The following is a 52,956-nucleotide window of genomic DNA, read 5'->3' as shown; positions in this document are numbered from 1 at the left end:
ATCGCTATGGACAAAGGTCTTCGCTTCGCTATTCGTGAAGGCGGCCGTACTGTAGGCGCTGGTGTTGTTGCTAACGTTAACGTTTAATACTGATCCTAGTATTTAACTTGTTAGTCAAAAGTCGTTCTCTTTATTGAGAACGGCTTTTTTTATGGGTGATTATAAGCAAAGAAAGCTACTGGGGTAGTCATATATGAACATAGCTATCATAGGATTGAAATTCTAGATAGAATCGATTGCATACAGAATTAATTTATTTCTATTCTAGACTATTGTAATCTGCAGTATAGCTTGATATATTAACGCAGCTTCTTATCAGGTACTCACATTATCAGCCTAATTAAACGGCTAGTTAATAGAGTAGGTATGCTAGATAAGAGAAAACTAGGTAAAAGTAACAATTTTACCGCTAAAGGCTTGCATTTTATGCTCAATATTGTATAATGCTGTCCTTTACACCCATAGGCGATTGGCTCAATTGGTAGAGCATCGGTCTCCAAAACCGAGGGTTGTAGGTTCGAGTCCTACATCGCCTGCCATCTTCTTATCACATCTTTGTTGTACCCCACCATCTCCGAAGCGAGTTCTTTATGAGCAATAATCAAGATAACCTCGAGACTAAGTTATCTGATGCCAAGGCGGTTGCTGGTGGAATGCTGTCTAAAGATAAGCATATCTCAGCGGTCAATACTTCTGCTGTTGAAGTTGCTAAGACTGGCTCAATCAAAGATTTGATCTTGTGGCTACTTGCTGCAGCAGTTTTAATTAGCGCGACTCTGGTCAACCAGTATTTACCTGGCTATTGGCAACCTGCTAATGATGTTTGGGTACGTATTAGTATCATTGTCGCTCTTATTGTATTTGCATTAGTATGCTTGGCATTAACGCATCAAGGCCGCGCTTTTAAAATATTATTAAAAGATGCCGCTGTTGAGCTACGCCGAGTAACATGGCCAGGTAAAGACGAAACCTTTCAATACACATGGCAAGTTATTGTCGTGATTGGTATTGCTGGGCTTTTTGTTTGGCTGTTAGATAATTTTTTCAATTGGTTCGTTGGCATATTTATCGGTTAAATGTTTGAAGTTGAGCACACTATCGTGTATTACGATTCGCTCTAACTTAAATATTGTAACTCAACATTTTACTTATAACGATTAGGAGCGTGACATGCGTTGGTATATTGTCCAAGCGTTTTCAGGATATGAAAAGCAAGTACAGCGTTCATTAACTGATCGTATCAATCGTAGTGACTTCGCTGAATCATTCGGTGACGTATTGGTTCCTACTGAAGAAGTCGTCGAAATGAAAGACGGCAAAAAGCGTAAGAGTGAGCGTAAATTCTTTCCAGGATATGTTTTGATCCAGATGGAAATGAATGACAATACTTGGCACATCGTTAAAGAGTGTCCACGTATTATGGGTTTCATCGGCGGTACGCCTGAAACACCAGCACCGATTACGCAAGTAGAAGCAGATCGTATCTTAAACCGTTTGAACCAAACCGAAACTGATCCACGTCCTAAGACTCTATTTGAGCCAGGCGAGGAGTTATTGGTTATCGACGGTCCATTCACTGACTTTAAGGGAATGGTTGAAAAGGTCGATTACGAGAAGTCTAAACTACATTTGACAGTAAACGTATTTAATCGACCGACTCAGGTTGAGCTTGAGTTTAGTAAAGTTGAGAAGCTAGACTAAACCCACAAAAAATTCATCAACCGGGGAGCTATTAGTCAATCGGATATGTATATATCAGTTTGATTTGGCGTTATTACCCATTTAGGAGAGTATCATGGCTAAGAAGATTGATGGTTACATCAAACTGCAAGTGCCTGCAGGCAAAGCAAATCCTTCACCACCGATTGGTCCAGCATTGGGTCAAAAAGGCGTGAACATCATGGCGTTCTGTAAAGAATTTAACGCTGCGACCTCAAACCAAGAGCCGGGTCTACCGATTCCTACTGAGATCACTGTATATAGCGATAAGTCTTTTACCTTCATCATGAAGTCACCACCAGCTTCATACTTACTACGTAAGGCTGCTGGCGTTGCTAAAGGTTCAGGTACACCTAACACTGCTAAAGTCGGTAAAGTTGACCGCGCACAGTTAGAAGAAATCGTTAAGACTAAAGATAAAGATTTAACTGCTGCTGATCTTGACGCTGCTGTTCGTACCATCGCTGGTACTGCACGTTCAATGGGTATTACCGTGGAGGGTGTGTAAATGAGCAAGCTAACCAAACGTCAAAAAGAAATCCAAAGCCGTATTGATAACGAAAAACACTACACTATGGAAGAAGCCGTTCAAATCTTAAACGATTTGCCTGCGCTAAAATTCAAAGAGTCTATTGATATCGCGATCAACTTGGGCGTTGACCCACGTAAATCTGATCAAGTGGTTCGTGGCGCTACTAACTTACCTGCTGGTACTGGTAAAACCAAACGCGTTGCTGTATTCGCTCAAGGCGCTGCTGCTGAAGCCGCCAAAGAAGCTGGTGCAGATATCGTTGGTTTTGAAGACCTAGCAGAGCAAATCAAAGCCGGTAACATGGACTTTGATATCGTTATTGCTGCTCCTGATGCAATGCGTGTTGTTGGTCAATTAGGTACTATCCTAGGTCCACGTGGCCTAATGCCTAACCCGAAAGTTGGTACAGTAACGCCAAACGTTGCTGAAGCTGTGAAAAATGCTAAAGCTGGTCAAGCACAGTATCGTGTAGACAAAGCAGGTATTATTCATACTACTATTGGTCAAGTTGGTTTCACTGCTGAGCAAGTTATTCAAAATGCTGAAGCACTAATCACAGATCTAAAACGTGCTAAGCCTGCTACTTCTAAAGGTACTTTCATTAAGAAAATCACCTTGTCTAGCACTATGGGTCCAGGTATCACTATTGATGCTGTTCCTTATCGCACTGCTAAATAATTAAGTATTCACTCTTCAAATATTATTGAATAATGAGTACAAACAAATTCTAAAAAATTAGGTCAGCGTAGCATATGCTACGCTGTCTAAGACCGTAGGTAGAGAGTGGTTTAGCGTCATAGATAGCAATTTTCGAATGGTTAAATATGATAACAAGCTGCTTTTTTTAATCGACTACAGATGAAAATCTCAGTTGTCCTACGCAGACGGTGATCCACCCAGTTGTTGATAAGAGCCGATAGTTCAATCTATCACTTGATGTCATTCTGATAACGGTGCCGTAATCAGTCGTTACTAATAAAATCTATTGCTATAGAGTTTAGAAGTAACGTGTCGTATCAAGTCAGTCTAATTTAGTCGTTTAATAATTGAAAATTTCGGTTTTTAAGAATTAAAATACTGAGCAGATTGATAAGATTAAAGGAGTCAACTTATGGCATTAACGCTAGAGCAAAAACAACAAGTTGTGGCTGAAGTGTCTGAAGTTGCTGCTAATGCTTACTCAGCAGTAGCTGCCGAATATCATGGTATTGGTGTTGCAAAGCTTACTAAGCTACGCGAACAAGCCCGTGAAAAAGGCGTTGTTTTAAAAGTGGTAAAAAATACACTAGCAAGACGCGCTTTTGAAGGCACTAAGTTTGAGAGCATGTCAGACCGTATGACTGGTCCACTACTTTTGGCTTTCTCTATGGAAGACTTGGGTTCTGCTGCTAGAGTCGTTTTCGACTTCAGCAAAGAAAACAAAGCTTTAGAGACCAAATTGGTATCAGTTGGTGGTGTTGTTTATGGTCCAGAAGAGCTAGAGCGCGTATCGAAGCTACCAACTCGCGACGAAGCACTCTCTATCTTGATGGCTACTATGAATGCACCAGTGACCAAGCTTGTCCAGACTATGAACGCAGTTCCTGGCAAGTTCGTTCGCACTGTCGCAGCAATCAAAGACGCAAAAGAAGCTGCTTAATTGCTTGTTTTAACGTAACTTTGACATCGTTGATTGCACTTTATTGCCAACACTATTTGAAAATTTGGCAAGCAATCCAAGCGATATTAAAATCAATTAATTTTTATCAGATAACGGAGAGTTCTCATGGCACTATCTAAAGATGATGTGTTAAACGCAATCGCTGAAATGTCAGTAATGGATATCGTTGAATTAATCAGCGCTATGGAAGAAAAATTCGGCGTAACAGCTGCTGTTGCTGCTGCACCTGCTGCTGCTGGCCCTGCTGCTGCTGCTGAAGAAAAAGACGAGTTTGACGTAGTTCTTGCCAGCTTTGGCGAGAAGAAAGTTGGCGTAATTAAAGCCGTACGTGAAGCTACTGGTCTTGGCCTGAAAGAAGCGAAAGATTTGGTTGAAAGCGCTCCAGCTCCAATCAAAGAAGGCGTTAACAAAGCTGAAGCTGAAGAGTTGAAAAAGAAACTTGAAGAAGCTGGCGCAACTGTTGAACTAAAATAAGTTTAACAGCTGTACGAAAAAAAGCTGGTAATGCCTTGCATTGCCAGCTTTTTTTTACTATAATTCGTAGCTTGACCTTTTGTGTCTGCCAACATACGTATGCAACAACACGGTGGATACCCATCAAAAGGACAGACGATATACATGCAAGCACACATGCCAGTTATTAAAATCAGTTAATATGAGCTAAACGTCCGTAGATGTTTGGCATTTTTTTGTGTCTGCATGCTTTCCTATTAACACTATAGTTTATACTGATTCTGAAAGTTATAGTTACCCCGATTATTGTTATTTCTGAAAAGCTATTGATCTTAGGTTATCCATATAGAATGATTTTACTGTCAGTATGTAGGCTCGTAGACGGTATATATCAGCGACGATAACAGTTTTGATGATGAATTTTAAACCGCAGTACAAGATATTCTAAGTGTATTTGTAAATTGAGCCATAAGGGCAATGTATTGTAGATTATATGATATTGAAATTGTCAGTTTGAGTAGGCATATAGACTGACCTAGACACCAATTCCAAGATTGAATGAAGTGTGCTAAATAAGCATTGATTAGTAAAGTAGTAGTTGACCAAAAGACATGAACTGAACACGAACACCCGTTTTATATTATCGTTTACGTCGCCAAGATACATAATATCTATGCATCATGGCCTCGATTTTAATTTGTTTCCACGTTTACTGTAAGGACTCTCGATGGCATATTCTTATACTGAAAAAAAGCGTATTCGCAAAAGTTTTGCTGAATTGCCCACTGTGATGGACATTCCCTACTTATTGTCTATTCAAGTAGATTCTTACGAGCAATTTTTGCAAGAGCACAAAAAGCCAAAAGCTCGTGAGAATACTGGTTTGCAAGCTGCGTATTCCTCTATTTTCCCAATTGAGAGTCACTCTGGTAATGCTGAGTTACAATTTGTTGAGTACTATTTAGGCACGCCTGAATTTGATGAGCGTGAGTGTATCTTACGTGGTTCAACATTTGCTGCGCCGATGCGTGTCAAAATCCGTTTGATCATCAAAGACAAAGATAGCAAAGATAAAGACAGCAAAGCTGCGATCAAAGATATCCGTGAGCAAAGCGTCTATATGGGCGAAATGCCATTAATGACGGCTAACGGTACCTTTATTATCAATGGTACAGAGCGTGTTATCGTATCACAGCTACATCGTTCACCTGGTGTATTCTTTGACCATGATAAAGGTAAGTCGCATTCAAGTGGCAAAGTGCTTTATAACGCACGTATCATTCCTTACCGTGGTTCATGGTTAGATTTTGAATTTGATGCAAAAGATCTAGTATTTGCTCGTATTGACCGTCGTCGTAAGCTACTTGCTTCAATCATTCTACGTGCACTAGGTCTGACCACTTCTGAAATCTTAGATCTTTTCTTTGATAAAGTAGCTGTGTATAAAGGCGAAGAGACGTTTGAGATTGATCTGGTTGCTGATCGCTTGCGCGGTGAGATGGCTCAGTTTGATATCGTGTCGCCTGAAGGTGACGTTATCGTAGAGCAGGGCAAACGTATCAATGCACGTCGTATCCGTCAGCTTGAAGAAGCTGGTATGACGAAAATTGCTGTGCCTGATGAATATTTATATGAGCGTATCTTAGCCGAAGATATTGTGGTTAATGATGAAGTTATCGCTCGTGCTAACACCTTAATTGACCATGAATTATTGGTTAAATTAAGTGCGTTTGAAGCCAGTGAATCTATCAAAGAATTCAGTATTCTATTCACCAATGATATCGATCAGGGTAGTTATATTGCTGACACGCTACGCGCTGATAGCACATCAAGCCGTGAAGAAGCATTGATCGAAATCTATAAAGTGATGCGTCCAGGTGAGCCACCAACGGTTGAGACTGCTGAAAAACTGTTCGAAAGCATGTTCTTCAATGCAGATCGTTATGACTTGTCAAACGTTGGCCGCATGAAGTTTAACCGTCGTCTAGGGTTAGATTTTGATAATACAGATGATCCAGATATTCAGCGTGCACGTAGTGTCCTGACCAATGCTGACATCGTGAACGTATTAAAAGAATTGATTGAGATTCGTAACGGTCGCGGTGAAGTCGATGATATCGATCACTTAGGTAACCGTCGTATTCGTTCAGTCGGCGAAATGGCAGAAAACCAGTTCCGTGTTGGTCTAGTACGTGTAGAGCGTGCGGTCAAAGAGCGTTTGAGCTCAGCGGAATCTGATAACTTGTCACCACAAGATTTGATTAACTCAAAGCCAGTAGCGGCTGCGGTTAAAGAATTCTTTGGTTCAAGCCAGTTGTCACAGTTTATGGATCAGAACAATCCATTGTCTGAAGTTACCCATAAACGCCGTGTATCAGCACTAGGACCCGGTGGTCTAACTCGTGAACGTGCAGGCTTTGAAGTACGTGACGTACATGATACCCATTATGGCCGTGTATGCCCGATTGAGACTCCTGAAGGTCCAAACATTGGTCTTATTAACTCATTGGCAACATTTGCTAAAACCAACAGCTTTGGCTTCTTAGAAACGCCATATCGCCGTGTGGTTGATGGTAAAGTAACGGATATCATTGAATATCTATCTGCCATTGAAGAAGTCGGTACGGTCATTGCACAGGCTGATTCACCATTGACTGAAGATGGTGCACTAAGTGACGAGATGGTCAGTGTGCGTAGCTATGGTGAATTCGTCCGTATGCCGCCAGAAAAAGTGACGCATATGGATGTGTCGCCAAGTCAGGTAGTATCGGTAGCAGCAGGTTTGATTCCGTTCCTAGAGCATGATGATGCTAACCGTGCCTTGATGGGCTCGAACATGCAGCGTCAGGCTGTTCCTACGCTACGTGCTGATAAGCCGTTAGTAGGTACTGGTATGGAGCGTTACGTTGCTCGTGATTCTGGTGTTTGTGTGATCGCTAAGCGTGGCGGTGTGATTGAAGATGTTGATGCATCACGTATCGTTGTTCGTGTAAACGAAGACGAGATGACTGCTGGTGAAGCGGGTATCGATATTTATAACTTAGTTAAATACACGCGCTCTAACCAAAACACTTGTATCAACCAACGTATCATCGTTAACCAAGGTGACGAGATTGCTTTGGGTGATATCTTAGCTGATGGTCCGTCAACGGATCTTGGTGAGCTAGCACTAGGTCAGAACATCCGCATCGCATTTATGCCGTGGAATGGTTACAACTTCGAAGATTCGATCTTGCTATCTGAAAAAGTGGTTAAAGAAGATCGTTTCACTACTATTCATATTCAAGAATTGACGTGTGTGGCACGTGATACCAAATTGGGTACAGAAGAGATTACTGCTGATATTCCAAACGTTGGCGAAGCAGCACTATCAAGTCTTGACGAAGCAGGTATCGTCTATATCGGTGCTGAAGTTGACGCTGGTGATATCCTAGTTGGTAAAGTGACGCCAAAAGGTGAAACGCAACTAACGCCAGAAGAGAAATTGCTCCGGGCTATCTTTGGTGAAAAAGCAGCTGATGTAAAAGACACGTCTCTACGTGTTCCTACATCAAGCAAAGGTACGGTTATCGACGTACAAGTCTTTACTCGTGATGGTGTCGAAAAAGATGCACGTGCAAAAGCGATTGAAAAATCACAGCTTGATAGCTATCGTAAAGATTTAAAAGAAGAGCTACGTATTTTTGAAGAAGCAGCACGTGGTCGTATTGGTAATCTATTAGATGGCCAAAAAGTCAGTGGTGGTTCTGGTCTAAAAGCTGGTACGGTTATGGCCTTGGCTGATATGAAAGATATGAGCCTTGAGACCTTGCTTGATATTCAGCCAGTTGAAGAAGAAATCTCTGAGCGTCTAACGCAAATCGCTGAGTACTTAGTTGATAAGCAAAAAGACATCGATGTGAAATTTGCTGAGAAAAAACGCAAATTGACCGCTGGTGATGATTTACAACATGGTGTCCAAAAAATCGTTAAAGTTTATCTAGCGGTTAAGCGTCGTATTCAGCCTGGTGATAAAATGGCTGGTCGTCATGGTAACAAAGGTGTGGTATCACGCATCATGCCAGTCGAAGATATGCCTTATGATGAAAATGGTAATACCGTTGACATCGTATTGAACCCACTTGGTGTACCATCTCGTATGAACATCGGTCAGGTTCTAGAGACGCATTTGGGTATGGCAGCCAAAGGTTTGGGCGAGAAAATCGATGGTATGCTCAAATCTCAAGCAGCGATCAAAGAACTACGTGGTTTCTTAGACAAAATCTATAACCAAGTAGGTGGCGAGCAAGTCGATCTTGATAGCTTGAGTGATGATGACATCATGGCATTATCAGACAACTTACGCGGCGGTGTACCAATGGGTACTGCAGTGTTTGATGGTGCAAGAGAGAGCCAAGTCAAAGACTTGCTAGAGCTTGCTGGTATGGACCGTGATGGTCAGCAGACATTGTATGATGGTCGTACTGGTCAGAAGTTTGACCGTAAAGTGACCGTTGGTTATATGTACATGCTCAAACTTAACCATTTGGTTGATGACAAAATGCATGCACGTTCTACAGGTTCTTACTCACTAGTCACGCAGCAGCCATTGGGCGGTAAAGCTCAGTTTGGTGGTCAGCGTTTCGGTGAGATGGAAGTCTGGGCACTAGAAGCTTATGGTGCGACTTACACGTTGCAGGAAATGCTGACTGTGAAGTCGGATGACGTTGAAGGCCGTACACGTATGTATAAAAACATCGTTGATGGTGAGCAGTATATGGATCCAGGTATGCCTGAATCGTTCAACGTACTGACCAAAGAAATCAAATCATTGGGTATTAATATTGAGTTAAAGCAAACCCATTAAGCACGGCTGGCTGAGGCTACCTTTAACATAGCTTCAGTTAATTATTATCCTTAGTGGTCAATCTAAAAGCAGTACGCGCATAGCTGCTGCTTTTAGTGATTTGTCTCAACCCTATTCATTGCCTTCATTCATCTTATTTGCGTCAACTATACGCTATCAGATGATTATAAAGATAACGGAGAAGCAACTTGAAAGATTTACTCGATATCATGCAAAGCCCTACCGGCAACGGTAACCAAGAGTTTGATAGCATTCAAATTACTTTAGCCTCACCTGACGTCATCAAGTCATGGTCACATGGCGAAGTGAAAAAGCCTGAAACTATTAACTATCGCACGTTCAAGCCTGAACGTGATGGTCTTTTTTGTGCCAAAATCTTTGGCCCAGTAAAAGATTTTGAGTGCTTATGTGGTAAGTACAAGCGCCGTAAGTTCCAAGGCGTTATCTGTGAAAAATGTGGCGTAGAAGTTACGACTGCTAAAGTTCGTCGTGACCGTATGGGCCACATCGACTTGGCTAGCCCAGTTGCGCATATTTGGTTCCTAAAATCATTACCAAGCCGCATCGGTCTATTGTTAGACATGACGCTACGTGATATCGAACGCGTTCTATATTTTGAAAGCTACATCGTGACTGAGCCTGGTTTAACTAGCTTAGAAAGATATCAGTTGCTTGATGATGAAGATTACTTCAAAGCCCTTGAAGAGTTTGGTGATGAATTTACAGCCAAAATGGGTGCTGAAGCCGTTCAAGACTTATTAAAAGATATCGATTTAGATATCGAGATTGATGAGCTGCGCGAAGCAATTCCGCAAACAGGTTCTGAGACTAAGCTTAAAAAAATGTCTAAGCGTCTTAAGCTATTAGAAGCATTCCGTGATTCTAATAACAAGCCTGAGTGGATGGTAATGAACATCTTGCCAGTACTACCACCAGATTTGCGCCCACTAGTACCACTAGAAGGTGGCCGTTTTGCGACTTCGGATCTAAACGATCTGTATCGCCGTGTCATCAACCGTAACAACCGTCTAAAGCGTCTGCTTGAGCTTAGTGCACCTGATATCATCGTACGTAACGAAAAACGTATGTTGCAAGAATCAGTTGATGCATTGTTAGATAACGGTCGTCGCGGTCGTGCAATCACTGGTAGTAATAAGCGTCCATTGAAATCTTTGGCTGATATGATCAAAGGTAAGCAAGGTCGTTTCCGTCAAAACTTACTTGGTAAGCGTGTCGATTACTCTGGTCGTTCGGTTATCGTTGTAGGTCCAACACTACGTCTACATCAGTGTGGTCTACCGAAGAAAATGGCTCTTGAACTATTCAAGCCATTTACTTATAACAAGCTATTGTCTCATGGTTTGGCAACAACGATTAAAGCCGCCAAAAAGATGGTAGAGCGTGAAGAGCCACAAGTGTGGGATATGCTGGCCATGGTTATCCGTGAGCATCCAGTACTTCTTAACCGTGCACCAACTCTTCACCGTTTGGGTCTACAGGCATTTGAGCCAGTACTAATCGAAGGTAAAGCAATCCAATTGCACCCACTCGTTTGTACCGCGTTTAACGCCGATTTTGATGGTGACCAAATGGCCGTTCACGTGCCATTGACGCTAGAAGCACAGTTAGAATCACGTGCGCTAATGATGTCTACCAACAACATCTTGTCACCTGCGAACGGTGATCCAATCATCGTACCATCACAGGATGTTGTATTGGGCTTGTATTACATCAGTCGCTCGTCTATCAATGCTAAAGGCGAGAGCATGGTTTTTGCTACCGTCAATGAAGCATTGCGTGCGATTGGTTCAAACGATCTACATGTAAACGCTAAAATCAAAGTGCGTGTTACTGAGACGCATATTGATGAAGAGGGTAACCAAACCAAAGAAATCAGTATCAAAGATACGGTTGCTGGTCGTTTACTTATCTGGAACATCATGCCTAAAGGTATGACGTTTGATGAATGTAACCAAGAAATGACGAAGAAAAACATCTCTCGTCTGATTAACTCTTGCTACCGTAAAGTAGGCGTTAAAGAAAGTGTCATGTTTGCTGACCAATTGATGTATCTTGGTTTTGCTCAAGCGACATTGTCTGGTGTGTCTATTGGTATTGATGACATGGTCATCCCACCATTGAAGAAGCAAATCATCGAAGTAGCAGAAGGCGAAGTTCGCGAAATCGAAGATCAATTCGAGCAAGGCTTTGTAACTGCTGGTGAGCGTTATAACAAAGTAGTTGATATCTGGTCACGTACCAATGATAAAGTCGCTAAGGCGATGATGGATAACTTGGCAACAGATAAGATCTTGAATGCCAAAGGTGAAGAAGAAGAGCAAAAATCGTTCAACTCTATCTTTATCATGTCAGACTCTGGTGCTCGTGGTAGTGCGGCACAGATTCGTCAGTTGGCTGGTATGCGTGGTTTGATGGCTAAGCCAGATGGTTCTATCATCGAAACCCCAATTAAAGCTAACTTCCGTGAAGGTTTGACCGTACTACAGTATTTCATCTCAACTCACGGTGCACGTAAAGGTCTAGCGGATACGGCATTGAAAACGGCTAACTCAGGTTACCTGACTCGTCGTTTGGTTGATGTTGCACAGGATTTGGTTATCACCACTGATGACTGTGGTACTGAGCAAGGCTTGCTCATGAAACCACATATTCAAGGTGGCGAAATCATTGAGAAGTTGGGTGAGCTAGTACTTGGTCGTGTCACTGCACGTGATGTGAATTATAACGATGATGCTGATAAAGTATTGATTCCAGCAGGTACGTTGATCGATGAGCATTGGGTTAATGTGCTTGACGAAAACGCTATCGATGATATCTGGGTACGCTCAGTTATTACCTGTAATGTTGAGCACGGTGTTTGTTCACAGTGCTATGGCCGTGATTTGGCTCGTGGTCATAAAGTGAATATCGGCGAGTCAGTTGGTGTTATGGCTGCACAGTCTATCGGTGAGCCTGGTACTCAGTTAACCATGCGTACTTTCCACGTGGGTGGGGCTGCAAGCTCTGCATCTGTGGACAATAGCATCTCTGTACGTAATGCTGGTCAAGCGCATTTCGAAAACATGAAAACGGTTCAACATACTGATGGCCATTTGGTTATCGTATCGCGTTCAGCTGAAATTGCATTGACCGATGATCTTGGCCGTGAGCGTGAACGTTATAAAGTACCTTATGGTTCTAGCGTTCTTGTGAAACACGAAGATCAGGTTGAAGGCGGTCAGACCATCGCTAAATGGGATCCGCACACGCATCCAATTATCACAGAATTTGCTGGTACAGCACGCTTCAGTGACATCACTGATGGTATGACTGCAACAGTGAAAGTTGATGATGCGACTGGTATGAGCTCATTTGAGATTCTAGCGACTCGTGACCGTTCAAGCTCAGCAAAAGACTTACGTCCTGCTATTATCTTGAATACTGATGAAGGTAAAGAAGTCGTTTACTTCTTACCTGCTGAAACTATCATTCGCGTTAGCGATGGTGAAAAAGTAGCAGCTGGTTCGATCCTAGGTCGTGTACCACAGGCATCATCAGGAACTAAAGATATTACCGGTGGTCTACCACGTGTTGCCGATCTATTCGAAGCACGTCGTCCAAAAGATCATGCGATCATGGCAGAAATGACAGGTGTCGTAAGCTTTGGTAAAGAGACTAAAGGTAAGAATCGCTTTATCATCACCAATGAAGATGGTGAGATTCATGAAGAGCTAATCCCGAAATGGCGTCAAATCAACGTCTTTGAAAACGAGACAGTAGCACGTGGTGAAGTTATCGCTGATGGTCCACAAAACCCACACGATATCTTGCGTCTGAAAGGACAAACTGCACTTGCTGATTATATCGTTAACGAAGTACAGGACGTTTATCGTCTGCAGGGTGTAAAAATCAACGATAAGCACATCGAAGTTATCATTCGCCAGATGTTGCGTAAAGTTGAAATCACTGACGGCGGCGATTCAAACCACTTCAAAGGCGATCAAGCAGAGTATGCTGATATCAAAGCATTGAATGAAAAACTGGAAGCGGAAGATAAATTCCCAGTACAGTTTGAGCGTCAATTACTGGGTATCACTAAAGCAAGTCTGGCAACAGAAAGCTTTATCTCAGCTGCGTCATTCCAGGAAACGACACGTGTACTAACTGCGGCTGCCGTTACTGGTAAAGTGGATGAGTTACGTGGCCTGAAAGAAAACGTCGTTGTTGGTCGCTTGATTCCTGCAGGTACTGGTCTTGCTTATCATAAAGCACGTAAAGAGAAAGCGGATCAAAAGCTACAAGATAAAGATCTTAATGCAGCGTTTGACATGACTGCTAGCACTGATAGTAAAGACTTTGCTAGCTTTGATGAAGCCTTTGCACAAGAGCTGAACCAAGATAACTAATAGTATTAGACATTTTTGATTCATTCTTAGCTTAATAAAAAAGCCAGCCTAAGTTGCTGGCTTTTTTACGTTTATAGATAAGCAAAGCAATGAGAATAATTGGCCTAATGCTATATCTAGTAAGCTAATAAGTCTTAATATAGCGCCGCTATTTTTTAGCTGATATACTTTCTAGCAAGATTGCTCCAGTTATTGTCGGTGAACTACTAAATCGCTACGGCGTTACCCTCCATAGATGTACTACTTGTACAATCTGCAGTCGGCTGCTTTGTACCCATTTTAGAGTTCTTTGACTATAGTAGTACACTCAAGAAGTCATATCATAAGTGGTGTCTCTTTTCACTGGTCATATTTATGATTAATATAAGGATAAGTAGAAAATGGCAGGTAAAACCCGCGTTGCCAAGTATCAAGCTGATCGAACCAATCAAAAACTTTATTTTTGCCGTCTCTCTTGCCAATCAGCAGGAAGTACCAACGATAAGCAGTTGTATCAAGCACATTGTGAGACTGCTATTTTTCATCTATACGGGGCTTTTCTTGCATTTACTCAAGAGCTTGGTTATTTCTATAATTTGAATATGCCAGCACCAACATTGTCAGATATTGAACGAGCCTTGAGTGAAAGTACGCAAGTATCTCCTGAGATTCAGCGTCTGCAACAGCTACAGCAGCAAGGATTTTTGGCCAATATAGAGCGTGCTTATCAGCGCTGTCTTTATGCGGTACCACCAGATACAGTCGTTGATGAACAATTAAGCAACGACACTAAGCAGTCGTCGGATCTTATTGTTAATGTGGTTACTTTATCGAACCAATGGTTACCAGATGAATCGACAATACGTGAATGGCGTCAGCAGTTTTTAGAGCTGATTGAACAGCTTCGTGCTGGAATGGTTGAGTTTTAGAAAATCTACCAGTAGAGTGGTGTAAGTTTGGTGTTGATAGAAAAGCTGACTGATAAGCTTCGTGAAGTAGGAGATCATTGCTATAATTTCCAGATATAAAAAAGCCTGTTTAGAATTGTCTAAACAGGCTTTTTTATATTCAACATCAGTTAGTATTTTAGATAGTTTACTCTGGCATCGGTGGAAGCGTTTCAACTGGTGTCACCGAGAGAGGATTTTGCGGTACGACATCATTATTACGGCGATTCTCTGATCTTGAGTTATTTGATTCTGCAGCAGGTTCAGATGACAATTGCGTCCGCTGTTGTGTTTGCGTAGAAACTGGTTTCTCAGATGTATTGTCGTCAGCCTTACTGGTTCTTGCCGTTTTTTTCTTTTGTCTGGTAGATGTAAAACCTTTATCATTAGGCACCCACTGACGAGGCGTATCTTTAAGCTGGGCTCTCATAAAGTCCATCCAAACAGGTAATGCTGCTACACCACCGTATTCGTGACGACCCATAGTTGTTGGTTGATCAAAGCCCATCCATACAACCGTTGCATTGGTAGGGTGGAAGCCTGCAAACCAAGCATCTTTAGCATCGTTAGTAGTACCTGTTTTTCCACCAATATCATCGCGTCCTAGTGCTTTTGCACGTACTGCTGTACCACGCTGAACAACGTCACGCAAAATATCTGCCATATCAAAAGCAACTCTTGGTTTCAATATTCGAGGAGCTTGTTTGGCCAATCCATACTGAACCGCAGGTGCTTTTAAACGATCCGCTTGTGGGCTAGCATCATAGACACTTAAGTCGATGGCTTTATCATTTTGTTCAGTATCTTCTACATCTTGTTCTGCAACAATTACTTCGCTGTTGGCCGCTTTGCTCTCGTCTTCAATCGACTGATTATAATTTTCGATTGACTCTTTATTACGCTTTTCGAGATCTTTATTGAAGCATTTGGCACATGCTTGTTGTGGGTTCGCCTGAAATAATAGGTTATTACTATAATTATAAATTTGTTCGATAAAATAGGGTTGTACACGATGGCCACCATTGGCAAAAGTTGCATAGGCAGTTGCCATCTGTAGAGGTGTTGCTTGCCCTGCACCCAGTGCTAACGATAAAGTGGTTGGGAGCTTCTCTTTATCAAGGCCGAATTGATCTAATAAGTTACGGGTATCAGCGATACCAATGGCTTGTAATAGACGAATAGATACTAGGTTACGAGACAAATAAAGGCCACGGCGTAGAGTGATATCACCCAAGAAGCGTTGATCGGAGTTTTTAGGTTTCCATTCACCGACTTGAATAGGACTATCTGAAACAATAGTATCAGGACGATAGCCTTTTTCTAGAGCCGCTGTATAGACAAGTGGTTTAATGATGGATCCTGGTTGACGCCAGCCTTGTAAAGCTCTATTGAACTTACTATGATTAAAATCAAAGCCACCAACTAAAGCATTAACGGCACCAGTCGCTGGGTTCAATGAGACTAGACTGCTTTGGATTTTGGGCACTTGCGCTAGCTGCCAATTACCATTGCTAGTTGGAATTAGGCGAATAATATCGTTCTTATTGACTATTTGGCTGGCATTGCTGGGAGCATAGCCAATACGATTAGCAGAGATGTATTTACTTGCCCAGCGCATGCCTGACCAATTAATGGTTACATTCTCACCTGAAGGCATGACGGCATCAAAACTACGAGAGTTCACCTTAGTCACTTTGGCGGGCGACATATTGCTATAGCGACGGAAGTTTTCTAGCGGTTCATCATTCGCTTCAGCACCTCGCCACCCATGGCGATGATCGTAAGCAACGAGACCTTTGAGGACTGCCGCTTCCGCATCTGTTTGTGCTTTACTATCAACCGTAAGACGCACACGCCAACCACTTTGCATGACTTGTTTGCCGTAGCGTTGAACTAAAGTAGAGCGCGTCATTTCTGCCAAATAGGGCATATTGACGTCCAGCTTCTCTTTATAAAGGTTAATACCAATAGGAGAGGCGATCGCTTCATCACGCTGTGCTTTAGTAATATAGCCTAACTCATGCATACGCCCGATAATCCAGTTACGGCGAGTTAATGCACGTTCAGGATTGGCCACAGGGTTGTATTTAGACGGTGCTTTTGGCAGACCAGCTAACATTGCCGTCTCAGCAATAGTGAGGTTATCTAGTGATTTACTATAATATTTTTTGGCAGCGGCACGGACACCGTAGGCACCCTCACCTAAATAGATTTTGTTGACATAAAGCGTCAGAATGTCATTTTTGCTTAGCTCGTCTTCAATCTTACGCGCTAAGAACAATTCAGTTAACTTACGATTTAAAGTACGTTCTGAACTTAAAAAGTAGTTTTTGGCGACTTGCATTGTAATGGTAGAGCCACCTGTTTGGCTGTTATCATCGGTAACCGCTTCAGTCACGGCGCGCCCCAAACCTTTGATGCTAATACCACTATGTTGAAAAAAAGAGGCATCTTCTGCTGCTAGAAAGGCATGAGTAAGGTCTTCAGGAATATCTTCAAAAGTAATCGGTAGTGATAAGCGATTGCCATACTGACCAATTAGTTTGTTATCACTACTATATATTTGTAGTGGCATTTCTAACTTCGCCGTCTTAATCTCTTGAGTGCTAGGCAACGTTGGCGATAAATACATCGCCATACCGTAAAAACCGATAGGCACAGCAAGGGCTAAGATAACGGCTAATGCTAAACAGGCGACAAAAAGCCCTACCAAAAAATGAATTAGTCGGGCGGTAGCATTTTTTTTGATCATAAGAAGACTTATCAATTAAAATTTGCAACAGATAATGTATTATACCTTGAACAAAATAGGCAGGTCATAATAAATGTGTAAGTTAGACTGAATAACTTATTTAAATGCTTGAATCTATCTATTAAGTAAAGTATTGTATTCAATTATTACAAATAACTATCAGATTGTACACTTAATATAAGGTATAGAGTTTGTGAGGCTATTTACTTCCAAAAGTCAACATTTGATTGGTCTGGATATCTGTGCCACTTCAGTGAAGTTGGTTGACATACAGCGCCAACAAGGCATGTTTCATCTAAAATCTTATGGCATTGAGAGACTGCCGGAAGGTGTAGTCGTCGATAAACTTCTCTTAGATACGGAAGCGGTTGGTAATACGATTACCAGCTTAGCTAAACGTTGTCATGTTACTGGTGCTGACGCTGCTACAGCAGTCTCAGGGTCAGCTGTGATTACCAAAATCATTGACATGGATACCACGTTAAACGATGTAGAGCGTGAAGCTCAAATACGTTTAGATGCTGATCAATACGTGCCTTATCCGTTAGAAGACGTTAACTTGGACTTTGAAGTTTTAGGTCCTTCTTTGGCAAGTGATGAGATGGTGCAAGTGCTACTTGCCGCATCTCGCTCGGAAAATGTTGACCAACGAGTTGACGCATTAACCTTTGGTGGCTTGAAAACTAAGGTTATGGATATCGAGTCTCACGCCATTGAACGTGCTTTTGGGCTTATGGTAGATAACTTACCAAGTAACCCAGAACTGGTTGCATTGGTTGACATTGGGCATAATCAAACGACTCTATATGTCGCTAAAAATGGCGAATTCATATACAGTCGTGAGCAGTTGTTTGGTGGTGTTCAGTTGACAGAAGCGATACAAAATCGTTATGGACTATCTGCTGAAGAGGCCGCGATTAGTAAGCGTGAGCGTACATTACCTGACGATTACTACCTCGATGTGCTGACTCCTTTTATGGAAAATACCATTCAGCAAATCACTCGCTCATTACAGTTTTATTTCTCCTCAAGTCAATATAGTAGTATTGATCATGTAGTGTTAGCTGGTGGCAGCAGCTCTATCGCTGGTCTTGCAGGTATGGCACAACAAAAACTGGGTGTGACGGTTAGTATTGCTAATCCTTTTGCCAATATGACTATTGCGCCAAATATTGATAATGAGCAATTAACAATTGATGCACCAAGCTTAATGGCCGCGTGCGGTCTTGCGTTAAGGAGCTTCGACTAATGGCTCGTATTAACCTCTTACCCTGGCGACAAGAAGAACGCGAACGTCGCAACAAAGAATTTATAACGTTGGTAGTTGCGGTGATTTTGCTTAGCCTGTTGGCTGCATTTGCTTCATGGAGCTACTTTAACAATGCACTTGCTGAGCAGCGTGATGCGAATGCCTTGATAGAACAAGAAAACGTTCTTTTGGATACGGCATTGGTTGAAATTGATAGCTTAGAACAGCGCCGTGAAGATATTATCTCACGTATGCAGGTTATTCAGGACTTACAAGGACGACGTCCTGTACCTGTACGTCTATGGGACGATCTTGCTAAAGCTATGCCGCCTGCGCTTTATTTAAACAATCTAAAACGTGAAGGTGACACACTTACTTTAACAGGTCGTGCTGATAACCCTTATGTTGTATCAAGATTGATTCTAAATCTTGATAATAGTAAGTGGATGGGTGATTCTGCAGTGAGCAACATTCAACAGAATATTAGCGCTTATGAATCCGCACCAGTGCTTAACAATACCGTCACTAGTGGTGAGAGCTCTCGTCCTGTTTATCCTGAAGACAGCTATGTTCAGTTTGTGGTAACGACTAAAGTTCAGTCGGAGACCGCCGCACCTGATGATGCCAGTACTGGGCCTGGAGGTGAGTTATGAAACTTAGCCGTAAAAAAAGCCTAATCAAAACCAAAAAAACTGCCTCGAAATCAAAGAAACAGTTTGATTTACAGGAGTTTCGTCGCAGTTTCGAATCGTTAGATTCAGACAACTACGGCAGTTGGCCGCTACCCGTAAAAGTCACCGTAATTGGTCTTATCATCACGCTTATAGCAGCACTATCGTGGTCGCTACCGATTAGTAGCAAAATTGATGAGATAACCGCTGCTGAAAGCCAGCAAAATACGCTGCTTGAGAGCTACCGTGAAAAAGAATCACGTGCGCGTCATTTAGAAGCATATAAAGCACAAGTTGTTCAAATGGAAACAGAGTTCAATACTTTATTGGATCAGTTACCAAAAGATACTCGTGTGTCAGAGTTGGTAGAGGGTATCAATATGACAGGTGTTGGCAGCAATATACGCTTTCAAGATATTTCTGTAGAACCTGAAATTGAGAATGAGTTCTTTATTGAGCAGCCTATTCGTATCGCAGCTTTAGGTGAGTTTCATCAGTTTGGCAGCTTTATCAGTGGTCTTGCAGCGCTACCACGAATCATTACGATGCACGATTTCGAAGTCAGCAATCCGAAGCCAACCTTAGATGTCTTACCAGAACTTAATTTGGTACTGAACACAAAGACGTATCGCTCGAAAGAAGCTGATCCTGAGGCTGTTGATACGGTCGCTACTACTGATAATGCAGGAGGCAACTAATGACTATTCAAAAACTGCCTATGCTACTGGCTTTAAGTGTTGCTGTTTTATCAATGACAGGATGTGCTGATCGTATTGGTATGGCAGAGCAGGCAATGACGGACATCCGTAATAAGCCTGCAAAGCCCATCGATCCACCGCCCAAAGCTGAGCTTGTAGAAGACTTTGTCTATAGCGCCAGTGCACAGCGTAGCCCATTTTTGCCACCTAGTCTGGTCAATACACAAGGTCCTAGCACTTCTATCGATGGTGTTCGTCCTGACATTACCAGAGTAAAAGAGCCACTTGAGCAATATGAATTGTCACAACTGGTCTTTCGCGGCGTCGTTGTTTCACCTGAAGGTCAGCGATATGCGTTAATACAACGTCCTGATGGTTCAGTCGCGAGCGTTAAAGTAGGTGATTATCTTGGAGTAAATGACGGCCGTATTGTTGAAATCACGCCGACTCAGATTAACTTGATTGAAATTGTGCCAGACAGCCGCGCAGGGTTTGTTGAAAAACCCCAGTCGCTGGTTTCCCCTATAAGCTAAGTCGGCAGATTTTTGAGGAATAAATAATGACAGTACGCAATAACAAGGTAATGATGATGAGCAACCGCGTAACTTCTGCTTTTGCCATTTCAGCATTGGCAATCAGCATGGTAGCAGTGAGTAACAGTGCCCATGCTGCACAGCGCATTAATAATGTCTCTGTGGTACAAACTGCTCCAGCAGTAACGCAAATACGTTTAGGATTTGCAGGCGTGCCAGTATTACCTGCAGCCTATCAGCTTGATGATCCTAGCCGCTTGGTACTAGATTTTGAACAAGTGCAAAATGGACTTGCAAGCCGCTTTAGCGAATATAATATCGGTATGGTAAATGATGTTACTACCTTAAGTAGTGACAGTACCACGCGCCTTATTGTTGGTTTAAAACAGACAGGTACTTATACGACGACGATTGACGGTAATGATTTAGTATTGACCATTACTGATCCTAGCCGTTCAGGGAAGACTAATGACCCTGTCCAAGACGTACTTAATAATACAATCACAACGACACCGATTGTAGAGACGAGTAGCGCATATACCGCTGTTGATACAGCCAATAAGACTGTGACTAAAAATCAAGTACCAGCCGATACGATGGTTGTCAGAGTTAACCCACTGCTAAGTCCACAACTTGCTGCTTCGCAAGTAAGAACGCAATATAGCTATGATGGCCTAAGTGCAGTTAATTTTGCAGCAGGAAAAGATGGTGGTGGTAACGTCAGTATCGCCCTGACTAATGAGGCCATTCCAGTTGACGTACAACGCCAAGGCAATAAATTGGTAGTAAACCTAACTGGTAGTACAGTGCCTAGAAACTTATTACGCCGTCTGAATATTAATAGCGGTCTTGTTAATAGTATTGATACCAAAAACCAAGGTCAAAATGGTGTCATTACTATCAATATGACTGAAGATTATGAGTATCAAGCCTATCAGTCGGGCAATCAACTAAATATTAGCATCAATAAGCCAGCATTATTACGTGAGCCGACGCTTGAAGAGCGAGTATATAGTGGTGAGCCTTTGTCTATGGAATTCCAAGACGTTGAGATTCGCAGTGTCTTAGATATCCTAGCTCAGTTTACTGAAATGAACATTGTGGCTAATGATTCAGTCTCTGGCAATATTACTTTGCGTCTTATCAACGTACCGTGGGATCAAGCGCTTGATATCATCTTAAAAAGTAAGAATCTAGGTAAGCGTGAAAACGGCAATGTAATTTTGGTAGCGCCTGCTACTGAACTGGCTGAGCAAGAAGCGAAAGAGCTTGAAGCACAGCAAGCGGTTGACTCATATTCGCCACTGCGCACTGAGTACATTCGTTTAAGCTATGCCAAAGCGCAAGATGTTTTGACGCTGATTTCTCAAGGTAGTGGCTCATCGGGTGGTAGCAATACTGGCAACTCTAGTGATAGTAATAGTCTATTGTCTAACCGTGGTACAGTAACGGTAGATAACCGTACCAATACTTTAATTATCAAAGATGTGGCTGATAGTATTGAAAATATTCATAAACTGATTGCAAAGATTGATGTTCCAGTTCGTCAAGTCATGATTGAAGCGCGTATTGTCAGTGCTTCGGATAGTTTCAGTAAAGAAATTGGGGTAAGTTGGGGTATCTTGTCTGATGGTGCTGCTAGTAACAGCAGTTTATTGGTTGGTGGTAGCGATCAAACCTTATGGGATCTCAGAGATTTTGACATAGACAGTGATGCTGGTACGGTTTCATACGATATTACTCGTCCTGATAACTTAAACGTTGATCTTGGGGTTTCTGATCCTGCTGGTAGTATTGCGTTTGGTTTGCTTGGTTTGTCAGGTTATACACTAGACCTTGAGTTATCAGCCATGCAAGCGGATAATCGTGGTGAAGTAATCTCTACGCCTAAGATTTTGACCGCAGATAAGCAAACGGCCAAAATCTCTTCTGGTACGCAAATTGCCTATCAAGAAGCATCGGCAAGTGGTGCGACCACAACTAGCTTTATAGAAGCTGCACTTAGTTTAGAGGCGACACCGAACATCACACCTGATGGCAAAATCAGTCTAAACTTAAACATCAAAAATGGCGCGCCAACGGTTTATAATGGCGCCGTGGCCATTTCTGAAGATTCTATCACGACCAATATCATCGTAGAAGATGGTCAAACAGTTGTACTTGGTGGTGTCTTCAAAAACCGTATCGCTGACGGCGTAGAAAAAGTACCATTCTTAGGTGATCTGCCTTATGTTGGTCGCTTATTCCGCAAAGATACCCGTAGTAATGAAAAAGAAGAGTTATTGATTTTCATCACCACTAAACTGATTAATGATGGTGTTAGTCGTTTAGATTAATGATGATATTAGGTATGTAAAGCAAAATTCATACTTTGTGATTTCACAAAAGAAAAAAGCAAGCCTAAGAGCTTGCTTTTTTCTTGCCTTATTTTTACTATTAGCCAAGTTTTACTGGTAATAATAAAGCCTCATTACTAGCCAGAATATCGATGACGTTGTATGATAGCTAATTTAACTGAGTAAGTATTATGGTTGAGGAATTGCCATCGGTGTTTTTAGTAGGACCGATGGGAGCAGGTAAGACGACTATCGGTAAATTGCTTGCTAAGCAGTTAGGTCGCACCTTTGTAGATAGTGATTGGTATGTTGAATCGCAAACAGGCGCTGATATTGCTTGGATATTTGCTAAAGAAGGTGAGGCAGGCTTTCGTGAGCGTGAGACACGGGCTATCGATGAGCTGACCCAAAAAAACCAAATCGTATTAGCGACTGGTGGCGGTGCCGTTATGTGTGCTGAAAATAGAGCGTTTTTACAGCAACGCGGTATTGTGGTTTATTTAAATGCGCCCGTTGATGTGCAGATGGCCCGTACTGCTAAAGATAAATCACGCCCATTACTACAGCAGCCTAATCCTAGAAAAATACTGCAAGACTTATATAGCAAACGCGATCCACTATATCGTCAAGTCGCCCATATTATTATGCCAACCGGACATACTTATCCCCGTCATATGGTCAGTCAGCTCTTACAGCAATTAGCGTCGTTTAATAACTCTGCGACGATAACGCCAGAACATAACGAAAATGAATCATAAGTCATAAGAAACCAATAGCACCTCAATTATGATTACTCACATTTAGCGACTTTCATCTCATTCACAATGCTTAAGGAGTGTTGGCAATGCCACTGTTTCATGATGGTTTGACCGTTCATACGCAAAGTCATGACTATCCAATTGTCATTACTGAAAACACTGCGATAGATAATAGCAGTATGGCAAAACAGGTAGCGCCATATATTAGTGGTCGCCAAGTACTGATTGTCACCAATGAGACGGTAGCGCCTTTGTATCTAATTGCGTTAGAAGAAGCGTTGACAGAGCAGTTTACGGTTAGAGTCTGTGTACTGCCAGATGGTGAACAATATAAAAATCAAGCCAGTATCAACCAAATTTATGATGCATTGATGGCGGAGCATTTCAATCGAGACGTCACGCTTATTGCGTTGGGTGGTGGCGTCATTGGTGACATGACAGGTTTTGCTGCAGCAAGCTTTATGCGTGGGGTAAATTTTATCCAGATTCCAACGACGCTTTTGTCGCAAGTGGATTCAAGTGTGGGTGGCAAGACGGGTATCAATCATCCTCAGGGTAAGAATATGATTGGCGCTTTTTGGCAGCCACAAATGGTGCTTGCTGATATGAGTACGCTCAAAACTTTGCCTGCTCGTGAACTATCAGCAGGGTTGGCTGAGGTCATCAAATATGCGCTCATTATGGATGAGGCATTTTTGACCTGGCTTGAGGAAAATTTACCTGCAATGATGGCATTAGATTTGGCTGTACTTGGCGAGGCGGTCAAGCGTTGTTGTCAGTATAAAGCGGATGTGGTTGCACAAGATGAGAGAGAGTCCGGTGTGCGTGCGTTGTTGAACTTTGGTCATACCTTTGGTCATGTGATTGAAACGCATCAAGGCTATGGTAATTGGTTGCATGGTGAGGCTGTTGCTGCAGGTATGTTACAAGCTGCCGAGCTGTCACAAAAAATTGGCTGGTTAACGGTCGAGGAAGTCGCTCGTATTAAACGTATTTTAACATTGGCAAATTTACCCACTACCGCACCACCTATTGATACACAGACTGCTTTAAATCTGATGGGGCATGATAAAAAAGTGAAACAAGGACAAATTCGCCTTATTTTGTTAAAATCACTGGGTAAAGCTGTATTGACCGATGATTTTGATGCCCAGCTTTTGACAGAAGTATTGTCACAACAGAGCGTATAATGTATCAAAAAATCAGCCTTCATAAGTGCATGCTAAAATTAAGCGCTTATAAGAGCTGATTCACAGTAATGCTAATGGCCTGTGCATCTATTTAATGCAGTCAATTTTATTTTTACCAAGGATATTCCCATGGCAGCATCAAGACCGACGCCGCGTAGCGCTAGCCAATCTTATCGACGTCAAGCATTGATCTGGCTGGTAGTGACTTTGCTGTTAGGCGTACTAACGGCTCTGATTTGGATGTTTAGTCAAACGCCAGCGATGGGTGCTAAAATTGAAAATGCGCCAATATCCGCACCGGAAACGCTGAGTACTGAGCTTGAGCAACCTTTAAAAATTGAATCGTTGCATGAGCTAGATACGGATGTACAGCCACTCAGTTTTGATGCAGCGATTCAAGACTTGCGTAATTATCCCGATGAATTCAAAGACAAGGGGTATTTGCTGGCCAATAAAGGTAAATGGACTGTGCAGGTAATGAATGTCGCTGAAAACGATGTGATTATCAGTTATCTAGAAGGTCGCAAAGACCGTAACAAATTTGCTTATTTCCGTTATCTCGATGATGAAAAGCAGATGCGTTATATGCTGACTTATGGACTGATGAGTAGTCCACAGGAAGCGGTTGGAGCAGCCAAGCTTATCGACTTTAGATTACCTGCTGATGTGCGTGTGTTACCAGAAGAAATTAATCGATATGTTGGTATTATCGATAACTACACGCGTGCTGATCCAATGAAAGATTTGAGCACCAAACGTACTCGCTCTATTGACTTAAAACCGACTAAGCGTGAAGTACCAGTACGTCAGAAAAAACCAGTTGCTGAGACCGCAGAAAGCAACACAAATGGCAATGAAAGCATTCGTCAGTCAGCGGATACCTCTGACACCTTGTCTGTTAATGAGCAGCGTACTGTGGTGAACGAAGAGCAATCATCGTCTGTTACGACGACGAAAGATGATAGTGCTACTAGCAAAGCTGAGCAGGATAACAAAAAGCCTGCATCAGGTGCTGACACCACTCCCCCAAAACCTCCAGTAGTGCCAACACCGAAACCACCAACTGCTAGGCCAAAGTCACCAGTAGTACCAGCAGCTAAGACACCGAGTACGGCTAATAGCACAAATTCTAGTAACACAACTGCTAATGCCAACACTCCTAAAAACGGTAATGACAGTATAAAAGCACTGATAGAAGCCAAAAGTAATTAATATTTAATCATCATCATAAAAAACTCACTAATGAATAATTAGTGGGTTTTTTTATGGGGCGTCATATAGCATTTTATTAACATCAAAAATAAGGGCTTTGATGGGATAAGCTCAAATTAATTATTTCAGCCAAACATGGTAATAGCTACTTCACATTAAGTTTTGCACACAGTTTTTAGTTGTCTTATAACCAATAGTAATAAGTTCTCTTACAAAATATGGTTGATGAATCCGTAGAAAAGACTAGATTTTTTGGTCATCATTAACTAATATAACTGTGGGCGACGTTCTGTATAGTTATCGTAAAAACTACTTATTTAACAGTCAATTAGTAAAATCCCACTATTTATAAAATAGGTTACTAATTATTTTGGCTCAAGCGCTGCTACTTGTTATGCATATTCAAGCGATCACAAGTAGAGCAACCTCTCTTATTGTCACCCTTTATTAGGGTTGATAACGCGCTTGAATACAGAGCGTCAGATATTCAAGATTAATCAAATGCATTGTTATTAACTATTCAGCTAATTGGTTTTAAGTGCTGGACGGGGTTTAATAACAAGCGATACTCAAGATAACGATATGACGTTATTGGTAACTAGGTAATTGGTATACAGGGCAGTACTTTCTCTCGCTGCCAACGGCAATTACTTATTATCTATTAAGACGCTAATTATTTATTGAGACAGATGCTATCCGTTAAAAGAGTTGAAGGTTTGACCTTACTCTTAATGCATAATGTCTATGAGCGTTGCATCATTTATTGAATCCTATATACGAATATTAACTATCAGCCCGTTCTGCTTACGGGGACTAGCTTATGTGCCGCATTGGATGTATAGGCAACCCGTTTACTCAAAAGGACCAGCTATGTCAATGATCTCCTCGCAAACTCACCTGGCTACGCCAGATGACTTTTCTGATAACTGTGGTTTTGGTTTGATTGCTCATATTGAAGGGCAAGCCAGTCATGATTTGGTAAAAACAGCTATTCATAGTCTAAGCTGTATGACTCACCGTGGCGGTGTTGCTGCTGATGGTAAAACTGGTGACGGTTGTGGTTTATTACTGGCCACGCCTACTGAGTTTTTTAGAAAGATTGCTGCTGAGCAACAATTAGCCATCACCGAAAACTTTGCGGTTGGTATGGTGTTCGTCAATTTAGATGAGGCTAAAGCCAAGCATAGCCAGCAAGTGCTAAGTGATGAGATTGCAGCACAAGGATTAGAGGTCGCTGGCTGGCGTGACGTACCGCTTGACCTTAGTATCGTTGGTGAGATTGGCCGTGAGACATTACCGGATTTCAAACAGATATTCGTCAATGCCCCTGATGATTTGGCTGCGGATGACTTTAACCGTAAGCTGTTTGTGGCACGTAAAAAAGCAGAGCAGCAACTGATTGATGATGAACTATTCTATGTTTGTTCATTGAGCTGTCAGACTATTATCTATAAAGGTTTGGTGATGCCATCAGACTTGCCAGCGTTCTTTTTAGATTTGCAAGATGCGCGTTTGGCGTCACATATTGTGGTGTTCCATCAACGTTTTTCGACCAATACTTTACCGCGTTGGCCATTAGCACAACCATTCCGTTATCTCGCTCACAATGGTGAATTGAATACCATCACCGGTAACCGTAACTGGTCTGAAGCCCGTACGCCAAAGCTAAAGTCAGACAAACTGCCTAACTTGAATGAATTGACACCGTTGGTCAATAGCAGTGGCTCTGATTCATCAAGCTTGGATAACATGCTTGAAGTACTTATGTCAGGTGGCATGAACTTATTCCATGCGATGTCGATACTCGTACCGCCAGCGTGGCAGAACGTTGATAGTATGGATATGGACTTGCGCGCCTTTTATGAGTTTTACTCGCAGCATATGGAAGCGTGGGATGGCCCTGCTGGTCTGGTCATTCAAGATGGACGCTATGCCGTCTGTATGCTCGATAGAAACGGCCTACGTCCGTCACGTTGGGTAACGACTAAGAATGGCTATATCACTGTCGCCTCTGAAGTTGGCGTTTGGGATTATGACCCTAAAGATGTGTTAGCAAAAGGGCGTGTCGGTCCAGGTCAGATGCTGGTCATTGATACGCTGACAGGTCAGATTTTAGATACTAGAGCCATTGCTACCTTGCTCAAAAAAGCGCATCCATATCGTAAATGGTTACGCGAAGAAGCGACCCGTATCCGTGATGACGAGCGCCTAGAAGAAGAGTTAGCAGCGCAATCATGTCGCGGCGATCAGCTAAAAACATTGCAAAAGATGTATCACATCACCAATGAAGAGCGTACTGAAATCATTCGTCCCAACGCCGAAAATGGTCAAGAGCCTGTTGGTTCGATGGGTGATGATACGCCAATGGCAGTGCTATCACAGCAAATTCGTCATGTCGGTGATTTCTTCCGTCAGCAGTTCGCGCAGGTGACCAATCCACCGATTGACCCATTACGTGAATCCATTGTCATGTCGCTACAGACTTGCTTGGGTGCTGAGACCAATGTGTTTGCGCCGTCAGCGCGAGACGCTCATCGTATTATCTTATCATCGCCAGTATTGTCAGCCAGCAAGATGCAGCAGCTCGAAACCTTGGATGACCCAGCGTTCAAGATGGCTCGTATTGATTTAAACTACGATCGTACTCTAGGGTTATCAGAAGCTATCACCGCTATTTGTGAGCAAGTGGCAACTACTATTCGTGCTGGTAATACTTTAATCGTATTGTCTGACAGAGACATCGATGCGGATAAAGTACCGGCCAATGCCATTATGGTGACTGGTGCCGTGCATCACTATCTTATTGGTCAAGGTATTCGTACCGATGCTAACTTAATCATTGAGACGGGCTTAGCTCGTGACTCGCATCAAGTAGCGGTATTGATTGGCTTTGGTGCGACCTGCGTGTATCCGTACTTAGCTTATGATGTCATTGATGATTTGGTGGCAACTGGTGAGCTGCTCGGCGATCCGATTCAGGCGCGGGTTAATTTCCGTAAAGGCTTGGATAAAGGACTGCTAAAAATCTTATCAAAAATGGGTATTTCTACCATTGTTTCTTACCGTGCTGCTCAATTGTTTGAAGCAGTTGGCCTCTCAGAAGAAGTGGTCAGCTTATGTTTCAAAGGCGTGCAAAGCCGGATTAAAGGCGCTACCTTTGCTGACTTGGCCGCAGATCAAGCACAATTGGCAGCCAATGCCTTTAAGCGTCGTGCACCGCTTGATCAAGGTGGTCTGCTCAAGTTTGTCTTTAATAAAGAGTACCATGCCTTTAATCCAGACGTGATCAACAGCCTACATACGGCTGTACGCACTGGTGACTATGAAAACTACCGCCGCTATGCAGATCTGGTCAATAGTCGTCCAGTCGCCACTTTACGTGACTTGTTAAAGTTAAAAACTGACAACTCCATCGATATAAATGATGTCGAAGATATCTCTAAAATCCTGACGCGTTTTGACTCCGCTGGCATGTCACTAGGTGCCTTGTCACCTGAAGCGCATGAATCAATTGCTATGGCAATGAACACCATTGGTGGTCGCTCAAACTCTGGTGAGGGCGGTGAAGATCCAGTACGTTACGGCACGTTGCGTAACTCGAAGATTAAGCAAATTGCTTCTGGTCGTTTTGGGGTGACACCTGCGTATCTACGCTCAGCAGAAGTCATGCAGATCAAAGTCGCTCAGGGTGCCAAGCCGGGCGAGGGTGGTCAGCTACCTGGTGGTAAGGTCAACGCTCTGATTGCACGCTTGCGTTATTCAGTGCCGGGCGTCACATTGATTTCACCGCCGCCGCATCATGATATTTATTCTATCGAAGATTTGGCGCAGCTGATTTTTGATTTGAAGCAAGTCAATCCTGATGCTTTGGTCTCTGTGAAGCTGGTATCACGTCCGGGCGTTGGAACTATCGCCACAGGCGTGGCAAAAGCCTATGCCGATCTAATCACTATCTCAGGCTATGATGGCGGCACAGCAGCCTCTCCGCTGTCCTCTATCCATCATGCAGGCTCACCATGGGAGCTAGGTCTGGCAGAGACTCATCAGTCGCTACGGGTCAATGGACTACGAGATAAAGTACGTGTGCAAACTGATGGCGGTCTAAAGACAGGCCTTGACGTGGTCAAAGCGGCCATTCTTGGCGCAGAAAGCTTTGGGTTTGGTACCACGCCGATGATTGCGGTTGGTTGTAAATATCTACGTATCTGTCATTTGAATAACTGCCCAACAGGCGTTGCTACCCAAAAAGCCAAGTTACGCGATGAGCATTTCATTGGTGAAGCAGAGATGTTGATTAACTTCTTTAAGTTTGTGGCAACTGAAACTCGTGAGTGGCTAGCGGCACTTGGTGTCAGTAGTATGGAAGAGCTGGTCGGGCGTACTGACTTACTTGAAGTGCTAGAAGGCAATACTGACAAGCAGCGCCATCTTGATTTAACACCGTTATTGTTTAGTCATCCAGCGAGTGCTGGTAAAGCACAAACCTGTCAAGTAGAGCGCAACGAGCCATTTGATAAAGGTTTGCTAGCTGAACAAATGGTTAGTGATATGCTGCTTAATATTCGTCAAGGAATAGGCGGTGATTATAGTTACTATGTCGGTAACTGTGATCGCTCTATCGGTGCCCGTATTTCTGGTGAAATTGCACAGGTATGGGGTAATCTTGGCATGAGTGACATGCCAGTGAGATTGCATCTGACTGGTACTGCAGGGCAGAGTTTGGGTGTTTGGAACGCAGGTGGTCTAAATATTGAACTCGAAGGCGATGCCAATGACTATGTCGGTAAAGGAATGGCAGGCGGTGAGATTGTCATTTATCCACCGAAAGATTCAGTCTTTACTGCGCAAGATACCGCCATCATTGGTAATACCTGCCTATATGGTGCAACAGGTGGTAAGTTGTATGCAGCGGGTACGGCAGGCGAGCGCTTTGGTGTTCGTAACTCTGGCGCACATGCTGTCATCGAAGGCACTGGCGATCATTGCTGTGAATATATGACAGGTGGCATCGTCACTATCCTTGGACGCACAGGCCTTAACTTTGGGGCTGGTATGACAGGCGGTTTCGCTTATGTTCTAGATATGGATGGTGATTTCTTTGACCGCTGCAACCATGAGCTGATCGATCTTAACCGTATCTCAAGTGAGCAAACTGAGGAACATCGCATTCACTTGCAACAAGTGATTGAAACGCATGTAGCTAAAACAGGCAGTGCATGGGGTCAGACGATATTAGATGACTTTGAACACTACGTTCGTAAGTTTTACTTGGTAAAACCAAAAGCGGCGAACATTGCAAGCCTTCTTAAAACGACAATGGCTGATCCGCAATAGTGTGATTGCCGATATATTTTAAGATACGTTTTAACTCACAAGTTTTAAGCAGGTAAGTGACAGCAATGATATTCATATCTTATATGTCAAATGAATCAGTCATCAAAGGCTGTCACCGCCCACTATAGAGAGATAGCATCATGGCAAAACGCTTAGAAAATAGTTTTCAGTTTTTAGATGTACCACGTCTTGAGCCAACCAAAAAAGACATCGCAACCCGTTCGACAGAATTTGTCGAAATTTATAAACCATTTGAAAATGAAGCGGTGGCACAGCAGTCGCATCGTTGTCTTGAGTGCGGAAACCCGTACTGTGAATGGAAATGCCCAGTACATAATTATATTCCTAACTGGCTGAAACTGGCGACGGAAGGGCAGATATTTCAAGCTGCTGAGTTATGTCACCGTACCAACACGTTGCCTGAGGTATGTGGACGCGTCTGTCCACAGGATCGCTTGTGTGAAGGTGCCTGTACCTTGAACGATGGCTTTGGGGCTGTGACGATTGGCAATGTAGAAAAATACATCAATGACACAGCGTTTGCCCTTGGCTGGCGTCCAGATATGTCTGATGTGGTTTGGACAGACAAAAAAGTCGCGATCATTGGTGCAGGGCCAGCAGGTCTCGGTTGTGCAGATATCTTGGTAAGAAACGGTGTGAAGCCAGTTGTGTTCGATAAGCGTCCTGAAATTGGCGGCTTGCTTACCTTTGGTATTCCAGAATTTAAAATGGAAAAAGATGTCATGCGCAATCGCCGCGTCATCTTTGAAGGCATGGGGATGGAATTCCGTCTTGAGACAGAAATCGGTACTGATATCAGCATTGATGAGCTATTAAGCGAGTACGATGCCGTGTTTATGGGTATGGGCACTTATACTTATATGCGTGGCGGTTTTGCTGGTGAAGAGCTAGAAGGCGTATATGATGCGCTAGACTACCTGATTGCTAATGTGAATCGTTGTAATGATTGGGAAAAGAATCCTGAAGAGTATATCGATTTTAAAGGCAAAAAAGTGGTTGTACTAGGCGGCGGAGATACAGCGATGGACTGTAACCGTACCAGTATTCGTCAAGGTGCTGAAAAAGTGGTTTGTGCGTATCGCCGTGATGAAGAAAACATGCCAGGTTCACGCCGTGAAGTGGTCAACGCTCGTGAAGAAGGCGTTGAGTTCTTATTTAACCGTCAGCCAACTGAAATTATTGGCTTGAACGGTAAGGTTAACGGGGTGAAGGTCGTCACTACACATCTGGGTGCACCAGACAACCGTGGTCGTCAACGTCCTGAGCCAATTCCTAATTCAGAAGAAATCATCCCTTGTGATGCAGTTATTATGGCATTCGGCTTCCGTCCTAGCCCTGCTGATTGGTTTGATGCGCAGCAAGTCTCAATGGATAGTTCAGGTCGAGTATTGGCAGCAGAAAAGCAAACCTTTAAATTCCAGACCAACAATCCTAAAATATTTGCCGGTGGTGATATGGTGCGTGGTTCTGACCTAGTCGTGACCGCTATTTGGGAAGGTCGTGAGGCTGCTGAAGGTATATTGGATTTCTTGGAAGTCTAGGACACATCTTAACTGGCTTTATCTAAATTCAGTTAGATATCAGTAAACTCTGAACGTGAACGTCTTTTGTCTTTCGATAGGCAAGAGGCGTTTTTTTTGATTATTACTTTGTAAATAGAGTCGCGGCTGCTAGCATGTCCGTTAGTAACTTATGGTTTTTATCATTCGTCCTGCCTATCCACTAAAAAGAGTAACCTTGCGTGAAATCAATCCTTTGGCAGCGTGTGTCTGCTCCGTTTGTTGAGCCTTACGTCCGTTATCAATATGCAGATGTTTTGCATGCTATACGCTTAGGTGTGGCTGTAATATTGGCCTTGCTAGTCAATGTCCTTACTGGTTTTCCACATGGTGAATGGACGACCATCACAGTATTCATCATTTTAGGTCTATTGCAGTATCAAGGTGCTATTTATACGAAAGCTAAAGAGCGGATACTTGGTACGCTATTGGGTATTGTCGCCGCTTTTAGTATTCTGTGGTTTAGCGACAGTGTGAATGCATGGACATGGGTCTATTATGCGCTGATTGGTTTGGTGAGTGGCTTCATCGGTTATTTAGCAGTCCGAAAGCTTGGTTATACAGGTCTGCTGACTGGTATCACGATGTTGATGATTGTCTCAAATTTGGGGCAAAGCAATATGAGTCAAGACGGAATTTATCGTGCGCTGAATATCTTATTAGGTACGGGCGTTTCGGTAGCCGTGACACTTATCTTGCCACTGAAATCGACGTTGATGTGGCGATTTCTATTGAGCAGTAATCTCGATGCCTGTAGCAACTTGTATGCTGGTGTGGGCAAGCATATTGATGACGCGACTGATGATATCCCAGACAACGTGAATATAAAGCCCAACTCCGTTGTCTTTCCCGATGACGGTGTACCTGTAAATCAGACGTTGGTCAACGCATTACAACAGATTAATAAGCGTCTGTTAGCTGTTCGCCCGCATATCGCGGCGACTGCCAGTGAGTCAGGCATTAACAAGACAACGCTGGAGACCATTCAACGTACTCACCGTAATATCATCGGTACCATTGATTTGTTGTTGAGTGCCGCTCCACGTTTGGCAAACATTGAAATCGATGATGACAATCATATCTTATTGATACATTATCAGAGTGAGTTGACGCAAGCCATGCAGCATATAGCAGCGGTATTGCGTAGTCCAAGTGATGAAGTGTTCCGACCCATTACTCGTATTGCTGTTTCAGAATATCCAAGTGTCAAGCATCTAGCGTTTGAATGGCAAGGGTACTTTTGGTTGACTCAAACGTTACAGACTCAACTACAGCAGATGAGTGAGTTGTTACAAACAACTAAGCCACAATGGTATGCGGCATCTGGGCTTGGCTATCAACGCCGTGAGCAGCGTAGAATGAAAGAGCAGGGCGGCGAGGGAGATCTGCATTTATAACGCAAAAAAACGCTGACTATCTAAAGTCAGCGTTTTTTTGGTCTTATGTATCTTTTCGAACTTCAGAAAAAACAGTAACTAACGTCCCGTTTTTAGCTTATCCCAATACTGCTGATAAAGCTGCAAGGCATCATCACCGACATCTTCTTGAAAATCAGCTTTGGCCAATACTTCTTGAGGAGGGTAGATGGTAGGGTTGTTCTTCACATCATCTGGCATCATTTCACGTGCTGCAATATTTGGTGAGGCATAACCAATTTCTTCACTAACGATTTTCGAGTTTTCAGGGCGTAATAGGTAGTCGATAAATTTATGTGCGGCATCAACGTGTTTGGCATTTTTTGGAATGACAAAGTTGTCCATCCATAAGATTGCGCCTTCGCTAGGATATTTATAAACTAAGCTAGTTAGACCTTCATTATTGGCGATCACCGCTTCGCCATTCCATGTCATACCCACTGAGGTTTCACCCTCCATATATGGCATACGTGAGGCATCTGAGTTAAAGGTTTTCACATTTGGCATTATGGTCGTGAGCTTATTATAAGCTGCTTCAATCTCTTTAGGATCGGTGCTGTTGCCCGAGTAGCCAAGCGTGAGTAGTGCCATACCAAACACTTCGCGCATGTCATTCATTAGCATGACTTGACCTTTAAATTCAGGACGCCATAAGTCATTCCAACTATTTACAGTCGCAGGATCGACGCTATCACCGTTAATCGCTAGACCAGTGCTGCCCCACATATAAGGGATAGAGTACTTGTTCTCCGGGTCTACTTTGGTATTGGTAAATGACGTATCTAGATTTTTAAAGTTGCTTAATTTAGATTTATCGAGCTCTTGTAATAGCCCTTCTTTTGCCATTTTTTCGACATAATACGTCGATGGAATCGCCAAATCATATTGGCTAGAGTCATCGAGAAGTTTCAGCTTGGCATACATCGATTCGTTAGAATCAAAAGTGGTGTAATTTACCGAAATGCCAGTCTCTTCCTCAAAGCCATCAAGAATTTCTTGCGGCATATACTCTGACCAGTTGTATAAGTTAAGCGTCTCATTGCTCGCAGTGGCACTGCCATCAGCAGCTGCATTGTCAGAGTTGCTACAGCTAGCAAGTACAAAGCCAACAGCCATGGTTAATAGTGCTTTTGGTACGATACGGCCAATACGAGCCGACATGCTCGATGACGAACGGGGTGATGAACGGGTCAAAATATCTCTCCTAAACAAAGAATGATGCCAATCAGTGAAAAGTACCGATTGATAAATGCTACTTAATATAGATAGTTACACTATTATGGCTATTTGTTTCAGTGATTTAAAGGGCAATTAAGGCAATCGATGCGAGTCGCTGTGATGAAGCGCTAATTTTCCGTCAATAATAGAGGCTTGATACGAGATATAAGGTTAGGTTTGCTCAGCCTAATGACGGTATATAATCATGCTATGATAAGTGCGGATTTGTAATGACTGTGCCATAAAACCTCTTCTCATGGCGCGCTACATAATAATAAAGGATGTAACCTCATGACTCAGAACCACTCAGTAGATGCAGCGATTCCAATGCTTCTCAAAGACAAAGTTGCTATTGTCACAGGTGCTAGCCGTGGTCTTGGCGCACAAATCGCTAAACAGATGGCCGCAGCAGGGGCCAATGTGTGTGTCAATTACCTGAATAGTAAAGACGCTGCCGAAGCAGTAGTGGCTGATATTAAGGCCAAAGGCGGGCAAGCTTTTGCTTATCAAGGGGATGTGACTGACGCAATCCAAATGCAAGCTATGGCAGCGGCAGTGATTGAGCATTTTGGTACGATTGATATATTGGTCAATAATGCCTTGCCTAGTTACCAGTTCAATCCTAGTGCGGATTACACCAGTATAGAAACGGTTAACTGGACGCACTTCTCCCAACAGATGGATGGCATCGTTAAGGGTGCAGTCAACACGGTGCAAGCGGTATTGCCGCAAATGAAAGCGCAGAAGATGGGCAAGATTATCAATATTTCAACCAACCTTGTCTATAATCCGGTGGTTACTTATTACGACTATACCACTGCTAAGTCCGCACTCATTGGGCTGACACGTAACTTGGCGTCTGAACTGGGGCAATATGGTATCCGAGTCAATCTGCTGGCAGGCGGACTTTTAAAGATGACTGATGCGAGTAGCCTGACGACAGAAGAGGTATTTGATTATATTGCAACGACTACACCATTACGTCAAGCGACCTCAGTAGCTGACTTTGCTAATTCAGTGTTGCTCATGGCCTCTGACTTGAGTGCAGCTATCACAGGACAATCCATCGCTGTTGACGGTGGCTTGACAATGCCTTAACCGATGCCTTAACTGACGCCTTAACCGGTGCCTTAACGTTTGGCTGGATTTGTAGAAGGGATAAAATGAATACTCGTCAAGGTGTTGGAGTCGTCACTGCTACGCTGGCTATCGTTGCATTTATGACGTTTCTCAACTCTGGCTCACCGACACCTATAGTGAACTGGCCTATTGAGACTTATATGGGTCTGACCTTTACGATTGGCTGGTTGAGTGGTGTACCCAACTGGCTAGCTTACGTGCTAGCGGCAGTGCTGCTTATCCTTATCATTGTAGGGTTTTATAAAATTGGTAGCTGGGTTTATGGTTTGGTAGCAGGTAAGCAGTAAATGTTCTAAAAGCCTTTTGCAAAAGAACGTCATTAAAAAACCCTTGTCAGTATCTGGCAAGGGTTTTTTAATAATTCTAGAAAGGATTCTTACGACGCTGTTTCCAACTGATCAAGTACCGTCTGTATGCCGTATTCTTCAATCGTCCCAGTGACAAAATCAGCACGTTCTATCAGTGCGGGTTGCGCATCGCCCATCGCCACGGCAAACCCGACCAGATCAAACATCTCTAGGTCGTTCATACCATCACCAAATGCCATGCACTCGCTTGCATCTACATCATAGTATTTGCACACATCTTTAATACCTCGTGCTTTGGATGCTTCTATTGGCAATATATCGGCGCCAATATGATGCCAATGTACCAGTTTTAAATCGTATTGAGCAAAGTCAATGTCTTGCATTTTGTCTTCTTGACTATTAAAAAAAACAGAACATTGATACACCGTGTTTGATTTATAGTAATCAGGGGCAACGATAGAGTTGGGCGTGATGGCATTGAACTCACGCAAACGCTCGTTTTCACCTGACCAAGCAATATGAGTCGCTGAGTCAAATTTATGGATAAAGTCGCCTTTTAGGCATAGTTTCGCAATCTTATCCGTTTGTTCTGCGGACAGCGGGTAATGGCTAATTCGGCCACTATTGTCGAAGCTATATTGTCCATTCATACAAATAATAGCATCTAGCACATTTGACTCTAGCAACGCTAAGATGTCATCTGGCAATATTGCTTTAGAGCGTCCTGTTGATATCACTAGTTTGATATCAGTCTCAGCAAGCTGCTTCAACGTCGCTTGGTTATGCTCAGCGATAATACCGTTACGGCTGAGCGTATCATCGATATCAAAAAATATGATTTTGGGCATAGGTATGGGTGTGCTCTGAGCCATAATTTCTGTGGCCGTTTTATCTTCAACAAACATGATGATCCTATTGTTTTTTATTCAGGGGTCAGTGACCTAAATACTACTATAACCACGTGAAGGAAGACCATAGCTATAAGGTAACGTACCCATAGATGATCTTGCTTGGTGAGCTGAGATAAGTCTATTATCCTGAATCTTATTTCTTTTTAATTCAAAGGATTAACAAAAATCTTTAAAAGATACAATCAACTTAACAATAATTATCTATTATAAAGTTATCATTAATTATGTTTTACAGGTTTTATGATTGATCAAAGAATGACATTTCTTGTCTGCGCTAATACACCAACTGTCTAAAGGAATGCTTATGAAAGTTTTTACCTTAAAAAAAGTGGTCGCCTTAAGTGCACTCGCTTTGTCTACCAGTACCTTTGCGATGGATGTCACGTTCAATGATAAGACGTGGAATGCTGATCACATACCTGAAGGCCAACAGTGTCTAGATTATGGTGGCAAGAGCCCAGCCACGCCGAGTATGACGGTCTCAAACATTCCTGATGGAGCTGATAGCTTAGTCTTTGTCTACAACGACGTGAGTAACAAACGTATGCAAAAGGGCGGACATGGAATTGTCAGCTACGCATTGTCAGAGGGCAAAACCAGTGTCGAGGTACCACGCGTGTTTGGTCATACTTATGAAGTGCCAGTCGGTATAGAGATGGTGGCTGAATACCGTAGCCGTCAGGGCGATATCCGCGGCGCATACAAGCCACCCTGTTCAGGCGGTAAAGATCATTTGTATACGATAGATGTGCAGTCATGGCAGGGCGATATGATGACTGCTGAGACGACAATTGAGATGGGTCGGTATTAGTCGATTGGGCACTTTAGTCAGCGTAAAAAGCCGTCTAAGTAGTGTGTAGGCGGCTTTTTCATGGTAGTAAGCTAAGTGCCATCTATCTATAAGATGTGCTAGCTTAGTGAATAGGCGACGATTGGCCTGATACTTGCAGCATCTAATGCAATCCATAAGCGTGGGTCAGTCGTATGTTAGGGTAAAGGCAGGACTATAGGAAAATACAGATTAGACATTATAGTTATTAGAATAATGATATTGCACTGGTTGTGTCTGGTTTTATAGTACAATTGTACTCTGATAGATGTCGGTATATTATCTTACTAAAATCTAATGTCATCACAGAACCATTTCATCACAGAACAAAGTCATGGTAGATTATAAAGAGTCATTGGAAGCTAAAAATATTATTGATTGTATTTTATTTTAAAGTATCTATCAATTTGGATTAATTTTTTATAAATGGATTTTCTTATGCATATAACGACAAGCCAACCTCCAGAAAATAGAAAAAGACATGGCGAGCATATTCTTATCCATATGACATATATCGCCAAAAATGTCGACCTAGATTCGGGAATTGAGCTGACTCGCGCACTTGAGTATTGGCGCAGATATTTTGAAGAAAATAATATAGTTTCAGCCTTGGTTATTAGTGAAGGTTATTTCGTTCAAAGTTTTCAAGGAACAAGGCCTGCTATTAATACTGCTTTAGAAAAAATACTTGACGAGCATTCAAGCATCTTTCCTAACATTGTTAATATAGAGGAAATAGAGTCGCGTCAATGGAATGGGTTTTTAGTCAAGCATCTAACATCAAGCATTGAAGATGAAGAGTATGCTCTAAAAAGCTTCTCGGCAGGTTCTGACTACAATCCCTATCTCATGAAAAGTACTCAGATTGAAAGCTTTTTGAAGGCGGTATTTGAAGATACTGAATCTAATAAATTTTAAATGCGCTGCATTTATTTCCTAGATATTTATTTCTTAAGTGTTGGTCTCTTAGGACAGTCACTTATTATAGCTATACTAAAAAAGCCGTCTATATATGTGTGTAGGCGGCTTTTTGGTGATTCCTATTTTTGTCGTATCATTTTAAGGTGTAGACGATAAGAAACGGGTCAATTACCAAGAGTTTTATTGATTACACCTTATAATAGAGTGTATATTAATTTATATAACTATTATATAAATGGATTTTCTTATGCACATAACGACAAGTCAAACTTCAGAAAATAGAAAAAGACATGGCGAGCATGTTCTGATTAGCCTAACGTATATCGGTAAAAACATCGAAATGAAAACAGGTATAGAATTGACTCGTGCTCTTGAGCAGTGGCGAAGATACTTTGAGGAAAGTGGGTTAGTTTCAGCGCTTGTTATCAATGACGGTTATTTTGTTCAAAATATTCAAGGTTCAAGACCAGCTGTCAATACTGCTCTAGCGAAGATAATTGATGAGCATTTCAAGATTCTCCCTAATATTGTTAAGCTGGAGGAAATAGAAGCGCTTCGGTGGGATGGGTTCGTAACCAAACACCTGACGGAAAGTGTCGAAGATGAGGAATATGCCCTAAAAAGCTTCTCAGCAGGTTCTGACTTCAATCCTTATCTAATGAAAAGCACTCAGATTGAAAGCTTTTTTAAAGTGATTTTTGAAGACGGTTAATTTAGAAAATTGTAAGCGCGTAGCATGCGCTCAGTATAAAGGCCATCTGCTCTAACCAGCATAAAAAAGCCGCCTATAAAGTGTCTTTTGATTTAGATAAATTTTTTATAAATAAGGTTTCTTATGCATATCGCTACTAGCCAACCTTCAGAAAATAGAAAAAGACAGGGTGAGCATATTATTCTCAGCCTAACGTATATTGGCAAAAATAGTGACAGTAATAATGGAATAGAATTGGCTCGTTTGCTTGAGCAATGGCGAAGAAACAATGAAAAAAGTGGTGTAACCTCAGCGCTTGTGGTTAATGACAATTACTTCATTCAAAATATCGAAGGTCCAAGACCTCTTATCAATGAAATATTAGTAAAATTGATCAATGAATATTCTCACCTAGGACCTCATCTCAGTATGGTTGAAGAAGTAGAAGTACGTAGATGGGATGGATTTTTATTAAAATATTTAACATCAAGCGTAGAAGACGAAGAATATACCCTAAAAAGCTTCTCAGCAGGTGCTGACTTTAATCCTTATCTAATGAAAAGTGCTCAGATTACAAGCTTTTTGAAAGCGATATTTGAGGATACAGAATCCAATAAGTCTTAGATAATTTCTCTATTTTGATTGGCGTAAAAAAGCCGTCTATACATTACATCGTATAGGCGGCTTTTTTTGTTTTCGATATCTCATATTTATAGATTTTAAAATTAAATATTTTAATTCTACATATGTTGTGTATTATCATCTGAGGCATTTGATATTTGAATAACTTAAACGGATTATATGTATGAAGAAACTGTCTCTATTGCTCGTAACGCTTTTAGGATCATCAATCGTATTAAATGGTTGCGCGACTGCGGGTCTTGTAAATTACACCAAAACTGACCATGTGGAATATCATGAAAAAAATATTTTATCTGAGAAAGTTATTGCCGTTGGATATCCTAATAAGCCAATAACAGGATACGAGGATGCTATGATCTTAGCAGGTAAAAACTATAGCTTTTTAGTGCAACCTACGGTCAGTTCTCACACTTCGTCTGATATATTTAGAAGGATTTTCTCTCAAGTAGATTTAGGCTCATTATATATCGATACTAATCCATTATTCTATTACCCTGACCCCGATGCTCAGACAACATACGGAACTCGTGATATTCAGAAAAAAACTCAAGCTGATTCAAATGAGTTAATTCTTGATATAGATAGAGATAAATCCAGACAAGTTAAGGATATACCAACCCTTATTAACTTAGTGTATGCAAAGCCGATAAATGAAGTAAAGAATAATGAGCAGCCACAGTTGGAAAAACTTGGTTTTAAGTGTCAGACATCAGTCATCGCTGAACAACAAAGTCTAGCCTGTCAGCGTCCAGTGTACATTGAGCTCACAGTAGCTTCTGCGGTACAGAATATTGATCAGATAAACCATAAGCTAAAGCAACCTATGACTATTAAATTGAATGAAAAATGGAGAACTAAGGACAATGCTAATAAACTTGGCGTTGCTTTGTTGCCAGTGAGTGTGGCAGTAGACATAGTTACTTTTCCCATCCAAGCTATAGGTGCTGGACTCTTATATGCAGCTCTTGCAAATGCAGATTGGTAAGTTTTAAGAGATTTAGTGGGGAAATAAGGCAGGTATGGTGCTATTAATGCACAGAATAGTTATTTGTTTTAATTAGCACCAAGAAGCCGTCTATACGTTTGTATAGACGGTTTTTTAGTAAGGAGAGTTGTAGGGTGCGTTTCACGCACCTTTTTGAATTTTGTTTGTATAATCAGTGCGTGAAACTTCCCCTACATTAGCTAATCCGCCCTACATGCTAAAAGCATAGCCTATGTTTGTTGCTATAGTTTAACCAACTACTTTACCCAGTTCGTAAATAGGTAGATAAAGAGCAACAATGGTCAAAGGAATAAGAAGAATAGCCAAAGCTAAGAGAAAAAATACGATGATAGCTTGCCATTTTTTTGACTGTTCCGACAAGTAAACCAAGGGTATTGGGATCAAAGATAATCCTAGCCAGTATTTATGAGTACTTAATACTATTTTAGTAAAGACTGGTATATCAACACCAAAGCTTCTATATAACTCTTCAAAAGTGGGAATGACGAAAATTCCTGCAAGTGCACAGAATAAAAATAAAAAAGATACAACTATCGCTAAAAATTTCATATAGTCACTAATAATTAAAGTCGTAGGCTGCGTCTAGTGTACGATTTTTTTAATGTTAATCTCATCGGTGCGTGGCACGCACCCTACGCGCTTATTATAGCTAGTATTAAGAAGCTGCCTATATTGATAGATTTTTTAGTTGATATGATTATGGTTCTTCATGATAAATTTTATTGAAAATCCGTTATTATACATATAATTATTTATTTCTACAGATATTTTATAAAGCTCATAAGTGATTTCAAAATTTTGGACGCTTAAAACTTTAAAAATAATTATGTCCTGTATTTTCTCGTTTGTAGCATTAAAATATAGGTGTGATATCAGCATGCAAAACTTATCAATATCTTCCTGTTGGGTAGAAATATCGGTAATGCTAAGTTTTAGGCTTAATCGAGTAGCATAATTTTTAGTTCCAGAAATATAGTAAAATATATTATTAAGAAAGCTACTTAATTCATAGCTATTAGAACTTGCGAACCATTCTTCACTATCTATAGACTTATAAAAGCTACATTTTATTTCTTCATCTTTCAAAAAATTAGTAGCTAGATAAGGTGACCAGCCTTGTTGTAATAGAACTACTGGAGGATTGTTTTTTAACTTGTTATATGTATCAATAAGATCAATGACTTCATTGATTTCTGACAGAGTTCTAATGCTTTTTGTAGTAATAATAATTTTTAGCCTATTTAAGTTATCTATTTTGAAGTTTACCCTTCTTAATATGGCTATTTTTATTTCCTTGGCTTCAGCTGAGTGTCTAAAGAGCTGGCTAGAGTAAGTAAAAAAATCTTCATATGACTTAATTATAAATAATATTAGTATTGATGGTAGAGATAGTATTGTTAGGTTGATTGGAGTAATTAAGTTTAGAAGAGTTAATTTATTTAAAAATTTTATAGGGTTATTAATAAAACTGTAAATTGTAATAGCAGAAAGAAAAATTACTATTAAAGAGATAAGAATATTGAAAAAGTGATGTGTTCTTACCTCATTTATCTCAGTGCTTTTTTTAGAGTATATAGACAGTATGAATAATGATGTGGTAATAAATACTAAGAAAATTTCGATAAATATACTAAAAACGTATAAATTTAAGAAAAACTCGAGAAGTATAGTAAGCTTTAGGTTGGCTAAGACCGTGCTTTTAAATAGATTTTTATATTTTTCGCTACTAATGGCTTTACTAGCAATCGCTAAACCTGTAAATACAAACCATAGGACTGTATTTTTTAGTTGAGATAAGTCCCAAAGATTGAGGAACTTGAGAAAATAAACACTACATAAAGTACTGAGTAGTAAAATAAGAAATATTGTTACTAATTTCTTATGAAGTACCGATTTAATTACAGCTTTAAATGCTAAAAATACACCAGTATTTTTCCTGTAACTTTGAACTATCGTAAAGAGAGATATTGCTAGCACCCAAAAAAACGAAGCAATATCTCTGTTATTAATACCTTTTAATATAGTTTCAATCACATATTCAACTTATAAAAAATAATTAAACCAAAACTACCCAACTTCAACACTCGTCACATTCTGAAAGCCTCTGGGCAACTGACCACCACGATTACCACGAACACCCGTATAGTTAGCCAAATCATTTGGCTTGAGTGTCACATGGCGTTTGCCAGCGGTAATGACTAAACTGTCTTGCTGACTGAGTGGCGTGACTGTAAGCACCTCTTCGCCGTCCTTTAACTTGATAAGTTTGTTACCTTTACCGCGCGCCTGTTCAGGCAAATCATCAAGAGCAAATATCAGTAAATATCCCGCATTGGTGGTGACGGCGACGTGATCAGGTGCCACACTTGTATTGCTATTTTCACCATCAGTATTAGCGGTCGAATCTACTGGCGCATCGATACGCGCAACAGGGAGCAAGCGACTATCAGCTGCTAGGTTAATGATGTTTTTACCCGCTTTTTGATTGCTATCAAGATTACCAACGGTATTAATAAAACCATAACCTGCGGAACTGGCGAGTATAATACGTTGATCGTCAGCACCCGTTAATAGCTGCTCAAAGCTGGCACCTGCTGGCGGTTTTAGCACACTGGTCAGCGGGTCGCCTTGACCACGCGCCGATGCGAGATTGTGCGCGTCAATGCTATAGCTGCGACCAGTGCTGTCGAGCACGTAGATTTTTTCATTGGATTTACCGCGCACGTGTGCTTGATAGCTATCACCTGAACGATAACTCATGCCAGCAGCATCGACATCATGACCTTTGGCAGCACGAATCCAGCCCGCTTTCGATAGAATAGCGGTGACAGGCTCGCTTGGTACGAGGTCAGACTCTTTTAGTGCTTGCGCTTCTTCGCGTTCTGCCAATGGTGATACGCGCTCATTACCGTGTTCTTTCATATCGGCTGTGAGCTCATCGATCATCAGATTGGTTAGACTGTCTGGATTGTCTAAGTATTCTTGAATGATGGCACGTTCGGCAGCCAGTTCATCCTGCTCGCGGCGCAGCTCAATCTCTTCTAACTTCGCCAATTGGCGCAGACGAATATCCAAGATAGCATTGGCTTGAATGTCCGTTAGATCATAGTCCTGCATCAACGTCGCTTTTGGATCTTCCTCTTCACGAATGATGCGAATCACTTCATCAATATTAAGATAAGCAATCAGCAAGCCTGCCAAGATATGTAAGCGCTTATCGATTTTATCGAGGCGATATTGCAAGCGGCGTGTGACCACTGAACGGCGACAGATGAGCCATTCTTCTAATATTTCTTTTAGGTTTTTGACCTGTGGTTTACCGTTTAGGCCAATCATATTCATATTGACGCGGTAATTACTCTCAAGCTCCGTACTAGCAAACAGATGGCTCATGACGCGAGCAACATCGACTCGGGTTGATTTTAGCTCAAGCACGATACGACAGGCATTTTCGTGATCTGACTCGTCATGAATATCGGTAATCCAAGGCAGCTTTTTATCGGTCATGAGCTTGGCGATTTGCTCTTGGATTTTGTTGCCTGAAACTTGATAAGGCAGCGCATCGATGATAACGAGGTTTTTCTCTTTAGGATCGACGTGGAAGGTCGCGCGCATCTTATAGCTACCACGACCAGTCTCATACATCGCTTGCAAGTCTTTTTTACTGGTGATGATTTCAGCAGGGGTTGGCAGATCAGGTGCTGGTATTGATTGGGTAAGCTGCTTAACCGATAGCTCAGGATTTTTTAGCAAACGAATTGCTGCACGTACCACTTCGTTGAGATTATGTGGCGGAATGTCTGTTGCCATACCGACTGCGATACCCGTTGTACCATTTAATAGTATGTTAGGTAGGCGCGCAGGTAGGGTGGTTGGCTCTTGCATCGTACCGTCAAAGTTGTCTTGCCAATCGACTGTGCCTTGACCTAACTCTGCGAGCAACGTATTGGCATAAGCAGACATTTTGGCTTCGGTATAACGCATCGCCGCAAATGATTTTGGATCATCAGGGCTACCCCAGTTACCTTGACCAGTGATGAGCGGATAGCGATAACTGAACGGCTGCGCCATCAGTACCATCGCTTCATAACAAGCACTGTCACCATGCGGATGGTATTTACCCAAGACGTCACCGACCGTACGTGCCGATTTTTTGGCTTTAGCAGTCGATTTTAGCCCCAGCTCGCTCATGGCGTAGACGATGCGGCGCTGTACAGGTTTGAGGCCGTCAGCGATATTTGGCAGCGCCCGATCCATGATGACGTACATCGCATAGTTGAGATAGGCTTGCTCAGTGAATTCTGCGACTGAGCGAGTATCCATCGGTTCAGTGGGAATGATTGGGGCAATCGTATTATCAATAACATCAGACATAAAATAGGATTCACTTATCAGTTTTAATAGGTATAGATAATTGGTTCAAGCGTACAAATAGGATAGTGCTATCGTAAAGGAAATTGGCAGAATTAAAAAGGTATAAGTCAGAATAGACGACAGGTCGTGACGCGCTTCATTAGGTTTCTGTATAGCATTTTGGTTGATAGCTTTTACAAAATAGGTCAAGTATAGTTAATTCAACTTTTGATGACTGTGTTGTCTTTGAAAATTTTGTCATCTGTCTATTATACGGAGTAGTTACTATGTTATCTGCGTCATCTGTCTATCCATCAAGTGCATTATCGCGTGCGTGCACTTATCATTTAACCAAGCACACGCTGCTGTTGGGTATTATCGCCAGTGTTGGATTGAGTGCTTGTAGCTCACAGCAGACAGTATCTAAGCAGATAGCACCTAAGCCGATGGTAGAAACCTCAAGTAGTACTACGATGAAAAAACCACGCCGTGCAGTTGCGACATCAAATACGTCACTAGTCTCTGAGATGAGAGCTCCTGACCCTTTCATAATACTGAGAAGTCCAGCATCACCATCTTCAATATCACCATCTATGGTCAGACCTGAACCCATCAGCGCCGAACCAGAGGCAAATGATAATTATCAAAAGAACGATGCAAATCCTGTACATCGCACGACGGATATGGCGGTCTCTACTTTGTCTATCGATACCGATACGGGCAGCTATGCCAATGTGCGCCGCTATCTAAATGAAGGTCAGTTGCCACCCGTTGATGCAGTACGGGTAGAAGAGTTGATTAACTATTTTAACTATCAGTTTGATGATGGTAAACGCCTCGGTAATGCACCATTTGTCGTCGCCACTGAAGTGGTCGATTCGCCTTGGGATAGAGCCGATCAGGACAATAAAATTGTCAAAGTTGGTATCAAAGCCGTGGATAATAGCTGGTCCAATAAAAGTGCCAATCAAGCCATGCCCGCTGCTAACCTAGTGATTTTGGTAGATGTATCAGGCTCTATGTCATCGAGCGACAAGCTACCATTGGCGCAGTCGTCTCTTAAACTATTGACAGAACAGATGCGTGCTGAAGATAGCATTAGTATCGTCACGTATTCAGGCAAAACCAGTGTGGCATTGCCTGCGACCAGTGGTGATCAAAAAGCAAAAATCCTCGCCGCGATTGAGGGGTTAAATGCCTCAGGTTCCACCAACGGAGAAGACGCGTTGAAACTGGCTTATCGTCAAGCTGAGCAAGCGATGAAGAAAGACGGTATCAATCGTATCATGATGCTGACCGATGGCGATTTTAATGTCGGTATCAGTGATGTCGATGATATGCTGGATTTGGTCAAATCCAATCGTGAGCGTGGTATCTCACTATCTACCGTTGGCTTTGGGCGTGGCAATCTCAACGACCATATGATGGAACAAATGGCCGACAATGGTAATGGTAACTACAGTTATATCGATAGTCTGACTGAGGCCAAAAAAGTTTTTGGTGATGAGTTGGCCGCGACCTTTAATACGGTCGCCAAGGATGTAAAAGTACAAGTTGAGTTCAACCCTGATGTCGTGAGTGAATGGCGTTTGATTGGCTATGAAAATCGCGTGCTTAACGAGCAAGACTTTAATAATGATAAAGTCGATGCAGGCGAGCTAGGCGCAGGTAAAGCGGTTATCGCACTATTCGAAGTGACACCAAAAGGACAAAAAGGTCTATATAGTGATCGTCGTTATACTGATAGCAATGCGACTGTTAAGGTAAACAGCAAACAGCAAGCCAATGAGCTTGGTTATCTAAAAATTCGTTATAAAGCGCCTACAGGTGATACCTCTAAACTGCTTAGTCAACCAATTAATAATGACAGTCACTCTCTGGACAAAGCCAACGCTGATACTCAGTTTGCAATGGCGGTGGCAGGTTTTGGTCAACGCTTAACTCAAAGTGAGTACATTAATGAGTGGCAATATAATGATAGCACTAAGCTAGCGACAAGCAGTCTCGCCCGTCAGTTAAGCAATGATAAGGACGGCACTCGCCGTAACTTTGTGACTTTAACAGAACTGGCTAGCGCCCTTGACAGTACAAAGTAATGAACGGGTAACAAACCATAGGATTTCTATGGATGAATGTTCGCCAATAGGACGCTAAAAACTCATTGGTTTTTAAAGTTAAATATTTGATATAAAACATTTTATTTTCCGTCAAGCCTGTTTGCGAACTCAAGCACCAATCTTTTGTATTGAGTAGTTTGTACAAAGTGTGTATGTTAATAAACAAAGGGCTATTTACCGCTATATTGTTTGCTCAGCACTGTACGATTACGCCGTAACCTTGCTTGCCACCGTAATGGTCAGCAACGGCTTGGCATTTCGTATGTTTATCACACTGTGATTAGTATACGCTGACGGTAATGTACTATTACTAGGAGAAAAAAGATTATGGAAAATCAAGTAAATTTTACCCGTCGTGATGATAAAGTTTGGCTAAAAACATATGAAGAGCTTGGACTGGATTACAACATTGAAATGCCAGCTGACGATACCTCACTCATTGATGTTTTTGAAAAAAGCTTTGCTGATAATAGTGATAAGACGGCCTATATCTGCATGGGTTCATCATTAAGCTTTAAAGAAGTGGATTTGTACAGTCGCCAAATGGCTGCCTATCTACAGTCATTGGGACTGGTCAAAGGTGATAAAGTTGCGGTCATGATGCCCAATATTTTGCAATTGCCAATTTCTGTCATTGCAGTACTGCGTGCAGGTTTCACCCTAGTCAACGTCAACCCGTTATATACCACCAGAGAGCTTGAGCATCAACTGACCGATTCAGACGCCAAAGTGCTGATCATGGTCGAAAACTTCGCCAAAACCTATCAAGACATCGGCCGTAGTCTAGTCGATAAAGTCGTGATTACAGGTATGGGCGATTTGATGGGTACGCTCAAGGGCTTTATGGTCAACACGGTCGTTCGCCATGTGAAAAAAATGGTGCCTGCCTATAGTATTAGCAACAGCATCACCTTCAAAAGTGCGCTGAGTCATAGCGCTGCGAGTAAATATAAACGCCCAAGCAATATCACGCTCGATGACATCGCCGTCCTACAATATACCGGTGGTACAACAGGTGTGGCCAAAGGCGCGATGCTAACGCACAAAAACTTAGTGGCAAACTTAATTCAATCCAATACCTTCTTGGGCACCGCTTTTGATGATTTCGATCAAAGAGGTGAGCAGCCTGTCATTATGACAGCATTGCCGATGTATCATATTTTCTCATTTACCGTATGCGGTATGTTCGGTCTATATCGCGGTTGTGTGGTGCTACTAGTACCAAACCCACGCGATCTTGATAGCTTATTAAAAGCATACAAAGCCAATCCACCAGCATTCTTCCCAGCAGTCAACACGTTGTTCAACGCGCTTGCAAATAACGAAGAATTTATCGCGATGGATCATAGCAAGCTGCGTCAGTCGATGGGTGGCGGCATGGCAGTACTGAGTCCAACCGCCGAAAAATGGCGTCAAGTAACGGGTAATATCATTATCCAAGGTTATGGATTGTCTGAAACAGCACCGGTAGCGACTTCTAACCCTAGCAATAGCAAAACATTCACAGGTACTATTGGTGTGCCGATGCCAGCGACTGATGTTGCCATCTTAGATGATGCTGGTAATGAAGTAGAGCTTGGTGAGCGCGGTGAGATTAGCGTTCGTGGCCCACAGGTTATGAAAGGCTACTGGAATCGTGAAGATGCTACCGCCGAAGTGATGACCGCAGACGGATTCTTCCGTACGGGCGACATTGGTATCATGGCTGACAATGGCTACGTGACCATCGTTGACCGTAAAAAAGACATGATTTTGGTTTCTGGCTTTAACGTTTATCCTAACGAAGTCGAAGAAGTTATGGCGGGTCACCCTAAAATTCTAGAGTGCGGTGTCATTGGTATCAGTGACGAAAAGAGCGGCGAGACTCCTAAGATTTATGTCGTGCGCAACGACCCTAGCCTGACTGCTGAAGAAGTACTGGCTTATGGCAAAGAAAATCTAACTGGTTACAAACGTCCTCGTCATGTTGAGTTTATCGATGAATTGCCAAAATCTAACGTGGGTAAAATCCTACGTAAAGATTTGCGATTGCTTGAAGAAAAGAACCATGGCTAATTGATTGATACTCAATACTCAATACTCAATACTCGAAAGCTAGTTATGAGTGCTTGCAAAGACTCAATGCTCACACAGACTTAGTGTTCATAACTAATCGTAATACAGAGTAGGGTCACCACTAAAAATGATAAGATTGCGTATATGCTATCTTGTCATTTTTTTACGTCTATTTTGTCTTTAAGATGTCGCTGGGGTGAGTCTTCATTGCAAAAATGGTAATCAAATAATAGATATTAAAGTCAAAAGAATACAATGACGCCGACAATATCGAGATATTCATCAGCTATTCGATACGGTTTGGCGAAACCTAGCCACCATTAGCCTAGTCATTGTTAGACTGGATAGATAGCCATCGATGGAGTTGAGGGCAGGACTGAGTATAGATAGAGAATTTTTGGCAAAACTGCTATAGTGCTCATCAGCGTATAGTTATATTTAACGACAACAGGATATGATTTTCGCTCTATATTTCTTGTAAAATCAACCCTGTAGGTTTGAATGTTGATTTATCCTTGTTGAGTTATTACACCACTTATCATGGACCTAATACTGCGCTTTGATTTACAAATCTTGTGAATAACGAATGCTTTTACCTTATCATCGTTTCTTATTCACAAGTTTCACTGTCATTGATCAACCACAAAAATAATGGTGTTTCCATTAGATTATTCTACGTTTTTAACGGCAACATTTAGGAAAAGTTATGACCGACAGTACCAATAAAAAGACCACAAACAATAATGCTGCGACTAATAATAACGACAGCGCATTTCCTACTATGCCGATGATACCGAGTGATAGTCCATGGTTAGGTACTTATGAGCGCTATGGTATTGCGGCTACTATTGATATGCCGGATGACAGTACTTCTTTACTGGAGGTGTTCGAGCGTAATTTTAGCCGTTATGGCCAAAAGCCTGCTTATATCTGTATGGGTGCATCGATTACCTTTAAGCAATTGGATTTGTTTAGTCGTCAAATTGCCAGCTACTTACAGTCGTTAGGATTGGTCAAGGGTGACAAAGTTGGGGTGATGATGCCTAACCTCCTGCAGTATCCAGTGGTTGCATTGGGTATCATCCGTGCAGGCATGGTGCTGGTCAACGTCAACCCTTTATACACGAGTCGTGAATTATCACATCAGCTACATGATAGTGGCACAAAGGCTTTATTTATCGTAGAAAATTTTGCAAAAACGTATCAAGAAGCAGAAGATAAAGGTCAAGTCGAGCATGTCATCGTTTGTAAGATTGGCGATATGCTAGGCACGATCAAAGGAGCAGTGATCAACCTCGTTGCGCGCCATATCAAAAAAATGATTCCTGCTTATAGCTTGCCAGAGAGTGTGAGCTTCAAGCATGCATTAAATGCTGTTTCTGCTAGTAAGTATAAACGTCCTGATCTGAATTTAGGTGACGTGGCATTGCTGCAATACACGGGTGGTACTACAGGTGTGGCTAAAGGGGCAATGCTGTCGCATGGTAATTTAGTGGCTAACATGCTACAGATTAGTGCGTTGATGAACAGTGCATTTGACGATGATGCTGATGCCGATGAGGTTATCTTAACAGCGTTACCGCTCTATCATGTATTCTCATTTATGGTTTGCGGTATGTATGGTATGTACCAAGGCTATGCGGGTTTACTTATCCCGAATCCACGTGATCTTGACGGTCTGATTAAAGAGATGGGCAAATATAAACCATCATTTATTCCTGCGGTAAATACGTTATTCAACGGCTTGGTACACAAAGACAGCTTTGCGGATTTAGACTTTTCTAATCTAAAAGCCTCTATCGGTGGTGGTATGTCGGTACTGCCAAGCGTGGCAAAAGAATGGCATAAAATCACAGGCTTGCCTATCGTAGAAGGTTATGGTCTATCTGAAACATCACCAGTGGTTGCTTTTAACCCAATGACCATTGCTGAATTCACAGGCAAGATTGGTATTCCTGCTTCTAGTACAGATGTCATACTGATTGACGATGATGAAAAAGAAGTCGCTCTGGGTGACCGTGGCGAGATCTGTGTCAAAGGCCCGCAAGTGATGATTGGGTATCAAAATCGTCCAGACGAAACAGCGGAAACCTTTACTGCCAATGGTTATCTCAAAACTGGTGATATCGGTATCATGGATGAAAAAGGCTTTATTAAAATCGTTGATCGCAAGAAAGATATGATTTTGGTCTCTGGCTTTAACGTCTATCCGAATGAGATCGAAGAGGCTATGAGCGAGCATCCGGCAGTGGTTGAGTGCGGTGCGATTGGTGTTCCTAACGAAAACCGCGGTGAAGAGCCAAAGTTGTTTGTGGTCAAAAAAGGCGAAGTGACAGAGCAAGAGTTACTCGATTTTGGCAAAAAGCAACTGACTGGCTACAAGCGTCCGCGTAGTATTCAGTTCGTTGATGAATTACCAAAATCAAACGTGGGCAAAATCCTGCGTAAAGAATTGCGTAAGATAGAAGGTTTAGAATAAACTTAACACCAAACTT

General features: G+C 42.0%; 36 protein-coding genes, 1 tRNA gene and 1 pseudogene. 32 read left to right on the top strand and 6 right to left on the bottom strand.

Annotated elements, in window-relative coordinates; translation table 11 throughout:
• The 11 genes and pseudogenes from I6E83_RS12235 to I6E83_RS12185 form a co-directional block, all read left to right on the top strand.
• Window positions 1-87: pseudogene (locus tag I6E83_RS12235) on the top strand (elongation factor Tu); the annotation flags it as partial.
• A gap of 376 nt (window positions 88-463) precedes the next feature.
• A tRNA-Trp gene (locus tag I6E83_RS12230) sits at window positions 464-539 on the top strand.
• Between the two features lie 51 nt (window positions 540-590).
• Complete coding sequence (gene secE / locus I6E83_RS12225) at window positions 591-1,076, top strand: preprotein translocase subunit SecE (protein WP_110924117.1); 486 nt, start codon at window positions 591-593, stop codon at window positions 1,074-1,076.
• Window positions 1,077-1,170: 94 nt separating this feature from the next.
• The gene (gene nusG, locus I6E83_RS12220) at window positions 1,171-1,701 is read left to right on the top strand and encodes a transcription termination/antitermination protein NusG (RefSeq protein ID WP_110924116.1); all 531 of its coding nucleotides are present in this window, start codon (window positions 1,171-1,173) and stop codon (window positions 1,699-1,701) included.
• A gap of 94 nt (window positions 1,702-1,795) precedes the next feature.
• Window positions 1,796-2,227, top strand: a complete 432-nt coding sequence (gene rplK, locus I6E83_RS12215) for a 50S ribosomal protein L11 (protein ID WP_110924115.1) — start codon at window positions 1,796-1,798, stop codon at window positions 2,225-2,227.
• The gene (gene rplA / locus I6E83_RS12210; protein WP_197102262.1) at window positions 2,228-2,929 is read left to right on the top strand and encodes a 50S ribosomal protein L1; all 702 of its coding nucleotides are present in this window, start codon (window positions 2,228-2,230) and stop codon (window positions 2,927-2,929) included. It abuts the gene before it with no gap.
• Between the two features lie 433 nt (window positions 2,930-3,362).
• Window positions 3,363-3,890 (top strand): 50S ribosomal protein L10, encoded by a 528-nt coding sequence (rplJ, locus tag I6E83_RS12205; RefSeq protein ID WP_110924113.1) that lies wholly within the window; start codon window positions 3,363-3,365, stop codon window positions 3,888-3,890.
• Between the two features lie 126 nt (window positions 3,891-4,016).
• Window positions 4,017-4,385 (top strand): 50S ribosomal protein L7/L12, encoded by a 369-nt coding sequence (gene rplL / locus I6E83_RS12200; protein ID WP_197102261.1) that lies wholly within the window; start codon window positions 4,017-4,019, stop codon window positions 4,383-4,385.
• 706 nt (window positions 4,386-5,091) lie between these two features.
• The gene (gene rpoB / locus I6E83_RS12195; protein WP_197102260.1) at window positions 5,092-9,210 is read left to right on the top strand and encodes a DNA-directed RNA polymerase subunit beta; all 4,119 of its coding nucleotides are present in this window, start codon (window positions 5,092-5,094) and stop codon (window positions 9,208-9,210) included.
• A 188-nt stretch (window positions 9,211-9,398) separates the two neighbouring features.
• Complete coding sequence (rpoC, locus tag I6E83_RS12190; RefSeq protein ID WP_110924111.1) at window positions 9,399-13,616, top strand: DNA-directed RNA polymerase subunit beta'; 4,218 nt, start codon at window positions 9,399-9,401, stop codon at window positions 13,614-13,616.
• Window positions 13,617-13,996: 380 nt separating this feature from the next.
• Window positions 13,997-14,524 (top strand): DUF6586 family protein, encoded by a 528-nt coding sequence (locus tag I6E83_RS12185; RefSeq protein WP_197102259.1) that lies wholly within the window; start codon window positions 13,997-13,999, stop codon window positions 14,522-14,524.
• 166 nt (window positions 14,525-14,690) lie between these two features.
• On the opposite strand, the gene I6E83_RS12180 is transcribed toward I6E83_RS12185, so the two are convergent.
• Complete coding sequence (locus tag I6E83_RS12180) at window positions 14,691-17,294, bottom strand: penicillin-binding protein 1A (RefSeq protein ID WP_197102258.1); 2,604 nt, start codon at window positions 17,292-17,294, stop codon at window positions 14,691-14,693.
• A 193-nt stretch (window positions 17,295-17,487) separates the two neighbouring features.
• On the opposite strand from I6E83_RS12180, the gene I6E83_RS12175 reads away from it, so the two are divergent.
• The 11 genes from I6E83_RS12175 (at window position 17,488) to I6E83_RS12125 (ending at window position 34,252) form a co-directional block, all read left to right on the top strand.
• On the top strand, window positions 17,488-18,543 hold the full coding sequence (locus tag I6E83_RS12175; protein WP_197102257.1) for a pilus assembly protein PilM: 1,056 nt from the start codon (window positions 17,488-17,490) through the stop codon (window positions 18,541-18,543).
• Window positions 18,543-19,196, top strand: a complete 654-nt coding sequence (locus tag I6E83_RS12170; RefSeq protein ID WP_197102256.1) for a PilN domain-containing protein — start codon at window positions 18,543-18,545, stop codon at window positions 19,194-19,196. Before I6E83_RS12175 ends, I6E83_RS12170 begins: the two co-directional genes overlap by 1 nt.
• Window positions 19,193-19,912 carry a type 4a pilus biogenesis protein PilO gene (locus I6E83_RS12165; RefSeq protein WP_197102254.1) on the top strand — a complete coding sequence of 240 codons (720 nt, stop codon included), beginning with the start codon at window positions 19,193-19,195 and terminating at the stop codon, window positions 19,910-19,912. The genes I6E83_RS12170 and I6E83_RS12165 overlap by 4 nt, the downstream gene beginning before the upstream one ends.
• The gene (locus I6E83_RS12160) at window positions 19,912-20,445 is read left to right on the top strand and encodes a pilus assembly protein PilP (RefSeq protein ID WP_110924105.1); all 534 of its coding nucleotides are present in this window, start codon (window positions 19,912-19,914) and stop codon (window positions 20,443-20,445) included. The genes I6E83_RS12165 and I6E83_RS12160 overlap by 1 nt, the downstream gene beginning before the upstream one ends.
• Window positions 20,446-20,471: 26 nt before the next feature.
• Window positions 20,472-22,781: a type IV pilus secretin PilQ gene (gene pilQ, locus I6E83_RS12155; RefSeq protein WP_197102252.1), complete on the top strand. Its 2,310-nt coding sequence runs from the start codon at window positions 20,472-20,474 to the stop codon at window positions 22,779-22,781.
• A gap of 191 nt (window positions 22,782-22,972) precedes the next feature.
• Entirely contained in the window at window positions 22,973-23,539 is a 567-nt protein-coding gene (aroK, locus tag I6E83_RS12150) for a shikimate kinase AroK (RefSeq protein WP_197102250.1), read from the top strand.
• 86 nt (window positions 23,540-23,625) lie between these two features.
• Window positions 23,626-24,729, top strand: coding sequence for a 3-dehydroquinate synthase (gene aroB, locus I6E83_RS12145; protein ID WP_197102248.1), 1,104 nt, complete (start codon window positions 23,626-23,628; stop codon window positions 24,727-24,729).
• A gap of 129 nt (window positions 24,730-24,858) precedes the next feature.
• Entirely contained in the window at window positions 24,859-25,941 is a 1,083-nt protein-coding gene (locus tag I6E83_RS12140) for a hypothetical protein (RefSeq protein WP_197102247.1), read from the top strand.
• An 834-nt stretch (window positions 25,942-26,775) separates the two neighbouring features.
• Window positions 26,776-31,275 (top strand): glutamate synthase large subunit, encoded by a 4,500-nt coding sequence (gene gltB, locus I6E83_RS12135; protein WP_413787068.1) that lies wholly within the window; start codon window positions 26,776-26,778, stop codon window positions 31,273-31,275.
• Window positions 31,276-31,415: 140 nt separating this feature from the next.
• Window positions 31,416-32,837: a glutamate synthase subunit beta gene (locus tag I6E83_RS12130; RefSeq protein WP_197102245.1), complete on the top strand. Its 1,422-nt coding sequence runs from the start codon at window positions 31,416-31,418 to the stop codon at window positions 32,835-32,837.
• A gap of 200 nt (window positions 32,838-33,037) precedes the next feature.
• On the top strand, window positions 33,038-34,252 hold the full coding sequence (locus tag I6E83_RS12125) for an FUSC family protein (RefSeq protein ID WP_197102244.1): 1,215 nt from the start codon (window positions 33,038-33,040) through the stop codon (window positions 34,250-34,252).
• A gap of 78 nt (window positions 34,253-34,330) precedes the next feature.
• Here I6E83_RS12125 and I6E83_RS12120 read toward each other — a convergent pair whose 3' ends face one another.
• Window positions 34,331-35,464, bottom strand: a complete 1,134-nt coding sequence (locus I6E83_RS12120; protein ID WP_265091216.1) for an ABC transporter substrate-binding protein — start codon at window positions 35,462-35,464, stop codon at window positions 34,331-34,333.
• A 315-nt stretch (window positions 35,465-35,779) separates the two neighbouring features.
• On the opposite strand from I6E83_RS12120, the gene I6E83_RS12115 reads away from it, so the two are divergent.
• Together I6E83_RS12115 and I6E83_RS12110 are read left to right on the top strand one after the other, a co-directional pair.
• Window positions 35,780-36,586 (top strand): 3-oxoacyl-ACP reductase, encoded by an 807-nt coding sequence (locus I6E83_RS12115; RefSeq protein ID WP_227680936.1) that lies wholly within the window; start codon window positions 35,780-35,782, stop codon window positions 36,584-36,586.
• A 65-nt stretch (window positions 36,587-36,651) separates the two neighbouring features.
• Window positions 36,652-36,915: a hypothetical protein gene (locus tag I6E83_RS12110; protein ID WP_197102243.1), complete on the top strand. Its 264-nt coding sequence runs from the start codon at window positions 36,652-36,654 to the stop codon at window positions 36,913-36,915.
• Window positions 36,916-37,004: 89 nt separating this feature from the next.
• On the opposite strand, the gene I6E83_RS12105 is transcribed toward I6E83_RS12110, so the two are convergent.
• On the bottom strand, window positions 37,005-37,841 hold the full coding sequence (locus tag I6E83_RS12105; protein ID WP_197102242.1) for an HAD family hydrolase: 837 nt from the start codon (window positions 37,839-37,841) through the stop codon (window positions 37,005-37,007).
• A gap of 310 nt (window positions 37,842-38,151) precedes the next feature.
• On the opposite strand from I6E83_RS12105, the gene I6E83_RS12100 reads away from it, so the two are divergent.
• The 5 genes from I6E83_RS12100 (at window position 38,152) to I6E83_RS12080 (ending at window position 41,915) form a co-directional block, all read left to right on the top strand.
• Window positions 38,152-38,658, top strand: a complete 507-nt coding sequence (locus tag I6E83_RS12100) for a hypothetical protein (protein ID WP_197102240.1) — start codon at window positions 38,152-38,154, stop codon at window positions 38,656-38,658.
• Between the two features lie 456 nt (window positions 38,659-39,114).
• Window positions 39,115-39,594, top strand: a complete 480-nt coding sequence (locus tag I6E83_RS12095; protein WP_181416323.1) for a BLUF domain-containing protein — start codon at window positions 39,115-39,117, stop codon at window positions 39,592-39,594.
• Between the two features lie 250 nt (window positions 39,595-39,844).
• Window positions 39,845-40,309 (top strand): BLUF domain-containing protein, encoded by a 465-nt coding sequence (locus I6E83_RS12090; RefSeq protein WP_197102239.1) that lies wholly within the window; start codon window positions 39,845-39,847, stop codon window positions 40,307-40,309.
• A 123-nt stretch (window positions 40,310-40,432) separates the two neighbouring features.
• Window positions 40,433-40,912, top strand: a complete 480-nt coding sequence (locus I6E83_RS12085) for a BLUF domain-containing protein (protein WP_197102237.1) — start codon at window positions 40,433-40,435, stop codon at window positions 40,910-40,912.
• A 181-nt stretch (window positions 40,913-41,093) separates the two neighbouring features.
• Window positions 41,094-41,915 carry a hypothetical protein gene (locus I6E83_RS12080; protein WP_197102235.1) on the top strand — a complete coding sequence of 274 codons (822 nt, stop codon included), beginning with the start codon at window positions 41,094-41,096 and terminating at the stop codon, window positions 41,913-41,915.
• A 249-nt stretch (window positions 41,916-42,164) separates the two neighbouring features.
• On the opposite strand, the gene I6E83_RS12075 is transcribed toward I6E83_RS12080, so the two are convergent.
• From I6E83_RS12075 to parC, 3 genes are all read right to left on the bottom strand, one after another.
• A complete protein-coding gene (locus tag I6E83_RS12075; protein ID WP_197102233.1) occupies window positions 42,165-42,485 on the bottom strand; it encodes a hypothetical protein in 321 nt (106 codons plus the stop codon).
• Between the two features lie 135 nt (window positions 42,486-42,620).
• Window positions 42,621-43,970 (bottom strand): hypothetical protein, encoded by a 1,350-nt coding sequence (locus tag I6E83_RS12070; protein ID WP_197102231.1) that lies wholly within the window; start codon window positions 43,968-43,970, stop codon window positions 42,621-42,623.
• Window positions 43,971-44,003: 33 nt separating this feature from the next.
• Entirely contained in the window at window positions 44,004-46,310 is a 2,307-nt protein-coding gene (parC, locus tag I6E83_RS12065) for a DNA topoisomerase IV subunit A (protein ID WP_197102230.1), read from the bottom strand.
• A gap of 266 nt (window positions 46,311-46,576) precedes the next feature.
• Between parC and I6E83_RS12060 the strand changes: the two genes are divergently transcribed.
• From I6E83_RS12060 to I6E83_RS12050, 3 genes are all read left to right on the top strand, one after another.
• A complete protein-coding gene (locus tag I6E83_RS12060) occupies window positions 46,577-48,385 on the top strand; it encodes a vWA domain-containing protein (protein WP_197102229.1) in 1,809 nt (602 codons plus the stop codon).
• A gap of 348 nt (window positions 48,386-48,733) precedes the next feature.
• Window positions 48,734-50,461 carry an AMP-binding protein gene (locus I6E83_RS12055; RefSeq protein WP_197102228.1) on the top strand — a complete coding sequence of 576 codons (1,728 nt, stop codon included), beginning with the start codon at window positions 48,734-48,736 and terminating at the stop codon, window positions 50,459-50,461.
• 706 nt (window positions 50,462-51,167) lie between these two features.
• Entirely contained in the window at window positions 51,168-52,940 is a 1,773-nt protein-coding gene (locus tag I6E83_RS12050; protein WP_197102227.1) for an AMP-binding protein, read from the top strand.
• Window positions 52,941-52,956: the final 16 nt, after the last annotated feature.

Origin of the sequence: Psychrobacter sp. SZ93C1 (assembly GCF_015864635.1) — a bacterium.
Classification (GTDB): Bacteria; Pseudomonadota; Gammaproteobacteria; order Pseudomonadales; family Moraxellaceae; genus Psychrobacter; species Psychrobacter fozii.
The sequence above is the reverse complement of the archived record's forward strand: the minus strand, read 5'-3'. Positions and strand labels throughout refer to the sequence as shown.

Bases quoted from the DNA above. Each gene is read 5' to 3' on its own strand.
- secE (WP_110924117.1), top strand. From the start codon at position 591: ATGAGCAATAATCAAGATAACCTCGAGACTAAGTTATCTGATGCCAAG.
- nusG (WP_110924116.1), top strand. From the start codon at position 1,171: ATGCGTTGGTATATTGTCCAAGCGTTTTCAGGATATGAAAAGCAAGTA.
- rplK (WP_110924115.1), top strand. From the start codon at position 1,796: ATGGCTAAGAAGATTGATGGTTACATCAAACTGCAAGTGCCTGCAGGC.
- rplA (WP_197102262.1), top strand. From the start codon at position 2,228: ATGAGCAAGCTAACCAAACGTCAAAAAGAAATCCAAAGCCGTATTGAT.
- rplJ (WP_110924113.1), top strand. From the start codon at position 3,363: ATGGCATTAACGCTAGAGCAAAAACAACAAGTTGTGGCTGAAGTGTCT.
- rplL (WP_197102261.1), top strand. From the start codon at position 4,017: ATGGCACTATCTAAAGATGATGTGTTAAACGCAATCGCTGAAATGTCA.
- rpoB (WP_197102260.1), top strand. From the start codon at position 5,092: ATGGCATATTCTTATACTGAAAAAAAGCGTATTCGCAAAAGTTTTGCT.
- I6E83_RS12185 (WP_197102259.1), top strand. From the start codon at position 13,997: ATGGCAGGTAAAACCCGCGTTGCCAAGTATCAAGCTGATCGAACCAAT.
- I6E83_RS12180 (WP_197102258.1), bottom strand. From the start codon at position 17,294: ATGATCAAAAAAAATGCTACCGCCCGACTAATTCATTTTTTGGTAGGG.
- I6E83_RS12170 (WP_197102256.1), top strand. From the start codon at position 18,543: ATGGCTCGTATTAACCTCTTACCCTGGCGACAAGAAGAACGCGAACGT.
- I6E83_RS12165 (WP_197102254.1), top strand. From the start codon at position 19,193: ATGAAACTTAGCCGTAAAAAAAGCCTAATCAAAACCAAAAAAACTGCC.
- I6E83_RS12160 (WP_110924105.1), top strand. From the start codon at position 19,912: ATGACTATTCAAAAACTGCCTATGCTACTGGCTTTAAGTGTTGCTGTT.
- pilQ (WP_197102252.1), top strand. From the start codon at position 20,472: ATGACAGTACGCAATAACAAGGTAATGATGATGAGCAACCGCGTAACT.
- aroK (WP_197102250.1), top strand. From the start codon at position 22,973: ATGGTTGAGGAATTGCCATCGGTGTTTTTAGTAGGACCGATGGGAGCA.
- aroB (WP_197102248.1), top strand. From the start codon at position 23,626: ATGCCACTGTTTCATGATGGTTTGACCGTTCATACGCAAAGTCATGAC.
- I6E83_RS12140 (WP_197102247.1), top strand. From the start codon at position 24,859: ATGGCAGCATCAAGACCGACGCCGCGTAGCGCTAGCCAATCTTATCGA.
- gltB (WP_413787068.1), top strand. From the start codon at position 26,776: ATGTATAGGCAACCCGTTTACTCAAAAGGACCAGCTATGTCAATGATC.
- I6E83_RS12130 (WP_197102245.1), top strand. From the start codon at position 31,416: ATGGCAAAACGCTTAGAAAATAGTTTTCAGTTTTTAGATGTACCACGT.
- I6E83_RS12115 (WP_227680936.1), top strand. From the start codon at position 35,780: ATGACTCAGAACCACTCAGTAGATGCAGCGATTCCAATGCTTCTCAAA.
- I6E83_RS12110 (WP_197102243.1), top strand. From the start codon at position 36,652: ATGAATACTCGTCAAGGTGTTGGAGTCGTCACTGCTACGCTGGCTATC.
- I6E83_RS12105 (WP_197102242.1), bottom strand. From the start codon at position 37,841: ATGTTTGTTGAAGATAAAACGGCCACAGAAATTATGGCTCAGAGCACA.
- I6E83_RS12100 (WP_197102240.1), top strand. From the start codon at position 38,152: ATGAAAGTTTTTACCTTAAAAAAAGTGGTCGCCTTAAGTGCACTCGCT.
- I6E83_RS12095 (WP_181416323.1), top strand. From the start codon at position 39,115: ATGCATATAACGACAAGCCAACCTCCAGAAAATAGAAAAAGACATGGC.
- I6E83_RS12090 (WP_197102239.1), top strand. From the start codon at position 39,845: ATGCACATAACGACAAGTCAAACTTCAGAAAATAGAAAAAGACATGGC.
- I6E83_RS12085 (WP_197102237.1), top strand. From the start codon at position 40,433: ATGCATATCGCTACTAGCCAACCTTCAGAAAATAGAAAAAGACAGGGT.
- I6E83_RS12080 (WP_197102235.1), top strand. From the start codon at position 41,094: ATGAAGAAACTGTCTCTATTGCTCGTAACGCTTTTAGGATCATCAATC.
- I6E83_RS12075 (WP_197102233.1), bottom strand. From the start codon at position 42,485: ATGAAATTTTTAGCGATAGTTGTATCTTTTTTATTTTTATTCTGTGCA.
- parC (WP_197102230.1), bottom strand. From the start codon at position 46,310: ATGTCTGATGTTATTGATAATACGATTGCCCCAATCATTCCCACTGAA.
- I6E83_RS12060 (WP_197102229.1), top strand. From the start codon at position 46,577: ATGTTATCTGCGTCATCTGTCTATCCATCAAGTGCATTATCGCGTGCG.
- I6E83_RS12055 (WP_197102228.1), top strand. From the start codon at position 48,734: ATGGAAAATCAAGTAAATTTTACCCGTCGTGATGATAAAGTTTGGCTA.
- I6E83_RS12050 (WP_197102227.1), top strand. From the start codon at position 51,168: ATGACCGACAGTACCAATAAAAAGACCACAAACAATAATGCTGCGACT.